Genomic DNA, 53302 nt, shown 5'->3' with positions numbered 1-53302 from the left:
CTCGACCATCGCGCTCAGAACCCGAGGTCCTCGACCGAGTCGGTGATCGGCCGGATGTCGGCGTACCCGTCACCGTTGCCCGGCATCGGGCACTGCCCCAGGCGGACGGCGATCTCGGTGGCCCGGTCGAAGCTCTCGCACTCCACCACCCAGTAGCCGGCCAACACCTCCTGCGTCTCGGCGTAGGGCCCGTCGGTGACGAACGGGACGCCGCCGCGGACGCCGGCCCTGCGGGTGTGCACGGGAGCGGCCAGGCCGCGGGTCTCGACCAGTTCCCCGGCCTCCTCCAGCTCCTTGTTCACGGTGGTCATGAACTCGTACATGGCCGCCATGTCCTCGGGCTTCCAGACGACCCCTCCCGTGTCCTTGCCGGTCATCTCGTCGTAGTCGCGCTGGGAGGCGTACGAAAGAATCATGTACTTCATCGTCTGAGTCCTTTCCGTCGTGTCCTTTCGACCGGTACGTCGGAGCCGGGGCGGCGTTCCGGACATCATCCCCCCGAGTTTTTTCCTTGTCACCGTGTAGGGCACTCTTGGAGGCGTGCCATACGCGACCGCCCCCGACGGTGTGAAGCTGCTCTACCAGGTCACCGGTGCCGGGCCGCCCCTCGTGCTGCTGCAGGGCCAGGCCAACGACCACCGCTGGTGGGGCCCCGTACGCGCCGACTTCGATGCGACCTATCGGTGCGTCACCTTCGACTACCGGGGCACGGGCGGCAGCGACAAGCCCGACGAGCCCTACAGCACCCGCGGCTTCGTCTCCGACGTGCTGGCCGTGCTCGACGAGCTGGGTCTTGCGCGGGCGCACGTCTACGGCACGTCGATGGGCGGGCGGGTGGCCCAGTGGCTGGCGGCCGACCACCCCGCCCGGGTCGGCGCGCTGGTGCTCGGCTGCACCTCGCCGGGCGGCGCCCACGGGATCGAGCGGAGCAACGACGTACGCAAGTCGCTGGCCCAGCCCGACCGGGCCGCCGCCGAGCAGGCGCTGCGTGAGCTGATGTACACCCCCGCCTGGCTGGCCACCCACCCCGGCCCCCACGTCACTCTCGGCGATCCCGCCCTGCCCGCCCACGCCCGCCGCCGCCACCTGGCCGCCAGCGCCGCCCATGACAGCTGGGACGTGCTGCCTTCCATCACCGCGCCCACGCTGGTCGTGCACGGCACCGACGACCTGCTCAACCCGGCGGCCAACGCCCCGCTGCTGGCCGGCCGCATCCCCGGGGCCGAGCTGCGGATGATCGAGGGGGCGCGGCACGCGTACTTCGAGGAGTTCCGCGAGGTCGCGAGCCCTGTGGTGCTGGACTTCCTGGCCAGGGCTACCCCGCCGCCCGCGTGAGCCGCCCGGCCAGCGTGCGCAGGCGGGCGACGAGCTCGGGCGGGTCGTGCACCTCGAACTCGCAGCCCAGCGCCAGCAGCCGGAAGGCCAGCCAGTCGAGGGTGTCGGCATGCATGTGCACCCGGCAGGCGCCCTCGCCCAGCGGGGTCACCTCGCCCAGCGCCCTGACCGGCTCCGTCACGGAGCGGCGCAGCGTGACGACGGCCTCGTACGTGGGCTCCGCCGAATACAGCCGCTCGGCCACGTAGGCCGCCGCGTCACCGCCCGGCGGCTCGCGCGGCACGATCCTGGCGCCCGTGGCCAGGAGCTCGCTGACACGGTCGAGGCGGAAGATCCGCCAGTCGTCGCGGTCGAGGTCGTGCCCGAGCAGATACCAGCGCCGCCCGGCCGCCACCAGGCGGTGCGGATCGACCAGCCGCCCGCTCACCTTCCCGTCGTTCGCCCGGTACGCGAACCGCACCCGTTCTCCTCCCTGCACCGCCATCGCCAGCGTGGCGAGCAGCCCGGGGTCGAGCCGCGGCCCGTCGAGCCCTGGCATGGGCTCGGTGGCGCCGCCCAGTGACCTGACCCGGTGGCGCAGCCGGGCGGGCAGCACCTGCTCCAGCTTGGCCAGGGCCCGTACCGAGGCCTCCTCGATGCCCCGTACCGGCTGCCTGGCCGCGGTGGACAGGCCGACCGTGATGGCCACCGCCTCCTCGTCGTCCAGCAGCAGCGGCGGCATCGCCGTCCCCGCCACCAGCCGGTAGCCCCCGGTGGAGCCCATGGTGGCCTCGACCGGATAGCCGAGGTCGCGCAGCCGTTCGACGTCGCGGCGCACGGTGCGGCGGCTGACTCCCAGGCGCTCGGCCAGCTCGCCGCCTGGCCACTCGCGCGGGGTCTGGAGCAGCGACAGCAGGGCCAGCAGGCGGGACTCGCTCATGAATCCCAGAATGCCCGACATGTAGGACAAGTCCTGACCTACTGCGCTCCTAACGTGGCCGTCATCGCCCTTCCAAAAGGAGAAATCATGACCGTCAACCCCATCCCCGAGGGATACACCACCGTCACGCCGTGGATCATCTCCCAGGACACCGCCGGGATCATCGGCTACCTGGAGGCCGCGTTCGACGCCGTCGAGCTGGGCCGCGTGACCGACGCGGAAGGACGGATCGGGCACGCGGAGGTCCGCATCGGCAACGCGATCGTGATGCTCTTCGACGCCGCGCAGGACGCGGAACCCACCCCCGCCTTCCTGCGCCTGTACGTCCCCGACGCCGACGCCACCCACCGGCAGGCCGTCGCGGCGGGCGGGACCTCGCACACCGAGGTCACCCACCTGTACTGGGGCGACCGGGTGGGACGGGTGCGCGACCCGTTCGGGAACCTGTGGTGGATCCAGTCCCGCGTGGAGGAGGTCTCGGCGGAGGAGATGACGCGGCGGCTGAGCGATCCGGTCTTCGTCCGGGCGATGGAGTACGTCCAGGGCGTCAGGGACCGCTGATGGGGTACATCCTGCCGCTGATCGCCTTGCCATGGCGTCGGGGACCGCTGATCGGCTTGCTATATTGACCGTCATGTCCAGCCCCGAGGCATCAAGACGCTAGCCACCGGTCGTCCGGTGGCCGTCACGCGCCGTCTCCGCCCCGCCGTCGCCCGGCCAGGGCGCTGACGCGCGTCTCCTGAGCCCGCTGGGATGTTTCCCGCCTGCCTCCACGCCATCCGGATCACCGTGACACGGGCCGTGTCGTGCCCGGGATCGCGCGTCGCTCCATGACGCCCGCCCCGGGCCACTCCATCGCCGCGGGGCCTTCACTTCGGCCCCGCGCGCCTTACCTGTGCCGATCCATGACGTGGTCGCGGAGTTGTCGATGCCTTTCGTTGTCTACCTGCTCGGACTGGCGGTCTTCGCCCAGGGGACGTCCGAGTTCATGCTGTCCGGGCTCCTGCCCGGCATAGCCGAGGATCTGAACGTGTCCATCCCCGCCGCGGGGCTGCTGACCTCGGCGTTCGCCGCCGGGATGGTGGTGGGGGCGCCGCTGATGGCGGTGCTGAGCCTGCGGTGGTCCAGGAGGTTCGCCCTGCCGGCGTTCCTCGTCGTCTTCCTGCTCGCCCACGTGGTGGGGGCGGTCACGACCGGCTACGGGGTGCTGCTCGTGAGCCGGGCGGTGGCGGCGCTGGCCAACGCCGGGTTCCTGGCCGTGGCCATGGCGACCGCGATCGGCCTGGCGCCGCCGGACGCCAAGGGCCGGGCCACCTCGGTGCTGCTGGGCGGGGTGACCGCCGCCTGCGTGGCCGGGGTTCCCGGCGGGGCGCTGCTCGGGGAGCTGTGGGGGTGGCGCTCGGCGTTCTGGGCGGTGGCCCTGGCGCTGGTGCCGGCCGTCGTCGCGGTGCTGAAGTCCGTACCGGCCGAGACTCCCGAGGCCGGAACCGGCGGCGCCCCTTCCGACGGAGCTGCGCCAGCCGACGGCGGGGCGGGTGGCGCGGGGCGGGGCTCCTCCGGGGGCGCCCGCGCGGAGTTCCGTGCCCTGCGCCGGCCCCGGCTGCTGGTGCTCCTGCTGCTGGGCGCCCTGGTGAACGGGGCCACCTTCTGCGCGTTCACCTACCTCGCGCCGCTGCTGACCGGGGTCACCGGGATCGGGGCGGCGTGGATGCCGGGGATGCTGGCCCTGTTCGGGCTGGGGTCGTTCGCCGGGGTGACGATCAGCGGGCGGTACGCGGACCGGCGGCCGGTGCCGCTGCTGGTCGCCGGCGGGGTGGCGCTGGCGGCAGGCTGGGCCGGCTTCGCGCTGACCGCGGGCACTCCGCTGGTCGCGGTCGCGCTGGTCTTCGTCCAGGGGCTGCTCTCGTTCGCGGTCGGCTCCACGTTGATCTCGCAGGTCCTGTACGCCGCCACCGGCGCCCCCACGCTGGCCGGCGGTTTCGCCACGGCGGCGCTCAACGTCGGCGCCACGTTCGGCCCCTGGCTGGGCGGGCTCGCCCTCGGGGCCGGGCACGGGTTCCGCGCGCCGCTGTGGGTGAGCGCCGCGCTCGTAAGCCTCTCCCTGGCCGTCGCCGGAGCGGCACGGCTGACCTCGGCGAACGCCGGAAGCCCGGCCGCCGATCAGGTGGAGAACGAGCTTCACCCTGGGGCACAGTGAGGTGATGGAAGCTGCCGCACGTCTCCGGCGGGAGGCCCGCGCCTTCGGAAGCGCCGCCCGCCAGGCCGCCGCTCGGGGCGGGACGACGCTCGTGCCGTCCTGCCCCGCCTGGTCCATGGCCGACCTCGTGCTCCACCTGGGCGGGGTGCACCGGTTCGTGATCGTCCTCATCAGAGACCGGCTGCCGGCGCCGCCCGACCTCGCCACGGTGGCCCGTACCGAGTCGCCGCCCAGCATGGACGGCTGGCCCTCGATGGACGGCACGCCCAGCGCGGGGCCGATCCCGCCCACCCTGCTCGACTGGTTCGACGAGGGGGTGGAACGGCTCGTGGAGCAGTTCGGGCGGCACGCGCCGGACGACCCCGCGTGGACCTGGTCGCGGGAGCAGACCGTCGGCTTCTGGCTGCGCATGCAGGTCATCGAGGCCGCGGTGCACCGGTGGGACGCCGAGAACGCCGTCGGCACGGCCCGCCCGATCCCGCCGGACGTCGCCGTGGACGCGATCCCGCAGACGTTCGAGGTCATGGCGCCGCAGCGGCGCGCCTGGTCGCAGGCGCCGCCGGGGAAGGGGGAAAGCTACCGGTTCGTGCGGACCGACGGGCCGGGCGAGTGGCTGGTGCGCTTCGACGGCGAGCACGTACGGCTGGCGGACAGCGGGCCGGCGAACGTCGAGCAGGCGGACGGCGGACCGGCGGACGTCGAACTGGCTGGGACGGCGTCCGACCTGATGTTGTTCCTGTGGGGCAGGCTGCCGGCCGACGGGCTCGACGTGCGGGGAGACCAGGCGGTGCTCGACCGCTACTTCGCCCTGGTTCCTCCCGTATGAGCCGCCCAGTTATCGCAGCAGCGGAAGCCGTCCCGTGAGCCGCTCGACCAGCGCCCTCGGGCCGAAGAGGCTGACCGCGTAGTAGGGCGGGTGCTCGGTGCGGGCCAGCTCGGCCAGATAGTCGTCGTACACGCTGGCCCGCTGGGCGATGGCGGCCATGTCGCAGAGCACCAGCTCGGGCTCGGCCGCCGCCTCGTTCCTGATTCTGGCCACGATCGCGGCGGGCGCGCCCAGCACTGTGCAGCCCGTCCACGGCAGCCCGCTGTGGACGGCGCCGGAGGCGTCCGCGCCGCCCGACCCGACGATCGCCGGCACGGCGGCCGCCACGGACGCGGCCAGGCAGGCGGCGGCGTTGGCCTGCAACCCCTTGGGCAGGTCACGATCGATGACGATCGCCCACTTGACCGCGAGCTCCTTGGTGGGCAGGTCGGTACGGCGCTCCAGCTCGTCGAGCACGCTCATCCGGCAATCTCCTCTCCGAAGTTCTCTCCGGAGATTCACACCCATGCCGTCGATATGACAACTCGGAACGACTGCTTCCGAAGGAAGTTCGGAAAATCGTGGCAGGATGCGTACGTGGACGAACTTGATGCGGCGATACTCGCCGAGTTGCAGCGCGACGGCCGCCAGACCAACAAGGAGCTGGCCGAGCACCTCGGCATCGCCCCCTCGACCTGCCTGGAGCGGGTGCGCTCGCTGCGCTCGGCGGGCGTCATCGAGGGCTTCCACGCCGAGGTGAACCTCGACGCCGTCGGCCGTCCCGTGCAGGCGCTGATCAACGTACGGCTGCATCCGAAGATCCGCGAGGCCGTCGAGGGCTTCCGCGACTACGTGGCCGCCCTGCCCGAGACGCTGGCCGTGTTCGTCGTGTCGGGCGGGGACGACTTCATCATCCAGGTGGGCGTGCGCGACGCCGGGCACCTGCGCGACTTCGTGCTCGACCACGTGGCCCGCCATCGCAACATCGCCGACGTGCGCACGTCGCTGGTCTACGACCACATCCGCAAGACGTCGGTCGAGGTCCTGCCCCCTGAGGCCCCGTCGCGCCCGCGTACCGGCCGCACGCATAAATAGGTGGTCGCCGTGCGAGCCCTGGCGCTACTGTTACCGCAGGTCAGCGAGCGGACAAGGGGTGGCGACGGCCGCCTCGCGGCGCATCGTCGCGCCCTGTCCGCCGGCCCGGCCTTCTCGAACCCGCGGCTCATCCGTACGGAATCGACCGACGGCGAGGCGATGGTCGCCAGGGGCACCGTCCAGACCCCCAGATGATCGCGAGCCGCGGGTTCACCGGTCGGCGAAGCGGTCGATGGCCGCGAAGATGGCGTTGCGCATCGTGTCGCTGCCGGTGTGGCCGGAGTCCTCCACCATGATCAGCTCGGCGTCCGGCCAGGCCTTCGCCAGCTCCCAGGCGGTCTGGGGCGGGCCGCCCATGTCGAGGCGGCCGTGGATCAGCACGCCGGGGATGCCCTTCAGCCGCCCGGCCTCGCGCAGCAACACGCCCTCCTCCAGCCAGGCGCCGTTGGAGAAGTAGTGGCTGCAGATCCGGGTCATCGCCATGATGGCGTCGGCGGGGCGGTCGCTGTAGGCGTTGGGCTTGCCGTTCGACTCCATCGAGATCACCGCGTCCTCCCAGGTGATCCAGTCGATGGCGGCCTTCTCGCGGACCTTGTCGTCGGGGTCGGACAGCAGCCTGGCGTACGCGGCGAGCAGGTCGCCGTCGCGGTCGGCCTCGGGCACACCGTCCCTGAACCGGTCCCACGCCTCGGGGAAGAAGCGGCCGACGCCCCGGTAGAGCCAGTCGATCTCGGAGCGGCGGGTGGTGGTGACCGCCGGGATGACGATCTCCGACACCCGTTCCGGGTAGGTCTCGGCGTAGGCCAGGATCAGCGTCGAGCCCCACGAACCGCCGAACAGCAGCCACTTGTCGATGCCGAGGTGCTCGCGCAGCAGTTCCATGTCGGCGATGAGGTGCTGGGTGGTGTTGCGGCTCAGGTCGGTGGCCGGGTCGCTGGCGTGCGGCCGGCTGCGGCCGCAGTTGCGCTGGTCGAACAGCACGATGCGGTAGCGCTCGGGGTCGAAGCTGCGGCGGACGCCGGTGCTGCATCCCGATCCGGGGCCTCCGTGGACGACGAGCGCGGGCTTGCCGTCCGGGTTGCCGCAGACCTCCCAATAGATGAGGTTGCCGTCGCCGGTGTCGAGCATGCCGTGGTCGTACGGTTCTATCGGGGGACGCAAGGGGGTTCCTCTCTAGAGATATAACAGTACTCATATATTAGCCCGGACCAGGGGCTCCGATCGCACCGGTAAAGAGGGCTAGATCCAACTATGGAGTAACCGAACCACCACCAAGGGTAATGATCGCTTCGAAAAGCCGATCAACGCCCTTCAGGGAGCATCATGTCCAGGCAGGCCATTGCCCTATTCGTCGCGACTTCCGCCGTTCTGCTGGCGCCCGCCGGGGCGGCGCACGCGGAAGAGGAAGCCGCCTTCCCGCCCGTCGAGTGCACCACCCATGACGGCAGGGTCGTGAACGTCACGCCGCCTCCGCCGTGGCTGGGCACGGTCACCGCCGACGTGGTCGGCGGGCTCATGGACTCGGTCGCGGGCCTCAGGACCATGGAGGGCGCCTACGGGACGGGCGCGGGGACGGCGAATCCGTACGCGCCGCCCGCGATCCCCGCTCCCGCCCCGACGCCACCCGTCACTCCGGCCCCGGGGACGGCCGCGCAGGACGGGGAGACGATGGAGGGCCTGATCTACAACGCGGTCGTCTGCAGCCACGGCACCAACCACACCACGACCTCGCTGCTGCCGCCCGAGGAGGACCCTGAGCGGGTCGCACGATACCTCGAAACGCTCTTCACGACCAGCAAGCAGGCCTGCGCCCCCACCGCACCGCGCCCGAAGTCGCTGCTGTCGGCCCTCGGCGTGCAGCAACTCGTGGACTCCCTGATCGCCGCCCCGGCCCCCTGCGTGCCCCTCGCCCAGCCGGGCCAGGTCCCGCAGGAGGACGTGGTGTACCAGATGGACCAGGAGGACCAGGAGGACCAGGCCCCGACCTCACTCCTGGACGCCATCGGCGTCACCGACCTGCTGAACAGCCTCAGCGGCGGCTGACCCACCCGCCGCACCCGCCCGGTCGCGGCGGTCACCGGGCGGGCGGGGTGGTCAGGTGCGGGGGCCCAGCATGACGGGGAGTTCCAACGGGCCTTCTGTGATGATCGAGGGGGTGTAGGCGATCTCGTCCTCCTTGATCGCCAGCCGCAGCTCCGGATACCGGCCGAACAGGGACGCGAGCGCGATCCGCACCTCCAGCCGGGCCAGCGGCGCGCCCAGGCAGAAATGCGGCCCCCTGCCGAAGCCGAGGTGCACGTCGGGCTCGCGGGTGGCGTCGAAGCGGGCGGCGTCCGAGCCGAACCTGGCCGGGTCCGTGCCCGCCCCGGCGAGCGTGACGATGACCGGCTCGCCCGCCGGGATCGTGGTCCCGCCCACCACCACGTCTTCGAGCGCGTACCGGAAGAAGACGTTGACCACGGAGTTGCGGCTGCGCAGCGCCTCCTCGACCACGTCCTCCCAGGCGTTCTCCGCCCGGACCCTGGCCAGTTGCTCGGGATCCGCGCCCAGGGCGATCACCGTGTTGGCGATCAGGTGCACGGTCGTCTCGTGACCGGCGATGAGGACCAGCCAGAGCAACCACACCATCTCGTCGTCGGACAGGCGCTCGCCGTCCTCCTCCTGCACCCGGATGAGGCCCGTGGTGAGGTCGTCGCCGGGTTCGACCCGCCGGCGATCGATGAACTCACGCAGGTATCCCAGCAGCCCTCCGCCGGCCGCGGCCGCCTCCTCCGGCGTGGCGTTGTGCGACAGCAGCACGTTGGTGTACGCGCGGATCAGGTGCCGTTCCTCCTCCGGCACCCCGAACAGCTCGCAGATCACCGCGATCGGCAGCGGCTCGCTGAAGACCCGGACGAGGTCGACCACACCGTCCTGATCGTTCATCCGGTCGAGCAGGTCGTCGGTGATCTGCTGGATGCGCGGCCCCATGGCCTGCACCCGGCCGGGCGTGAAGGCCCGGTTGACCAGCCCTCGGAGCCGCCGATGGTCCGCGCCGTCCTTGACCAGCAGGTGGTCACCGGAGATGACCTGGCGGATCGGCCAGTCGGGCGGGATGGTGCCGTCGTTCAGCGCGGGGAAGTTGCGCGGGTTCTTGCTGAACAGCGTGCCGTCGTTGGTGAGGACGTATTCGACCGTCTCGAACGAGCTCACGATCCACGCGCCGACCTCACCCGGGAGCTCGACGCGGACGACCGGCCCCGCCGTGTCCCGCAGACGGCTGATCGTCTCGGAGATCCGCTCACCGGGCGTCGGAATCTGCAGTGTCATGGAAGTCTCCCGCGTAGAGGTCTACTCAACTCTCCGCTTCGCCCTGGTATGGGCCAAGGTCGTTCGTTGTCACCCCATAGCCGCCAACACCTGCCGACAGCGCCACTTGCGGAGCCCTATCGTGGGCGGATGGACCGCATCGAGACGCCGCTTCTCGTCCTCATCCCCCTCCACCCCGATCACGCGGGCGAGATGGCGGGCGTGCTCTCCGACCCGGCCCTGCACGAGTTCACCGGCGGCGTCCCGCTGACCGAGCCCGAGCTGCGCACCCGCTACGAGCGGCAGACGTCGGGGCCGCCCGGCTGGCGCAACTGGGTGATCCGGCCGCGCGCGGAGGACCGGCTTGTCGGCTACGTGCAGGCCACGATCGACGGGCGCACGGCCGAGGTCGCCTGGGTGGTCGGCACGCCGTGGCAGGGCCGCGGGCTGGCCCGCGCGGCCGCCGTCGCCCTGGTCGAGCACCTCATGGAACGGGAGGTCGACACGGTCGTGGCGCACATCCACCCCGACCACGCGGCCTCGGCCTCCGTCGCCACGGCGGCCGGGCTGAGCCCGACGGAGCGGTGGGAGGACGGCGAGGTCCGCTGGGAGCGCCACCGGGCGTGAGAGCCCGCATCCCTTCAGAACCTACAGCGCCGCGCCGGCTTCCGGTCAGTGCCCGGAGCGCAGGACACGTCCTCTGCGCTCGCCGGTGAACTCGCCCGACTCGACCACCACCCGCCCTTCGAGCAGCACGTACGCGATCCCGGACGGCCGGACGGACGGGTCCGCGTACGTGCCGGCATGGCCGATCGTCTCCGGGTCGAAGACGCAGACGTCGGCCCATGAGCCGGGGCCGAGCCAGCCCCGTCCGTGCAGGGCGAACTGGTCGGCGGTCGCCGAGGTGGCCTTGCGCACCGCCTCCTCCAGCGGGAGCAGCCGCTGCTCGCGTACGTACGTGCCGAAAAAGCGCGGGAAGCAGCCCCATGTCCGGGGATGCTCAAGACCGACCGGCGTCCCGTTGTCGGAGCCGACGCCGATGAGCGGATCGCGCATGATCTCGGTCACGTCCTGCTCGGACATCAGCGAGATCACCATCGTGGCGGCCGGGTCGGCGGCGATGAGCGCGCACGCGACCTCCCACGTGTCTCCGCCGAGGTGTGAGAAGGCCGGGTCGGCGGCGAGCGCGGCCAGCGTGCGACCGGCGTGAGCCTCCTCGGCGTGCCCCGTGACCAGCACCGCGTCAGGGGCGGCGTCCTGCCACAGCCCCGCGCCGGTCCCGCCGGACTCGGCCAGGGCGCGCAGTCGCGCCCGCTCGGCGGGGGCCGCCAGCAGGTCGCGCACCTGCCCGCCGGCCAGCGCCGACGGGGGCAGCAGCGCGGCGAGCATGGTGGCCCCCGCCAGGTACGGGTACTGGTCGCCGCGCACGTCCACCCCTTCGAGGCGGGCCTGGCGCAGCTTGGCCAGCAGCATGCCCGCCTGCCCGTGGTTGGCCCGGCCCGCGACCTTGCAGTGGGACACCTGCAGCCGGACGCGGGCCCGCCGCGCGATCTCGACGGCCTCGTCCAGCGCGGCAGCCAGGCCGGCGCCCTCGTCGCGCATGTGCGTCGTGTACGGCACCCCGTACCCGTGCGCCACCTTGGCCAGCGCCACCAGTTCCGCCGTGCCGGCGTAGCTGCCCGGCGGATAGATGAGGCCGCTCGACAGCCCGCACGCCCCTGCGGTGAAGGCCGCCGCCGCCAGCTCGCACATCCGTTCCAGGTCGCCCTCGCGCAGGCGCTCGTCGAAGCCGGCCACGGCCCCGCGCAGCGTCGAGTGCCCGACGAGCGTCGCCACGTGGTTGGTCGGCCCGGCGTCCTCGACGGCGTCCAGGTACTGGGCGAACGTCCAGTCGGGCACGTCCTCGCCGGTCAGCTCCTCCAGCGCGGAGGCGTCGGGGGCGTAGGAGAAGCCGCAGTTGCCGTTGACCTCGGTGGTGACGCCCTGGAGCAGCTTGAACGGCTGCGCCCGCGCCATCAGCGGCACCAGGTCGGAGTGCGCGTGGGCGTCCACGAACCCGGGGGCCACCGCCAGCCCGGTCGCGTCGATCACCCGGCGCGCGTCCCCGAGGTCGCGGCCCACCTCCACCACCCGGTCGCCGGTGATGGCGACATCGCTCACGACGGCCGGAGAGCCGAGACCGTCGTACACCGTTCCGCCACGCAGGATGAGATCGGCCATGCCCACCACCCAACACCCACCCGAGCCGGGAATTCTTGTGGCCGGCCACCCAACAACGGGCCCGGCATTGGCGGGCCGGACGAAGACGCCCGCGGATCACAACGATCGTTCGCTTCGGCACGCTCACGGATTCACCGCGATCCCCTGCTCCGGGGCGCTTGCGGATCACGTGGCTGCTGGCTTTAATACGCGCACCCGCGCTCACCACCGGCGAGGAGCTCCTGTGCGCGTTCCCGCAGCTCTGTCCCTCCCATCCGCCCTGTTAGCGCTATCACCCCGCCCCCGCACCCCGTGAAACTTTCTTTTTTTGCCCGCCGGGAAAGCGCTTACCATCCGCGAAGGAGTCCATCATGCGCCTGCACCTGGCCGCCGCGGCGGCCGTTCTGGCCCTGGCCGCGACCGCGGTCCCCGTCCAAGCGGCACCGCCGACCAAACAGATGGAGGACCTGGACCGGGGGCTGATCAGCGTCCGCTCCGGATCCGGCAACCTCGTCTCGTGGCGGCTGCTCGGCACCGACCCCGACGGCGTCACCTTCAACCTCTACCGGGGCTCGACCAGGATCGCCTCCGGGCTGGCCACCTCGACCAACTACCTGGACGACGGCGCCGCCGCCGACTCCTCGTACACGGTCAGGGCGGTGACCGGCGGCGCCGAGCAGCCCGCCTCCCCCGCCTCGCTCCGCTTCACCGGCGGCGCCTACCTGGACGTCCCGATCCAGCCCCCGTCCGGCGGCACCACCCCGGACGGTGTCGGCTACACCTACAGCGCGAACGACGCGAGCGTGGGCGACCTGGACAGCGACGGTACGTACGAACTCGTCCTGAAATGGGACCCGTCCAACGCCAAGGACAACTCCCAGTCCGGCTACACCGGCAACGTGTTCGTGGACGCCTACCGCCTCGACGGCACCCGCCTGTGGCGCATCGACCTGGGCCGCAACATCCGGGCCGGCGCCCACTACACCCAGTTCCAGGTGTACGACTACGACGGCGACGGCCGGGCCGAGGTGGCGATGAAGACCGCCGACGGCACCAGGGACGGCCGCGGCACCGTGATCGGCAGTTCGAGCGCCGACCACCGCAACTCCAGCGGGTACGTCCTCAGCGGCCCCGAATATCTGACCATGTTCAGCGGCCAGACCGGCGCCGCGCTGTCGACGGTCGCCTACGACCCGCCGCGCGGCACCGTCTCCTCCTGGGGCGACAACTACGGCAACCGGGTGGACCGCTTCCTGGCCGGGACGGCGTACCTGGACGGCGAGCGCCCCTCGCTCATCATGGCCCGCGGCTACTACACCCGCAGCGTCATCGCCGCCTGGGACTTCCGCAACGGCTCGCTGACCAAGCGGTGGACGTTCGACAGCAACGCGTCCGGCTCCCAGTACGCCGGGCAGGGCAGCCACAGCCTGTCGGTCGGCGACATCGACCGCGACGGCCGCGACGAGATCGTCTACGGCGCGATGGCCGTGAACGACAACGGCAGCGGCATGTGGAGCACCCGCACCGGCCACGGCGACGCCCAGCACCTCGGCGACTTCGACCCCGCCAGGGCCGGGCTGGAGTACTTCAAGGTCAGCGAGTCCACCTCCCAGCCGGGCTCGCTCTACATCGACCCGGGCAACGGCTCGATCCTCTGGTCCACCGCCTCGGGCTCCGACAACGGCCGCGGCGTGGCCGGGGACATCTCCACCGTCCGGGTCGCCGGCGAGTTCTGGTCTGCCGCCGACGGCAACCTGCGCAGCGTCACAGGCAACACCGCCGGCCGCAAGCCGTCCTCGGTCAACTTCCTGGCCTGGTGGGACGGCGACCCCGTCAGGGAACTGCTGGACCAGACCAGGATCGACAAGTACGGCACCGACTCCGACACCCGCCTGCTGACCGCCTCCGGCGTGCACTCCAACAACGGCACCAAGGCGACGCCGTCGCTCTCGGCCGACCTGTTCGGCGACTGGCGCGAGGAGGTCGTCTGGCCCACCTCCGACAACCGCGCGCTGCGCGTCTACTCCACGCCCATCCCGACGGACCGGCGCATCCACACCCTCATGCACGACCCGCTCTACCGCGTCTCGGTGGCCTGGCAGAACACCGCCTACAACCAGCCGCCGCACACCGGCTTCTTCATCGGCGACCGCATGCCCACGCCGGCCAGGCCCGACATCTACGTACGCTGACCTCGGGAACGACGGAAGGCGCGGCGGCCCCTGGCCACCGCGCCTTCCACACCCCCGGCTCAGGAGGCCGCCGCGTCCTCCGCCACCGGCGCAGAAGCCGCGCCGTCCGCGGCCACCGCGCCGCCGGTCCGGCGCGACGGCCCGCGCAGGACGACCGCGGCCACCACGAAGGCCGTGAGCAGCAGCCCGGCCGAGATGCCGAACGCGAGCTGGAACCCACCCGCCAGCGCCGACGCCCGATCCTGCCCGGCGGCCAGCAGCCCCTCGGTACGCCCGGCCGCCATCGTGCTCAGCACCGCCACGCCGATCGCCATGCCCACCTGCTGGGTGGTGTTGAACAACCCCGAGGCCAGCCCGGCGTCGCTCTCCCGCGCCCCGGACATGCCCAGCGTGGCCAGCGCCGGCAGCACCAGCCCGCCGCCCCAGATCAGCAGCATCACCGGCAGCAGGTGGGTGACGTACCCGGCGTCCGTGGGGATCCGCGTCAGCAGCAGCATGGCGGCCGTGAGCATCGCCAGGCCGCCGAGCAGCACGACCTTCACCCCGAACCGGGCGCTGAGCCGGGCGGAGGCGAACAGCGAGATCGCCCCGATGCCGACCGCGGCCGGCAGCATGGCCAGCCCGCTGTCCAGGGCGCCGTAGCCGAGGACCTGCTGGATGAAGAGCACGAAGAGCACCTGGAAGGCGAACATGCCCGACAGGGACAACATCTGGGCGACGTTGGCGCCGACCACGTTGCGCGAGCGCAGGACGCGCAGCGGCATGAGCGGGGTCCTCGCGGTGGCCTGCCGCACCACGAACGCGACGATCAGGGCCAGCGACACCGCGCCCAGGCCGAGGGTGTGGGCGGCGAGCCAGCCGTACTCCTCCACCTTGACCACGGTGTAGATGCCCAGCATCAGCCCGGAGGTGATCAGCACGGCCCCTGCGACGTCGGCACCGGCCGACAGGCCGATCCCGCGGTCGGCGGGCAGTGCGCGGACGGCCAGCGCGATGGTCAGCACGCCGATCGGCACGTTGATGAAGAAGATCCACGGCCAGTCGAAAGCGTCGGTGAGCACGCCGCCCAGGACCTGGCCCAGGGAGGCGCCGGCGGCCCCGGTGGAGCTGAAGATCGCGATGGCCTTAGCCCGCTCCCGTGACTCGGTGAACAGCGTCACGAGGATACCCAGCACGACCGCCGAGGCCATCGCGCTGCCCACGCCTTGCAGGAATCTGGCCGTGATCAGCATTCCCGGGCCACCGGCCACGCCGGCCAGCAACGACGCGGCCGTGAAGATCACGTTCCCGGCCATGAACAGCTTCCGCCGGCCGATCAGGTCCCCCAACCGGCCCGACAGCAGCAGCAACCCGCCGAAAGCGATCAGATAGGCGTTGACCATCCAGCTCAGCCCTGCGGGTGTGAAGCCCAGGTCCCGCTGGATCGTGGGCAGCGCGACGGTCACGATGCTGCCGTCGAGGATGGTCATCAATCCGGTGGCGGACAGCACGCCCAGTGCGGTCCAGCGCGAGTCAGGCGAATACGGCACGGTCTCTCCCGATCAAGGTGTGGCACGCCGGCGCGGCGGCGCCGACAGGAGAGACCGTAACAGATAGTTCCGTTACAGACGATATTTTTCGGATCTATTTTTGGCCCGCCGCTGGAGCTACCGCTGCCGCTCGCGCGCCCTGCGGGCCACCTGCGGGCTCTCCACCGGCGTGGCGAGGTGGCCGCCGACCAGCCGGTTCAGCGCCCGGACCAGCACCTCGCGCTCGTCGTCCGGCAGGGACGCGAGCGCGTCGCGGTGCACGCCGTCCACGACCTCCTGACTGCGCGCGGCGACTTCCGCGCCCTTGTCGGTGACCGCGATGATCCGGGCGCGCCGATCGACGCTGGAGGGCCGGCGTACGGCGTAACCGGCCTTCTCCAGCGCGTCCACGGTCACCACCATCGTGGTCTTGTCCATGTCGCCCAGCTCGGCGAGCTGGATCTGGGTACGCTCCTCCTCCAGCGCGTGCACCAGCACGCAGTGCATGCGCGCGGTCAGGCCGATCTCGGCGAGCTCCGCGGCCATGCGCGTGCGCAGCACGTGGCTGGTGTGGTCGAGCAGGAACGACAGATCGGTCTCGGTACGGGCGGGGGCCATCGCGGTCATGCTCTTCAGCCTACCCAAGTGGTTCCGGAACGGATTATCCGCAAATCAACGTGAAGGAGACCGAGATGGACGGCCCGGTGCCGCGTCCCAGCGCGCACCCGCTCCTCGTGGACGGCCGACCGGCAGTCATCGGATCTCCCACCCCGCCCGCCGGCCTTCGAGGGAACGGTGACACCCCCGACGCATACATCGGATGTCGACTCTTGTTAAGGGCAGGTTTCGATGCTATCTCCTAAGGTCAAGGTTTCCATGTGATCGGAGGGATCCGTGGCCCACCCCCCACGACGCCGCCTCAACTCGGCCTTGCTCGCCGCACTCCTGCTCGCCACCGGACTGCCCGCCTCCGCCCAAGCGGCCAGCGAAGACCGCAAGACACCCGATGACTTGACGCTCTGGTACGACAAGCCCGCCACCGACTGGGAGACCCAGGCACTGCCCATCGGCAACGGCCCCCTAGGGGCGATGATCTTCGGCGGGGTCGCGTCCGAGCGGATCCAGTTCAACGAGAAGACGTTATGGACCGGCGGCCCCGGCTCACCCGGCTACGACTTCGGCAACTGGAAGTCGCCGCGTCCCGGCGCGATCGCCGACGTTCAGCGCCAGATCGACCGCGACGGCCGGATGAGCCCCGAGGACGTGGCGGCCAAGCTGGGCCAGCCCAAGACGGGCTTCGGGGCGTACCAGACGTTCGGCGACCTGCATCTGGATCTCGCCGACGCGCCCGCCGACCCCTCCGCCTACCGGCGCGAGCTGAGCCTGCGCGAGGCCGTGGCCCGGGTCGGCTACACCTCGGGCGGGGTCCGCTACTCGCGTGAATACTTCGCCAGCAACCCGGGCAATGTGATCGTCGGCCGGCTGTCGGCCGACCGGCGCGGCAAGGTGTCTTTCACGCTGCGGCACAGCTCGCCGCGCGACGACAAGACGGTCACCGCGGCCGGCGGGCGGCTCACCATCCGCGGGCAGCTCGGCGACAACAAGATGCGGTTCGAGGCGCAGGTGCAGGTGATCGCGCAGGGCGGCACCCGTACCGACTCGGGGGACGCGATCACCGTCACCGGCGCCGACAGCGCCGTCTTCGTGCTGTCGGCCGGCACCGACTACGTCGGCGACTACCCGGCCTATCGGGGCGCGGACCCGCACGCCAAGGTCACCGCGGCCGTGGACGCCGCCGCGTCCAGGAGCTACGACCAGCTGCGCCGGGCGCACACCGCCGACTACCGCAAGCTGTTCGACCGGGTGAAACTGGACCTTGGCGGCACGACGCCCGCCGTCCCCACCGACCGGCTGCGCAAGGACTACACCGGCGGCGCCGCCGGCGACGACCGGGCGCTGGAGGAGCTGTTCTTCGCCTACGGCCGCTACCTGCTCATCTCCTCCTCCCGCGAGAACGACCTGCTGCCGGCCAACCTCCAAGGCGTCTGGAACCACTCCACCAGTCCGCCCTGGGGAGCCGACTACCACGTCAACATCAACCTGCAGATGAACTACTGGCTCGCCGAGCAGACCAACCTGCACGAGACGACCAAGCCGTACGACCGCTACATCTCCGCCATGGTCGCCCCCGGCCACAAGACCGCGCAGGACATGTACGGCGCCCGCGGCTGGGTGGTCAACAACGAGACCAACCCGTTCGGGTTCACCGGCATGCACGACTGGGCCACCGCCTTCTGGTTCCCCGAGGCCGCCGCCTGGACCACCCAGCACCTGTACGACAGCTACCGCTTCACCGGCGACACCGGCTACCTGCGCGACACCGCGTACCCGGTGATCAAAGGCGCGGCGGAGTTCTGGCTCGACTTCCTGCACACCGATCCGCGTGACGGCAAGCTGGTCGCCTCGCCCAGCTACTCCCCCGAGCACGGCGACTTCTCCGCCGGCGCGTCGATGTCGCAGCAGATCGTCCGCGAGGTGCTGGGCAACGCCCTGGCCGCGGCCGAGAAGCTGAACGTGGACGCGAGCTTCCGCGCCGAGGTGAGCGCGGCCCTGGCCAGGCTCGACCCCGGCCTGCGCGTCGGCTCCTGGGGCCAGCTCCAGGAGTGGAAGAGCGACTGGGACGCAAGGTCCGACACCCACCGGCACGTCTCCCACCTGTACGCCCTGCACCCCGCCAACCAGATCAAAGCGGGCACGCCGGAGGCCGAGGCGGCCAAGGTCACGCTGACCGCGCGCGGCGACGGCGGCACCGGCTGGTCCAAGGCGTGGAAGATCAACTTCTGGGCGCGGCTGCTGGACGGCGACCACGCCCACAAGATGCTCGCCGAGCAGCTCAAGAGCTCCACCCTGGACAACCTCTGGGACACCCATCCGCCGTTCCAGATCGACGGCAATTTCGGGGCCACCTCGGGGATCGCCGAGATGCTCGTGCAGAGTCAGCACGACGTCGTCCATGTCCTGCCCGCCCTGCCCTCCACCTGGAAGAACGGCTCCGTGACCGGGCTTCGTGCCCGTGGGAACGTCACCGTGGACGCCACCTGGAAGGGCGGCGCGCCCGACACCGTCACCGTGCGGCCCGGCGGGAGCGGCCCGCTCAAGGTCAGGTCGCCGTTCATCGCCGGCCGCTACCGCGTGATCGACGAGCGCGGCCACGAGGTCGACGCGCGCCGCGACGGCGACACCCTCACCTGGAACGCCCGCGCCGGCCAGGCGTACACGATCCAGAACGAGGCCGCGGTCGCCATGGAGGCGCCCGCCACGGCCATCCCCGGCACGCCGTTCGAGGCGCGGGTCACGGTGACGGCCACCCGCCGGCGCGCCGTGCCGGCCGCCGACGTCGCCCTCACCACGCCCGCGGGCTGGACCGTCGAGCCGGCCACCCGCCACCTGCCCGCCACGTCCCCCGGCCGCACGCGCACCGCCGTCTTCACCGTCACCCCCGGTCCTGCGGACGGCTCCCGCAGCGCCGTGCTCAGCGCCTCGGTCACCGGATCGTGGCGGGCCTCGGCGACCGCCGCACTCGGCCTCGACCCCTGCGCGCCGCCAGAACCCGGCTCCCTCCTGGTCGCCTGGGACCCGAAGGAGGGCGGCACCGTCGCCGACACCTCCGGCCACGGCCGCGACGCCACCGTCACCGGCACCCCCGCCTACGACACCACCGCGCCCACCGGCAGCGGCCTGATCCTCGACGGCGACACGTACCTGACGACCGGCGCGACCACTCTCGGCCTGGTCCGGGAGGCCACGTTCGCGGCCCAGGTCAAGATCGGCGGCTCCGCCTATCGCCGCCTGTTCGACTCCCAGGTGTCCGGTGACCCCGGGACCGACGGCGTGCTCATCGACATCACTCCCGGCAACACGCTGCGCTTCATCGGCGCCGGCGCCAACACCGGCCTGAACGCCACCGTGCCCACCGGCCGCTGGATCGACGTGGTGGTCACGCTCGACCGTACCGGGACGATCACCGCGTACGTGGACGGCGAACCCAAGGCCACCGCCCAGACCAGCACCGACGGCATCACCGGCTGCACCGCCCGCCCCCTGCGCTTCGCCGCCGACCAGAACGGCGGCCAGCGCCTGACCGGCGCCGTGGACCGCGCCGCCATCCTCGCCAAGGCGCTGTCCGCGGACGAGGCGAAGACCTGGCAGAGCCTGGCCTTCGAGTAGCCCGCACCGGGATGGGCGCCTGCCCCCGCAGGGGTCCATCCCGTTATGATCGCCGGGTGAAACCGGGAAGCCGCCGCACGGCCGCGGGCGGTACAGCGGCCACCCCCATCCTCGACTGGCGGCATCCCCGCGTGCTGGAGCTGCTGGACGAAGCCCGGGACCTCGACGGGCGGGCGTTCCTGATCGCGGCCCACCGGCTCGTCGCCGCCCGCGTCCGCCCGGTCTACGCGATGAACGAGCGGCGTCGCATCTCCACCACCCTGCGGCTGGGCCAGGGGTCCTGCAGCCAGAGACTGGCCCTGCTGGAGGGCCTGGCCCGTGGCCACGGGATCCCCACGCGGGTCAGAGGGCTGCTGCTCGACGGCCGTTTCTGGCATTCCCGCTTCCCCCGGCTGCGCGCGCTGATCCCCCGGCAGGTGATCCTCGCCTGGCCGGAGTTCCTCCTCGACGACCGGTGGGTGCCCGTCTCCGAGCTGTACGGCGACCTTTCCGTCCTGCGGGCAGGGGGCCGGTTCACGAACACGGCCGGGGAGACGCTGTTCGACGCGGTCGCGCGCACCGCCGTGGACTGGGACGGCGCGACCTGCTCCGCCTGCGACCTCTCCGGTCACGTCCGCGCCGACCTGGGCCTTTACGACTCCCGCGACAAGCTGTTCGACGAGCACGGCCAGACCCTGTGCGCGTCCGTACGCGTTCCCGCCGATCTGATCATGAGCCGCCGGGCCGCCTGACCTCCGCCCCTTCGGGCCGCGCTATCGCCGCGCTAACAGCCCGCCAGCGCCCGTTCCGACAATCGCGGAAACGTGCAGGGATCACAAGGAGGCAGAACGTGAGAACGCTCATCGACCGGGCATTGGCGCTGGTACTTCCCGAGGTGAAGGCGGCGGCCGTGTGCGGGTACCAGTACCAGTGCCGCGCGGCAGGCTGGAGCAGGCGGCTGTGCTGCTCGTCCTCGGCCGACAACTGCTCACCCTGGCAGGTGCTCTCGCGCGCCTGCCCGTAGGAAGGCCCGCCCTGCCCGTGGGGAGGCCCGTCGGCGCGTAGGAAGGCCCGTCAGCCGGCCGCCGCGCCCCTCGGCGGGCCGGTCATCGACACGACGACCGACCAGCCGATCGCGTACGCGACGGCGAAGGCTCCGAGGAGCAGCGTCGTGCCGGCGGTCCCGACGGTCGCGGCCATGGGGGCGACCGCGAGCGTCGACACGCCCTGAAGCCCGGCCGACAGGCTGAAGACGAGCACCATGACGCGCCCGCGCAGGTGATCGGGCGTCGTCAGTTGCAGGCCGTTGAGTGCGAGGATCGCGCACGCGCCCACCCCGACGTGGCCCAGCACGGCCGCGGCCATCCCCTGGCCGAGGCCGGTGCTGTGGGCGAGGAGCAGATAGCCGAGGCCGAAGACGGCCAGGGCCGCCCCGGCCACGTACAGCCGCCTGCGGTGCGAGTGGCCCGCGAGCAGCCGGCCCGCGAAGGGGCCGAGCACCGCGCCGAGCCCCTGGGCGAGGTACAGGGCGCCGGTTCCGGCGTCGCCGGCGTGGAAGCGGTCGAGGGCGAAGAGGGGCAGGAGCCCGACCATCCCGTAGCTGAGCCGCAGCCCGGCGGTCAGCCAGAGCAGGGCCGACGCCACCGGAGTGGTACGCAGGAACCGCCAGAGCTCGGCGGCGTCGGCCCGTACCCGCGGCCGGCCCGTCGCCACGGCGCTGGAGAGCGGCCGCTCGATCCGGGCCACGAGCAGCGCGGAGACGACGAACGAGGCGGCGTCGACGAGCAGGGTGGCCGAGGTCCCCCAGGCCGCGGTGACCACGCCCCCGAGCCCGGCTCCCACCAGCAGGCCGGCCGAGTACAGGCTGCCGATCAGCGTCTGGGCGAGGGGCAGGTCCCGGCCGGCGACCAGGTTCGGCAGCGCGGCCTCGGGGATGGGGCCGGACACCGCGGCGAGCACGGACAGCATGGCCAGGCACCCCAGGGCCACCGCCACAGAACCGGCGTGGAAGGCGACCAGCAGGCCGACGACCGGGACCACCGCGCCCAGGTCGCACGCGACACGCAGACGACGCCGTTCGAAGCGGTCGGTCATCGGGCCGATCAGCGGAAACAGCAGCACCCCTGGCAGGGAGTTGATCGCGAACAGCAGCGCCGTCCACCCCGCCGAGCCGGTGTGATGGTAGACGAAGCCGCTCAGGGCGACGAAGGCGAACCAGTCGCCGGTCAGGCTGAACGCGCAGGCGCAGAAGAGCCGCAGGAAATCGGCGTTGTGGCGCAGGGACACGGAGGATGGGCGGCAGGAAGGCAGCACTCGATGACTCCAGCAGTGGTGTCGGAACCCGGGTGGCGACCGGGGAGAAGTGGCGTGCCCCGCGGGTTCGCGGAGCTGCTGCTGGGTCAGTCACAGAGGTGCTGCATGACAGCAGGGTAGATCATCGGCACCGGGACGGTCCCCGCCGATCGCCGTCAGATGCGCGTCGTGGTCACCGACGCCGGCCACGAACTGGTGCCGGAGATCGAGCGGGCCTGGGCGGAGCCGGCCGAGGAATGACCCCGGCCGCCGCCGTTCTCCACGAACGGTAATAATCTGCCTACCCGCGCTCGCCGGAGTGATCGAGAGGCCACTCTGGAACTATGGCGAAGGCGGCGGAAAGGCGGGAGCGGGCACCCGGTTCGCTGGTGTGGCGGGTCGTGCGGGTCGCCGCGATCGTGGTGCTGGTGGTCTCGCTGCTCACCTGGTTCCTCGTCGATCCGCTCCGGCTGCCGGGCGACGTGCTGGAAGGGCTGAACCAGCGGGCCAGCGTGATCGGCATGTTCACGGGCGCGGTGGGGCTGGTCGTCTCGATGCTGGGGCTGCGCGTGCAACTACGCGGCCGGCCGGCCGCCGGCGACATCGCATCCGCCGGCGACATCGCATCCGCCGGCGACGTCGCATCCACCGGCGCGGAGACACCGGAGCCCGGCACGATGACGCCTGGCCCGCGCCGCCGTACGATCCTGCTGGTCGCGACCGTGCCGGCGGCCGTGGTGGCCCTGATCGTCCTGACTACCCTGGCCGTCGTACGAAACGCGCCGGTCCGCTACGAGGCCGAGGACGGCGCCCACTTCAACGCCATGCCCCTGTTCAACATCGAGGGCGCCTCGGGCAACGCCTCGATGGGCCACCTGAACTATCCGGACAGCTGGGTCGACATCAAGGTGCAGGTCCCCAAAGCCGGCACGTACACGGTGGACGTGCGTTATCGCGCCGGCGACGGCGACGCGCGCCAGTACCTGACGGTGAACGGCGCGGCCAAGCGCATCGTGCACTATCGGGACCGCACCTGGGACACCTGGGGGAACGCGACGGCCAAGGTGCAGCTCGACCAGGGCTGGAACACACTGCGCTTCCAGCACGACGAGGGCCCGTACGCCGCCGAGTTGGACTACGTCGAGATCGCCTGACGCCTATCCCCCGCTGACGCGCTCGACGGCGCCCGCCACCAGATCGACACGATGCGCGTCGGGAAAGCGGAGGTCCGCCCAGAAGTCACCGGAGCCGTCCAGACCCAGCCGCGCGGTCATCCAGACGGTCATCGCCATGCCGTGCGTCGCCACCACGAGCGGGCGCCCGCCGGCGAGGGCGAGCTGCTCGGTGATGCCGGCGTCAAAGCGCTCGGCGACCTCGGCGCGCGGCTCCCAGCCCGGGTGGTCCGCGCCGTCCACGTACGCGCGCCGCAGCTCGCGATAGTCGCCCTCCCACGGCTCCACGCGGGTGACCTCGTCGAACCGCCGATCACGGGTGACCGCGCCGTCGCCGCCCAGGGTCTGCCAGGCCTTCACCTCGCCGCTGGAGACGAGCCGGGCGTCTGCGGGCAGCCGCGCGATCAGCCGGCGGGCCGCCTGCCACCCCTCGGCGCTGAGCGTCCATTCGTGCGGCGGCACGGCCGGACCGTAGGCGGGCATGGCATGGCGGACCAGGAGCAGCATCTGCCGGACTCTATCGAGCCGGGCCCGGCTGGGCGGAAGCGTGAAGGGCCGCCGCCAGCCACGTCGCGAGCGAGGCGAACTCATCGCCCGTGTGGGGCGGGGTGTCGTTGATCACGGCCACCAGGGACACGTACCGGCCATGGGTGGAGTCGTACCGGGGCGACTCCTCGGGCCGCTCCCGTTCGAACCGCTCGGCCATGAGGAACCCGGCGGCCATGCGTTCGCGCGACTCGGGCGTGGACCGCGTGCCGACGGCCTCGGCGGCCGCGGTCGCCATGCGGACGACCAGGTCCCGCGCCCGTGGCGACTCCGGCGGCAGCCCGGAACGGACCTCCGCCATGATCTCCTCCATGATCGCCGTCCCCGTCTCGTAGATGAAGTCCTGTACAGGGGTGGCGGCCAGGTCCCGTCCCGGGGAGGTGGAGTAGGTGTCCTGGAGGTAGGAGCGGACCTTGTTCCTGAACTCCGCGCCCTGGACCAGGTCGGCCAGCTCGATCCAGGCTTCGAGCTGGGTGAGCGTCGGGTCCTCCGGCAGGCACGGCCGCATCGTCCGCAGCCGGTCCACGAAGCCGGCGGGCACGTCGAGTCCCTCGCCGACGTCGTTCCAGAAGTCGTCGATCAGCCGCTCGCGCTCCTCGTCGGGCATCGAGACGAGCTTGCGCATCAGGGCCGCCTGATCGGCGGTGCCGCCCTGCTTGACCAGGGTCCGCAGCACGGCCCGCCGGGCCCGCAGGCCGCGTTCCTGGCGTTCGACGATCTCCAGGTGCGCTGTGAGGAGATCGTGCAGCGACGTCTCACCGTCGAGCAGCCGGCGGATGCCGTCCAGGCCGGCGTCCAGCTCCCTGAGGGTGCGGATGAGCTCCAGCCGCGCGATGGCGCGGACGTCGTACAGGCGGTGGCCGGCGTCGGTGACGCGGGTGGGCGCGACGATGTCGAGGTCGGAGTAGTACCGGATGGCGCTGACGTTCAGCCCGGTGCGGCGCGCCACATCCCCGATCGAGTACAGCTCGTTGTCGTCCATACCGTCACTATCGGATCTCAAGCCGCTTGAGGTTCAAGCCCTGTCAAACTGACACGGAGGGGCCTTTGTAAAGTCGGATCATGGACGATCTCCATCTGGACCGCGCACGCGCCACCTCCTTCGGCTCGGTGGCCGAGCAGTACGACCGGCACCGCCCGGAACCCCCGGACGATCCGAACGCATACTGGCGTCGGGCCGCGACGCGTTCACCCCGATCGAGGAGAAGGTCTACCGCCAGGAACGTGTCCTGACCGCCGACCAGTGGACCGGGCTCGTCGCGACGTCGAGCGACCACCTCCGGCTCGGACCCGACCGGCTCGCGGGGCTGCTCGGGGTGGTGCGCGAGACGATCGAGTCGCTGGGCGGTCACGTGCGCATGCGACACGAGACCACGGCCCTGACCTGCCGGCGCCGGCAAGGCTGAGGGCTTCACCAGCTACGAGCCGCTTGCTTTGGGCTTCTTACTTACGAGCTTCGCGGCTTACTTCCGGGCTTCGCGGCGCCGGACGATCGCGTCGCTGAGCTGCCGCGCCGCCTCCATCTCGGGCGCCACCCAGCGCAGCCCGGTGTCGCCCACCTCCATCGGCTCGGCGATGGCCTGCGGCAACGGCTCCTCATCCACCCCGGCCCGCCACTCGGCCGGGTCCGGCCGCTCCGGCAGCCGCCGGAACCGGTCCTTCTTCGCCTCATCCCTCATACCACATGGACGGACCGCACCATCCCGAAGTTCCGCACCGCACGGTGAGACTCCGCACATGCCCGGTCAGTCGCGCGGCGTACGGAATTCCTCGATCAGCACGGGATACTGCTCCCCACCGTGCCCGGAGGCCATCGAGCGGCCGGCCATCGCCTTGAACAACTTCGGCAGCTCGGCGTTGACCCCCACCGCCTCGCTCTCCTCGATCAGGTGGTCCATCGCTCGTACGTCGGTCTCAAGCGCCGACACCTCGGCCGGGAAGGAGCCCTTGTCGACCTGCTCGGCGTACCCGGGCAGCCATTCGGCCACGACGACGGCGAGCTGCCGCGCGAACGGCGCGAACGTCACGGCGTCGACCCCGGCCGTCCCGAGCAGGGCCGTGCCCTGGAGCCAGCCGTTCAGCACGCTCCACATCATGGCGAGGCCGGCCACGTCGTACAGGGATGCCAGCCCATGGTCCGCGCCCAGGTAGGTGACGGTGCCGAGCGCGTCCAGCGTCGGTTTGTGCGCCTCGAAGTCCGATTGCGGCCCGCTGTGCAGGATCACCGCCTCGGCGGTCCCGATCGCCGGCGGGACGGCCATGACAGCGCCGTCCAGGTAACGGGCGCCGCGCCGCTCGGCCCATCGGGCGGCGTCCCTGGCCTGCGCCGAGTCGCCCGAGGTCAGGTTGATCAACGTCCTGCCGTCCAGCTCGATGTCAGTCGCGCCGAACAGTTCGTACACGGCCTGGTAGTCGGTGACGCAGATGATCGTCAGGGGGCTCGCCCTGAGCGCCTCGCCCACCGTCGCCGCCGGTCGCGCGCCCTCGGCCAGCAACGGGCCGGCCTTGGCCGGCGTACGGTTCCACACGGTCGTGGGATGCCCGGCCCGCAGGAACGCGCTCGCGAGCGCGCGGCCCATCAGTCCGAGTCCGATGACTGTCACGGGTGTATCGGTTCTGCTGTTCATGGCAGCATCGTCAACGTTGATACCGGTGTGAAGGTCAAGCGAGGGTTCGATGCTGATCGGGGAGCTGAGCCGCCGGACGGGCGTGAACGCCCATCAGTTGCGCTATTACGAGGCCCAGGGCCTGCTGGACGCGGAGCGGGGTGCGAACGGTTATCGCGAGTACGACGAGGGCGCGGTGTTGCGGGTGAAGCAGATCCGGCACCTGCTCGGGGCCGGTCTGTCCTCCGAGGACATCGCGTACCTGCTGCCCTGCGCGACCGGAGAGGCCCCGGACCTGCTCGGATGCCCCGAGCTGCTGACCGCGATGCGCTCACGGCTGCGGCGGCTGGACGAGCAGATGAGCCGGCTCGCCCAATCCCGGGACGCCCTCGCCCACTACATCGAGACGGCCGACCGCACGGCCGCCGGCAGCCGTCCTTGCCCCGGCGACACCGGCCAGGAGCGCGTACCCGCCTGAGGCCCCCGAGGCGGCGTCACGTCGCTTGTTCCCCGGAAACGACCTCAGCCTGCTCGGCGGGCGGTTGACGGCGCGGGACAGCCAGATCGTGGGCGGAGCGCGCCAGCCAGACCAGGAGCAGCACACTCGAGACCACACCGACAGCGTCGGCGACGCCTGTCTCCTGCGAGAACGGCATCGCGGCCACCGTCAGCGGGATCGGCGCCACCACGGAAGCGAGACCGTACCCGAAGGTCGCCCTCCCCCAGCGGTCGTCGCCCCATTGGTCCCGCAGGACCAGCGCCGTCCAGGCCAGGCCGGCCAAGGCACAGACCGACTCCGCCGCGCCCAGGCCGGACCAGCCGACGAGGTCGAACACGCCGATGACGGCGAAACCGCCATACCCCAGCACCCCCGCGCCCCGCGTGAACTGCTGCTCGCCGCCCAGCACCGGCATGAACCGCAGCACCACCACCCACATCGCCACGGAGTAGACCACCGTCACGACTTCCCAGGCGAACGACCCGGCGAGGTGAAGCAGCGATGTCGTAACCACCGCGACGTAGAGCGCCACCCGCAGCCGCATCACGTCCCGGTCCTGCTGCGGCGGCGACCCCGCCAACGGCCCGCGTACGACCTGCCAGATCGCCCACGCCCAGGACAGCCCGGCCAGAACCAGGACGAGCACGCTCAGCGGGGACACCACCGCGCCTTCGGCCACGGGCGTGTACAACGTCAGCCACCACAACGGGCCGAGTTGTCCAGAGACAAGGGCGACGACGACGGTGACCGTCAGCGCGGCGCCGTACAGGCCGACGAGAATCAGGGCAGGCAGGGCCGAACGATGGCGACGTAACACGAGGCGCTTCCTGGGGGGTTCGGAGGGCAAGAAAAGCGAACGCCCCACCCTAGTCGATCATCAAAAAATGGCGCCACACCCACGAGCCCGTCCCGCCGGGCGGCCTATGCCATCAAGGCGTCATCGCGAGCACGCCGGTGCCCCGCACCCTCATGTCGCGAGTCAGAGTGAATGGACTGACACCACAAGCTGCGGCGATTTCCGGGGCCAGGTCAAAAGCCGCCACCGTCCACTCGTCGAGTTGTTCGGCGCTCGCCGTCCGCAGGTCTCCGTCGACCGGCAACCCCAATTCGAGAAGGCGTTTCTGTTCATAACGCAGCGGGTGGCCATGAGCGAGTGATTCGTCATCCGGCTCGCCGGTCGCCGCGTACCGGCGAACAACGCGCCCATGTTCGGCCACCAGCCAGGCCGAGCCGTCTCCTTGCGCACCGAAGTAGTAGGCCTGCGCCCCTCCATAACGGGCGCTGAGCGTCCGGCACGATCTGAGCACCTCCTCGCGACGTTCACCGCGAGGATCACACCAGGCGCCGATCACCAGGATCCAGCCGTCCACCTCAGGAGTGACGAAAACCCGCGACAGACGGTCGGGATGGCCCGGTCCGGCATGGCCATCGGCGTCGATCACCTCCTGGGCCTCAGCGAAGGTGAGCGGCCTCGACGACGACAAGCCAAGAATCTCCATGACGCCGGCCTGGTCACCGGTCGGAACCGCGATCCAGTGATTCCAGCAGGTCCAGATCGGCTCAGCCCGATCTCGCACTTCCATCTCGCTCACTGTGCCACATGGCTTGATCCTCTGATCCGAAAGCAAGCGCCTCGTGGACGGCCATGGCCGATCGCCCCTCGGATGACCACCTGGCAGCCGATCCGCGCCCAGGCGGCGCGGTCGGTAGGTTGAGGTCGTGGATCTTCCTGCCCATTGGCTGCCCCGGCCGTCCTGCAGCCTGGACGACGAGACCCTGGCCGACTTCGCCTCCTTACTCGCTGATGCGGTCGCCCAAGGACCCGACCAGCCGATTCCCTATACCTTGGCCGTGCCGAAGTGGCAGTTTCTTTGTTACGTGGCCGAGCAGGCCGAATACGTGCTGCACGGGTCGAACGATCCCTCGATCGAGCGTTTCGAGCCCCGCCGGTCCTACGACAGCGACGCCTTCGGTGATCGCACCGCCGTCTATGCCGCCTCGGACGGCATCTGGCCGATGTTCTACGCGATTCTCAACCGCGATCACCCGCTGTCGATGGTCAATTCTTGCAGCGACATCGTCGGCGAGACCTATTACTACTTCTCCATCAGCCGGCCCGTGCTCGACCTCCACCCATGGCAGGAAGGAACGATTTACCTCCTGTCCGCCGACGGGTTCGAGCATCAGCCGCCGATCCGAGGGGCTCGCCAGCGCCAGGTGGCCAAACTGGCGCCGGCCGAACCGGTGGCGAAGATCCGGGTGACCCCCGAGGAATTCCCGTTCCTCAAGGACGTGCGTGGACATGACGACGCGGTGGTGCAGGCCCGATCCGCGGCCGACCCCGACGGCTTCCCCTGGATCGATGAGTGATCGCCTCAGTCGGCGACGAAGCGGGCCTGGTCGCCCTGCTCGCGCTGGCGGCGCAGCTCGTACGTGCCCGGGGCGATGCCGGTTCTTCTGCAACTCCTGGATGGCCGGCCACCAGCGGTTCACCGTTCCCGTCCCGAGGATCACCGAGGCCCGATGGGCCGATCCGGCCGTGAGCCGCGCCTGGCGGCGCTCGGTGGACGACGCGCTCATCGACGACGACAACCCGCTGCCACCCGCCGACCAGTGGGACGACGAGGACTGGGACAACGAGGACGAGGACGACTAGGAGCCGAGGGCTGACAGGAGACGGTCGAGGTCGCGGTTGCCGCGGCAGCGCACGACCTTGTCCGGGTACGGCGTGAGCCGGTCGCGGGTCGTGGCGCCGGAGTTGCCGCGACCGGCGTCGAGCTGCTCGTCGGTCGCGATCGGCCCGCCGGGATAGCGCATGACGTCCCGCAGGAACCGGGCCAGCAGCCACAGGCCCTTGTGCGGGTTGGTGCCGTGCGCGGAACGTACGGCGTGGCGGCGTACGATGCGCCAGACGGCGATCGGCGGCGGAGCGTCCAGCCACACGATGACATCGGCCGCTTCCAGGAGGGGATCGGTCCAGCCGCAGAGCGCGCTCGCCGTGACCCAGGCCGGCCCGGCCGCGATCTCGGCAGCGGCGGCCCGCCAGGCGGCGGCGACGTCGGGGTCACCGTCGAGGAAGGGCAGCGGCAGGGAGTCGAGGTCGATGTGCTCGACCCCCAGCCGGGCACCGACCCGCTCGGCGAGCGTCGTCTTGCCGGCACCGGCCATGCCCATGATGTGCACCCGCTTGGGCGTGCTGCCGACCTCCACCCCGGCCACCTCCCGGCGATCATCGTGCCAGAGCCGGATCGCACCGCTCCACCGGTTAAACGTCGACGGCGTCCGCTCAGCGGGATGTGCCGAGCACCCACAGCGATACCGCCATGAGCAGAGCGGTCAGGCCGCCGCAGATCATGACGGTGGAGACCGAGAAGGCGTCGACGACGCGTCCGCCGAGGAAAGCGCCGAGCGCGAAGGTCGCCTGGAAGGAGGAGGTGAAGACGACGGTGGCGGCTTCGGGCGCGTGAGGGGCGGCGGTGATGAACGATGCCTGCGAGCACACGGGCACACCCCCGTAGGCCAGACCCCAGACCACGAGCAGCACCACGGCTCCGACGACTGTGCCGCCGGCCGAGGGCAGCAGCAGCGTGGTGGCCGCGACCAGGCAGCCGCAGGTCGCGAAGGCGGCTCGTAGGCGGGTGGCGGTGGCCTTGCCGGCCAGGAAGTTGCCGGCGACCCCGGCGATCCCGTACGCCAGCAGAACGGCGCCGACGGCCGCTGGCCGCAGACCGGTGACGTCCTGGAGGAAGGGCGTGACGTAGGTGTAGGTGCCGAAGTGGGCCAGCACGACGAGGAAGGTGGCCGGCAGGGCGATGGCGGCGCCTCGCGTACGCAGCAGGCCGAGCAGCACGCGAGGGCTGGTGACCTGGTGGGCGGGCAGCGGCGGCAGCAGCACGAGCAGGGCGGCCAGGACGAGCAGGGCCAGCACGGCCAGCACCAGGAAGGCGGTTCGCCAGCCGGCGAGTTCGCCGATGAAGGTGCCGGTCGGCACGCCGAGCACGGAGCCCAGCGGCACGGCGGAGAAGATCACAGCGGTGGCGGTGCCGACGGCGTGCGGCGGCACCAGACGGCCGGCCAGCCCGGCCCCGATCGACCAGAAGCCGCCGATGGTCAGGCCGACGAGCACCCTGGAGATCAGCATGACCCCATAAGAGGTCGCCACCGCGGCCAGCACATCGGCCACGGCGAGCACCGCCATGAGGACGCACAGCATCACGCGGCGGTCCAGGCGCGCGGTGGTCAGAGTGACGGTGGGCGCGGCGACCGCGGCGACGATGCCGGGCAGGGTCATGGTCAGCCCCGTGGTGCCGTCGGAGATGCCGAAGTCGGCGCCGATGGCGGGCAGCAGGCCGATGGGCAGGATCTCGCTGGTGACGATGGCGAAAATGCCCAGCATGAGCGAGGCGACCGCGAGCCGGCCGACGAGGGGCGGGCGGGGGCGGGCGAGCGTGGTGGTGGACATGATTCCCGTTCGGGCAGGTGCGCGTGACGTACGGGCACCCAGCCAAGCAGGGATGAAGTAGCAGACACTGGCACGTTTCAGACGCAACCATCACGTGGACAGGCCGTGAAGATCGTTTCCCGCAGGCCGGGTGTCCTTCACTCCGCCGGAAGGGCCCGTCGCACCGGCTCGTCCGGCAGCGCAGTACGGTCGGTGGTGCCGAGGTCCTGGACGTCCGGCCCGGTCGAGCCCCCGTACGTGGCGATCTTGTATTCGACCGCCGTGAGGGAAAGCGTCAGCTCACGGATCCGGCGCCGGATGGTGTCGCGATGTTCGACCAGCACGTCGAGCCGCTCCGGCACCGTGTGCCCGCCGGCGTCGACGAGCGAGATGTAGTGCTGCAGATCGCGCATCGGCATGCCTGACAGCCGCATCCGGGTGAGGAACACCAGGCGCCGAACCGTCTCGGCGTCGTACACGCGATGACCCTGACCGTCGCGGGCCACCTCGACCAGCCCGGCCCGCTCGTAGTAGCGCAGCGTGTGGGCCGAGATGCCGAGGAGGGCGGCGACGTCGGCGATCGTCATCGTCTCGGGCAGATCGGCCAGGTCGGCGAGGCGGTGGATCGCCTCCGCCGACAGCGGACCGTCGTCCCCGAGCGCGTCGAGCGCCCTGGTCATCAGCTCGTCGGTGGCCATGACCCCGAGCCTAGACGGGCCGTACCGATGCGGAGACCCCCTCGAAGTCGGCACCGCGGGCAGTCTCGGCCCACCGCTCGACCTCGTCCAGGCCGCGCCGGTAGGCACGCGAGATGCGCTCGACCGCCTCGCGCCCGAGCGGCAGCCGCAGCGGCACCTCGTCGCCGTGTGCGAGCGAGACGATGATCTCGGCTGCCCGCGCCGGGTCGCCTTCCTGGCGGCCGTCGGTCCCGGCCATGTCCGCACGGACGCCGGCAAGCAGGTCGCGGTAGGTCGCGGACGGCTCGACGAACTCGAGCACGTCGCCCCCGTTGAAGCCCGTCCTGAACCGGCTGGGCTCGACGAGCAGCACCCGGATCCCGAACGGCGCGACCTCCCCGGCCAGGGCCTCGGACCAGCCTTCGAGGGCGAACTTCGACGCGGAGTACGCCGACACGCCGGGGAACGACGTCCGCCCGCCCTGACTGCTCATCTGCACGATCGTCCCGATGCCCCGCGCACGCATCGCGGGCAGCGCCGCCCTGACGAGCGCGGCGGGGCCGAACAGGTGCAGCTCCATCAGGTCGCGCAACTGCGCGTCGCCGACCTCCTCGACCGCTCCGACCACGGCCCGGCCCGCGTTGTTGACCAGCACGTCGAGCTGACCGAAGCGGTCGAGGGTGTCACGTACGAGATCCGGGGCCGCGGCGACGTCCCTGGCATCGAACGTCGCGATCAGGCAGTCGTCCGGGTAGGCCGCCTCCAGATCGGCGACGCTCTCGGGCCGGCGTACCGCAGCCACCACGCGGTCGCCCGCCGCGAGCGCCGCCTGCGCCAGCGCGCGTCCGAACCCGCGGGACGCGCCGGTGATGATCCAGGTCTGTGTCGTCATGGCGGGGACGCTATGCGTTCGAGCGCGCTCGAACGCAAGCTCACGACATCACCCTGGCCTTCCCGCTCACCCGCCCCGCGGCTGCTGAACTAGCTGCCGGGCGGCGGTGTGGCGTCGCCGATCTCACCCGCCGACGGGTCCGCCACGACCTCGCACGGCGCGACCGGCCCGGTCGTCAGCCGTCCGCTGAACGCCCAGGCCACCCCGGGACGCTCCACCGTGGGCGTGACCGGATTCTCCATGATCTCGATCATCGCGATCTGCCCCGGCCGGATGTGGCGCGGATTCTACGACCCGCAGCGCGGCACGATCACCTGGAGCGGCGTGGACCTCCGCGAGCTGAACCTCGCGGCGCTGCGCGCCCGGATCGGGGTGGCGGGTGGCCCTGGCCCGCTGCCTGATGCGTACCGACGCCGAGTTGATCGTGCTCGACGAGCCGACCTCGGGGCTGGACGCCGAGGGTGAGCACCGCGTGCACACCACCCTGCGCCGGCACGCGGAGGGCCGTACCCGGCTGCTGATCTCCCACCGGAAGTCCGCGCCGCGCGGCGCGGAACTGATCGTCACGCTGGTCGGCGGCCGGATCGCCGAGCAGGGCAGTCACGACGAGCTGATGGACGCGGGCGGAGAGTACGCCCGGTTGTTCCACCTCCAGGCCGGCGGATACCAGGATGAGAGGGTGCGATGATCGGGTGGATCAGGGTGACCGTGCGGGGCGACAGCCTGTCGCCCACCCTGCGGGACGACCAGCGCCTGTTGGCGCGGCGGCTGCGCCGTGGCTCTTGGCGTGGCTCTCGGCGTGGCTCTCGGCGTGGCGACGTGATCGTTTTCTGGGTGGCGGACGAGCAGGTGCCGCACCGGATCAAGCGGGTCGTCGCGATCGCCGACGACCCGCTGCCGGATCTGGCTCGTCCCGGCCCTGCCGGACGTGTCACATGTGCCGGCCGGGCAAGTCGCGGTGGCCGAGGACAACATGTCCCGCTCACAGGACTCGCGCCAGTTGGGTCTGATCGCCTGCCGCGACATCCTCGGGCACCGTCCCGGCGCGTCGCCTCGGTCGATCGGCCTTCAAGAACGGCCCTGGGGTCGGCCGCTGAACGGATCAGCGCGGGCCCATCTCCCCGTAACCGCAGTTGCGGCTGACGACGTTGAAGTATTCCGGCCCTGGATAAGGTACGCCGTTGAACACGGAGGGGACCCGTTCCTTCCCCGGCCCTCCCCAGCCGGTCCGCCCGTCGCCGTTCTTGTCGTACCAGGTCTCGAAGTGAAGATGAGCGGTGTATTTTTCGCCGTTTTTCTTCTTCCCCGTGTTCCCCACGAATCCCAGAACACTGCCCTGTGTGACCCGAGCGCCGACCTGGACGCTGCGAGAATCCAGGTGGAGGTAGACGGTGTACCAGCCACCACCGTGATTTATCTTGATGACGTTGCCGGCGTATTCGTACTTCCGCGACATGATTACCGTCCCGGCGGCAGGTGCCAGGAGTTTCGACCCCTTCGTCAGTCTCTGCGGTTCCCGCACCATGTCCAGCGCCGGGGCATGGCCCCAAGTGTTCAAGCGCCACTTCTGCTCACACGGGAACGGGAGCTGCATGTCTGGACGCGGCCCCCTCGAATACGAGACGTCGGCGTTGGCGGGCTGAGCTGCCCCGGCCAGGCCGACGCTGGTGAGCGCGGCCAGCACGAATACAGCCAGCGGTTTGCGGATTTCCCCCGTCATTTGCATCACCCTCCTGCGTTTGATCGCGCGTTGTGGAGATCAGCCTCCTCAACAGCCGTCATAAAGCAGCCATAAGGGCGTCATACGGGGGCGGCATCAGGCCCGAGACCCATCCATTCCTGACCCGCGCCGCAGTGCTTCACCTCATCTGGTAGCGGCTCACGCCACTTGGATCAGGCCCGGCGTACGAGGCCGTCCTTGCCGATCCACAGCCGCCAATCGATTTCCCAGTCGGCGTGTTCATCCCGCGCAGAAAGGCGTTCGCCGATGCAAACAAGGCGAACACCTGCCTCCCCCAGTTGGTGGTCCCAGAGGCCGGTCGCCACCACTTTGCCGTCACCGAAGCCGACGACACCCTTCATCGGCTCGAAGCGCTCCCAGCCAGAGATCGTCCGACACAGCGCCGATAGCGAGGCCGGCAGGCGTTTGAAGGCCGCCGTGGAGAGGTTGGAAGCGAGCCGCGTTCCGTTCGTCCATGATCGCGGTTTGGCTTGACAGTTGATCTCTTATGCACAAGATTGTTGCGTCCCTCCGACCTATTTCCAGGGAATCGTGATGAAGCGGACCGTCGTGGGGGCAATCCTGATCGCGGGTCTGGCACAGCTCGTCGCCACCCCTGCGCAGGCAGCCCCCGAGGCCAACCCGGTAACGGCGCTCCGAGCGGCGTTGATCCGCGGCAAGGGCGTGAACGTCGTGTCCAAGACAAAGGTGGATCACGGTCGCGGCGTGTACTACACCTTGAATCTGGATGGCATGGTGGGGTTCGGGCCGCAAGGCGAGATCGCCTCCGATACGTCCCAGCACCTGCAGTACAGCAAGACCGCTCAGGCCGGACTGAAGAAACTCGGCATGGCGGAGGACGCCGCCATGGAAGAGACGCCCCTGAGAGTGATCTCGTCAGGCTACGACGACTACGTCTCAAGCCCCCGCTTCGCCGACGTACTGCCGAAGGGCACGAACTGGATTCGCTACTCCCCCACCGATCTGCCTGCCAGCAATCCGTTGCTGGAGGTCCTGGAGCCCACCACGCTCGAGGCGCTGCTCGCGCACCGCACGTCCTGGCGGGGCGGGGTGGTGAAGGGCACGATCAAGGCCGACAAACTGGTCAAGGTATCCGGTCCCTTCGCCTCGCGCTTTCGCGGCTATTCCTGGAGCAAGCCCGTCAGCACCATCTCCTACACCCTTCGTCTGAGCACGGCTGGACTGGTGGAACGCGTTACGGCCAAGGGCATCCTGCACCACTGGAAGGGATCCGTGCTCCGCGTCGAGGCGGACACCCGCTACTCCGCCTGGGGGCGGCAGGTCACCGTCGCACTGCCCCTGAAGAGCGAGGTACTCGACCAGAAGCAACTCGAAGGCAAGGTCCCCTACCAGGTGCCTGGCGCCTGGAACTAGCCGCTCGGCGATCGCGTCGGTGCTCGCCACCAGTGTGGGCGTCCGCATCATCGACCACAGGAGCGAGGCCGTCCATGACGCATGCGACAACGCTGGACTACCTCTGGTGGGAGGAGTTCCGAAGCAGCCTCGGCGTCTCAGGGTTCTCTTTCACCCTTGTCGCCGGCCTGCAGCCCGCGTAGGTGTTGGAACGCCTCTCGACCAAACCGGACAAAGCCTTGCAGCCCGAGGGCCCGTTGGCTGAACCGGTGGCCATGATCTCCCAGCCTCTTGTGCGGGTTTCGCCGCGATTCCATGCACGGGGGTTACGGCACCGCGGTCCTGCCATGATCTCGGTGGCACCTCTCCGATGGGATCCGCCATGCCTCCTCGCTCACTCGTCCTGGCGGCCGCCTCGCTCTGCGCGGGCGGCCTCGCAGTTCTGGCGTTCTTCCACGACTCCGACCTGGTGCTCTTGAGGGAACATCTGAACCATCCGTTCGCGTTCGGTGCGCTGGCCTGCCTCCTGATGGCATGCGCCGCCCTCGGGCTGCGGTGGAGATGGCTACGCGTCCTGATCGCCGTCCTCGCCGGGCTGGGCGCGAGTGGCGCGCTGTTCGTGGCGTTGGTCGCCCTTTCGTTCACCGCTATCGAGGAGACCGATTTCGTCGACGGGCCCGCGCCGTACAGGATCCGGCTCCAGGAGTCGCCGGCGGGTTTCGGGCCGGACACGGTGATGCGGCTCAGCCTCCGCAGAGACGACGGGTTGCTCAGCAGGGAGTGGGAACTCGGTTGCTTCAACGACGACGACACCGACGACGGCTTCGACTCGGTCAAGTGGACGGGGCCGAGTTCCGTTGAGATCCGGGTGACCGACGGACGAACGTTCCCCATTGCCTTGGACCCCGTCTCGGGCCGACCCCGGACCACCGTCGCGCTCAACTGTTGACGGCGGCCCTCAAGCGGCGCCGCTGGGAATGGGAAGCAGGCCGGTCGACCCTGGGAAGGACGCAATCACGTCAGCCGCTCGTGAACGGGTGTCCGTCATGATGGAGTCCACTAGAGACCGCAGGACGACTCCACCAGCGCCCTGACACCACCCTCGCCTTCCGGGACACCTGCTCCGTGGCTCTCAATCCGGGACGAACCTGATTCGGAAACCCCGATCAGCCCAGCCCCGGAACCTGGCTACCCCATTTCTCACAGGTGCAGGTGACCCCGGGCATTGCGCAGAGCTGCGGCCCACCACGTCAGCTGGTCAAGCAGCGCCGCGGCCGCGGTGTTGACCGTATCGGGGTCTTTGGGGTTTCCGTCCGTGTCGAACTGACCGTGCACCCGGTGAAAGCTGACGGTGTTCCTGATGGTCACTGCCTGGAGTTCGGCGAAGACAGGCCGGAGCTGCTCAACCGCGCGTAGACCACCGGAAATACCGCCATAGGCGACGAATCCAACCGGTTTCGCGTGCCACTCTGGACAGACAGAGTCAATCGCCAGTTTAAGCGGACCTGGATAGCCGTGGTTGTACTCCGGGGTGACGATGACAAAAGCATCTGCGATACGGATCCGGGCGGCAAATGAGCGAACCAGTGGCGAGTCGTACACCCCGTCGGGTACGGGTCGGCTCTGTTGGGCGTACGGCAAGGGTGTCGTGGCCAGGTCGATGACGTCCACCTGCAGGCGATGACGGCGCTCCGCTTGCGCGACGAACCACCTGGCCACGACGGGCCCGAACCGGCCCTCTCGGACACTGCCGATGATCACCGCAAGTCTGAGACGTTCTGGATTCATGAGGGATTGTGCCTTCGCGCGGGTGCTGGTGAATGTCCGAATCAACGTCGGGCGGTCGGCTTGGCGCCGACTCGTTCCCGCCTGAGCATGACCGCGACCGCGACGGCCAGGCCTGCCATGGTCGCAGCGCTGACTACGGCGCTCAGCTGAAATCCTGTGGTGAACGCTTCACGGGCTGCGCTGAGCAGCATGGCCCTGGGCAGGTCGGGAAGAACGTGACTCGCCGTCACAGCGCCACCCAGGCTCTCCCTCGCGGCGGACACGGCTTCTGCGGGGAGGCCCGCCACGACAGCGCGGCTCATTTCGCTTCGGTACGCCGCGGCGATGGCGCTGCCAAGGACCGCGATGCCGAGTGCACCGCCGAGTTGAGGCGCGGTCGAGGAGATCGCCGAGGCGGCGCCGGCCTGTTCGGGGGGTGCGGTACCGACGACCAGATCGGTGGCCAGCGCCATCATCGGACCGAGCCCAGCGGACACGATGATGGCTCCGGTGACCAGGAGAGCCAGGGCACTTGTCCCGGCGGTCATGCCCGCCTGAGCGACCACGACGAAGCCGGCGGCAGCCAGGGCCAGTCCGGCCGCGATGACCGTTCCCGCGGCTATCCAGCGCACGATTCTGGAGGCCAGCATCGATCCGACGATTACCCCGACAGCCGAAGGCGCCGTCCACAGACCGGCCTCCAGCGGCGAGAGCCCGCGTACCAACTGCAGATATTGTGCGAAGGCGTAGTTGAAACCCCACAAGACGAAGATGCCGAGCGCCAGCGTGGCCACGGCGATGCTGAACGCCCGGTTCGCGAACAACCGCAGGTCGATCAACGGGTGGCGCAACGCGCGCTGCCTGCGCAGGAAGACGACGGCGAACAGCAGTCCGACTGTGACGAAGAGCACGGGCACCCAGCCGGGGCCGTCGGCGGCGATCTGCTTGAGACCGTAAACCGCCGGCAACACCGCGGCCAGTGACAGTGCGGCGCTGATCAGGTCCAACTGCCCTGCCCCCGCGTCGCGTCGCTCGGGCAGCAGGATCGGCCCCAGCGCCAGGAGCAGCGCCATCACCGGCACGCCGAGCAGGAACACCGACCCCCACCAGAAGCGCTCCAGCAACCACCCGCCCACGAGAGGGCCGATCGCGGTGCCTCCGGACACGCTGGCGATGACGATCCCGACGGCGACGGTGCGTTGCCGCGGATCCCGGAACATGGCGACGGTCAGGGAGAGCACGGACGGCATCAACGTGGCGCCAGAGATTCCGAGCAGCGCGCGGACCGCGATGAGCGCGCCCGCGCTGGGAGCGTAGGCCGCGAGCACAGATGCGACGCCGTACGCGGCCGCGCCGATCAGCAGAAGGCGTCGGCGGCCGATCCGATCGCCCAGCGTACCCATGGTGATCAGCGATCCGGCGAGCAGAAAGGCATAAACATCCACGATCCACAGCAGCTCAGCGCTGTCGGCTGCCAGCGCTCTGCCGATGGCCGGCAGCGCCAGGTGAGTCACGGTCAGCTCGAGGGAGGCCAGGAGAGCGGGAATGGACAGAACGGCAAGCCCGATCCATTCCCGTCGCCCAGCACGGCCAGTGGTGGGCGGGGCGGTGTCCGCAGGGGATCTTGTCACTCGTCAAGCATGAAACCTCGACTATAGCCGAGGTCAAGCTCTAGCCTGAGAGGCGTGACGAAACCCCCTTTTGACGCCAAGGAGCTCACCGTCGGGCAACTCGCCGCCCGTTCCGGCGTGGCGGTGACCGCCTTGCACTTCTACGAAGAGAAGGGCCTGATCCGCAGCCGCAGAACCGCGGGAAACCAACGACGCTACTCTCGCGACACCCTGCGCAGGGTGGCCTTCATCCGGGTGGCGCAGCGAGTCGGCATTCCGCTGCGCATGGTGGGCGAGGCGCTGGCAGGTCTTCCGGAGGAGCGCACACCGACCAGGGAAGACTGGACCCGCCTATCCGCCTCATGGCGCGCCGAACTCGACACCCGCATCGAGCAGCTCACCCGCCTGCGCGACAAGCTGTCCGACTGCGTCGGCTGCGGATGCCTTTCCATCGATCGATGCGTACTGCGCAACCCCGACGATCGTCTCGGAGACGAGGGCACCGGCCCGCGTCGCCTCTTGAGCCGTCGACTGGCAGATGAAAGCCGCTTCCCGTCCCTCTGACCGTGCAGTCGTCAAACCTTCTGCCGCCGGCGAATACGGCGGATGCGCTTCCGACCAGTTCCAGAATCATGGATGCCCCGCTTCACCCGACGCTCGATACGCCCCAGCAAGATCTCGCCAAGAGGCGCATCGCGGACCTTCTTCCAGCGTTTCGGCCGCCTCGCGTACAGACGCTCTTCGGCAGCTTCGCCCGACTGCTCGTCGGCGGCGCCTCGGGCAGCTTCGAGGACCTGATGATCACGATGGCGATTGGCCCGATGGGGCGTCCGCTTGTTGCGCCGGATGCTCTTGCGCGAGCTCTTGTCATTCTCGCCGTAGTCGTTGCGACGATCTTTGGTGTAGCTCAGCCGCTTCTTCTCTTGCGGAGACTTCCTGCGCTTCACCCGAGGCGCGCTCCGGCCCATGACTCCTCATTCCGCAAATCCCTCTGAGCAGCAGCAAGTCGCGCCCTGCCTCCGCCGACTCGTCGGCCGCCTCCAGTGCGGTCAGCTTCTCACGCGCGATGGACAGCCGCTCCAGGTGACGTCGCTTCCCGCGTACGCAGCTCCGGCGCTGACCCGCTCTCAGCGGGTCGCGTCCGGCATGCGGACCGTCACGTAGGGATGCGGCTGCTCCAGCCACTCGCCGGTCAGCCGCGCCCCGGTGCTGCGGTCGATGACTGCCAGGCAGGCGGCCCTCCAGTCGTAGTCGGCGCGGTCATCGAGGTCGTCCTCGTCCTCTTCCTCGTCGGGGTCTTCGGGCGCGGGCGCGGCGAAGAAGTCCTCCATGACCTGCAGCTCGGGCCATCGTGCCAGGCCGGCATGGTGTTCCTGCCTCCCGGGAAAGCGCGCGTTGATCGCCAGGACGTGCTCGCCTCGGGCCGCGAAGCCCAGCAGATTGTTGGCGTTGACGTTCCACCAGGCGCTGTGGACGCGTGCTCCCTCACTGAGCCGCCGGAGCACGGCGGGGTTTGCCCCGAGGTAGTCCCACTCGAAGAGAACGGTGGTCGAGCTGCACTGGTCGACAAGGATGGGGTAGGCGTCGCGTTCGGGTGGCCCGATGGCGTCGAGCGACGCCGGCTCGTGCACCTGGTAGGGCGTGTTCCCGGCGAGCCGGGCGGCAACCTGGTCCAGGGTGAACGCTCGACCGCCGTCGGGGACCATTACCGTCCAGCACATGCCTACGCTGAGCCACTGCGTGCTGCTTATCAGTCGCCGGTAATGCTCGCGCAGGTCGTCGGTCGGCGGCTGTCCGGTGTTCAAGCAGGGGCCCCTTCGCTCGGCGGGAACGGATCTTCGAGATCATCCCAGAGGGGCGGCGCGGGATGTGGTGCGGGCGCTGGGCCTGCAGGATGTCCGCGGCCAGGTGGAGGGGATGCGTGCCCGGCTCAAGCTCAAGGCCGGCGAGGCTTGGCAAGATCACAACATGGCGTCCTGCACGAACATAGGCACTCCGCTGGACGCCTCGAACGTGCGACGGGCGTTTCGCAGGATCACCAAACGAGCGGGACTCGGAACCGCCTGGAGTCCCCGCGAACTGCGTCACTCGTTCGTCTTCATCATGAGTGACCAGGGCGTTCCCATCGAGACCATCGCCGATCTCGTCGGGCACGCGGGCACGCGGGCACCAGCGTCACAGAGGCGGTCTACCGGCACCAGCTACGGCCGATGATCACCAAAGGTGCCCAGACGATGAACACCATCTTCGGCGACAGCCGACACGGGTAGAGAGTCCAAGTGAGATGGCTCCCCGACTGGCTCCCATCGACTTCCAGACATGAGAAAAGGGCCTCTGGATTACTCCAAAGACCCTTCTCACCTGCATCTTCCTGGTGGAGATGAGGGGATTCGAACCCCTGACCCCTTCGATGCGAACGAAGTGCGCTACCGGACTGCGCTACATCCCCAAGGACTCGACCAGATTAGCAAACTTCAGAGGGTCCTCGCGCCACCGTTTCAGTCCCCCACCGCCCGCCGCGGCGGTTCGGCGTACTGATCGAACAGGACGTCCCCGTTCAGCGTCGTGAGATCGATCACCTCGGCCTCCGCCTCGGCGGCGACCCGCTGCTGCTCGCGCTGCCGTCGCAGGCGCTCAGCGCGCGCCTGGCGGGCGCGTTCGCGGCGTTCCCTGTCGACCTGTACGGCGATGCGGAGAAACGCCATGTACGTCAGCATGACGACGATGGAGGGCGCGACGCCCCACCACGGCATCATCTCGACCGAAGCCGTCACCACGGAGGCCAGCACGAGCAGGGCGGTGAAGAAGAGCAGGCGGCGCCGGCGGGCGACGATGATGGCGCGGCGCCGGAAGCGGAACTGGCGGACGTCGACCTTCTCGATCTCGGCGGGCGTCGGCCCGTCGTAGTCCTCGGAATCGGGGGCGAGATTGTCGAGATCGGGCAGTTGGTGCTCGCCGGTGTAATACTCTTCGAGCTCGGCCAGTTCGGCGAGGTTCGTCTTGTCCCGACGCAGCCACATGGGAATCAGGACACAGAGCCACATAACGACGATGGCCATGTAGAGGAGGACAGGACTCACGGCCACCTCCGGGCAGCACAAAGACGCGGATGTGCTCGTCGCGCCTTGAATGTGCTCACGTCACGCACCGTAAGACCGCGTGTCACTAATTGACGAGCATTCGGTGCGGTGTGTCGCGAGATCGTCAAACCTCTTCGACGGAGGACCCCCCGTGAGCCGCTGACTCACGCGCGCGACGCCACTGCACGAGCAGCCCGCCAGGTACGTCCTCGACGGTCAACGCGTAACAGATGTGATCGCGCCAGGCTCCGTCGATGTGGAGTTGGCGACGCCGAATGCCTTCTTCCCTGAAACCGAGCTTCTCAACCACTCTACGGCTGGCTTGATTCTCGGGACGGATGTTCGCTTCCAGCCGATGCAATCCGGTGGTGAAGAAGCAATGGTCAACGGCCATCGCGAGCGCGGTCGGGGTGACCCCGTTGCCCGCCACGGCGCCGTCGATCCAGTAACCGACCTGGGCAGAACGGGCAGACCCCCACACGATGGCGCCCACGGTCAGCTGGCCGGCGAAGCGGCCGTTGTAGGTCATCACCCATGGCAGCGCCAGCCCTTGCCTAGCCTCGCGGCGCAGGGTGCCGACCATGGAGATGTACGGGCCGAGCCCGGTCCGGAACAGGGGGGTCTCGGGGTTGCTCGGTTCCCAGGGCCGCAGCCAGTCGGCGTTGCGCAGCCTGGTCTCACGCCACACACGCACGTCGCCCAGCCGCAGCGGCCGCAGGCCCACGGGGCCTTCGTTCAGGGTCGCCGGCCAGCCACGAAGTCGATCCACACCCCTCATCATCCCCCGATCGGGCACGATGGCGCCACGGATCAGCGAGCGGAGCTGCGATTCACCCTCAGGACGCCGATCGCCGGCGCGATCACCGGCCCGGCTCAGCGCGGGTGGTCGCCGCCCCGGATCTGATCGACCGCGTGCCGCAGGATGGGCGCGAGTACGGCGACGCCATCCCGTACCCCACCGGACGATCCGGGCAAATTCACGATCAAGGTGTCACCCGCCTGCCCGGCCAGCCCTCGCGACAATACGGACGTAGGCACCTTGTCGCGATTTGCCAGCCGAATTGCCTCCGCGATGCCAGGAATTTCCCGAGAAATCACCCTGGCGGTCATCTCCGGCGTCAGATCCAGCGGCGTCAGCCCGGTGCCCCCGGTGGTGACGATGACCTCGTACCCACCCGCCACCCCCTCCCTGAGCGCCCGCTCGACCGCCTCACCGTCGGGCACCACCACGGGCCCCTCGACCTCGCAGCCGGCCTCCTGCCGCAGCAGCTCGGCCAGCAACGGCCCGGATTTATCCGCATAAATCCCGGCGGAGGCCCGGTTCGACACCGTGATCACCAGCGCGCGCATCAGCCCTGCTCCCGCGTCCACCGGCCGGTCTTGCCGCCCAGCTTCTCCTCCACCCGCACATCGGTGATCACCGCGCCCGGATCGACCGCCTTGACCATGTCGATCAGCGCCAGCGCCGCCACCGAGACGGCCGTCAGCGCCTCCATCTCCACCCCGGTACGGTCGGCCGTCTTCACCCGGCACGTGATCGCCACGCCCCAGTCTTCGACGTCGAGCGTGACCTTCACCCCGTGCAGGGCGATCGGATGACAGAGCGGGATCAGATCAGGCGTACGTTTCGCCCCCATGATCCCCGCGATCCTGGCCACCCCCAGCGCGTCGCCCTTGGGCACCTCGCCCGAACGCAGCAGCGCGACCGTCTCGGCCGACAGCAGCACCCGGCCGGTGGCCGTGGCGGTGCGGGCCGAGACGTCCTTGGCCGACACGTCCACCATGCGCGCGGCACCGGTCTCGTCGATATGGGTCAGCTCACCCACAGCCACCCTCCACTCGGCTCACAGCCGGACCACCTCCACGGCGGACCCGCTCTCCACCTCGGTCACATCCTCAGGCACCACGATCAGCGCGTTGGCCAGGGCCAGGGCGGCGAGCTGATGGGAGCCCTGCCCGTGCACCGGCGTCACCGTGCCGTCCGAGGCCAGCACGCCTCGCAGGTAGGAGCGCCGGCCGGACGGCGACCGCAGCGGCCCGGTGACCGTCGCGGTGACCGTCTCCGGCAGGCCGCCGGGCAGCCCGCGCATCCGGTCAAGCGCGGGACGTACGAACAGCATGAACGACACGAACGAGGACACCGGATTGCCGGGCAGCGCGAAGATCGGCACTTCGTCCTCCCCCAGCACGCCGAAGCCCTGTGGCATCCCCGGCTGCATCGCGACCTTCTCGAACCGGACCGTGCCCAGCGGCGACAGGGCCTCCTTGACCGGCTCGTAGGCCCCCATCGACACCCCGCCGGTGGTGACGATCGCATCGGCTCGCACGAGATGCGTGTCGAGCCGGTCGAGCAGCACCGCGGGATCGTCGCCGACGGATCCGGCGCGGAAGCCGTCGGCCCCCGCCTCGCGCACCGCCGCCGCCAAGGTGTAGCTGTTGGACTCCCAGATCTGGCCGGGCGCGAGCGTGCCGCCCGGCTCGACCAGCTCGGCGCCGGTGGAGACGACCACGACGCGCGGACGCGGGCGCGCGAGCACGCGCCGCCGCCCCACGCCGGCGATGATCCCCAGCTGCGCGGGCCCGATCAGGGTGCCCGCCTTGAGCACGATCTCTCCAGCCTGTACGTCCTCCCCGGCCCGCCGGACCGCGTTGCCCACCTCGGCGCGGCGGTCGATGCGTACGGAGACCGTGCCCCCGTCCGTCCACTCGACCGGCACCACGGTGTCGGCCCCGGCCGGCATGGGCGCGCCGGTCATGATGCGCACGGTGTGGCCGGGCCCGACGGCGCGCAGCTCGACCGAGCCGGCCGCCACGTCGTCGATCACCGGCAGCGTAACGGGGACCTCCGACAGATCCTCGGCCCTGACCGCGTACCCGTCCATGGCCGAGTTGTCGAACGGCGGCAGCGGCACCGGCGAGGTGACGTCCTCGGCCAGCGTCGTGCCGAGAGCCTGCTCCAGCTCCAGCTCCAGCGGGGCCAGCGGACGTACAGTGGCCATGATCTCGGCCAGATGCGCGTCAACTGATTTCATCGAGGAACTCCCGCAACCACGGCACGAAATCCGGCGCCAGATCGTCCCGGTCCGCCGCGAACTTCACCACAGTGCGCAGATAGTCGAGCTTGTCGCCCGTGTCGTAGCGTCGCCCCCTGAACAGCACGCCGTGCACGGGCCCGCCCTCGTCGCGGCCGCGCGAGGCGAGCGTGCGCAGCGCGTCGGTGAGCTGGATCTCCCCGCCCCGCCCCGGCGGCGTCTGCTCCAGCACCTCGAACACCGCGGGATCGATCACATAACGCCCGATGATGGCCCAGTTGGACGGCGCCTCGTCGGCCGGCGGCTTCTCGACCAGGTCGGTCACGCGTACGACGTCTTCTTCCGCGGTGGCCTCGATGGTGGCCACACCGTAGAGCGAGACCTGCTCCTTGGGCACCTCCATCAGCGCGATCACGCTGCCGCCGAACGTGTCACGCACCTCGATCATGCGCCGCAGCAGGTGGTCGCGGTGGTCGATCAGGTCGTCGCCGAGCAGGCAGGCGAAGGGGTGATCGCCGACGTGGTGCTTGGCGCAGAGCACCGCGTGCCCGAGCCCCTTGGGCTCGCCCTGGCGTACGTAGTGCAGAGTCGCCAGCGAGGCCGGCTCGCGGACCTGCGACAATCGCTGCTCGTCGCCCTTGGCCTCAAGGGCCTCCTCCAGCTCGAACGCCCGGTCGAAGTGGTCTTCGATCGAGCGCTTGTTCTTGCCGGTGACCATGAGGACGTCGAGGAGACCGGCGGAGGCCGCCTCTTCGACGACATACTGGATCGCGGGCTTGTCGACGATGGGCAACATCTCCTTGGGTGTCGCCTTCGTCGCCGGAAGGAACCGGGTGCCCAGACCCGCGGCGGGCACGACGGCTTTCGTCACAGGGTCGAAGTCAGCCATGAGTAGACCCTAGTGGAGGGACCTGTGGACAAGATGAACCTGCGCCGCGAGCTGAACGCGGCGCGCGGCTCCCTCACCCCCGAACAGCTACGGGCAAACGCCATCAAGGTCCGCGAAACGCTGCTCGAACAGCCGTGGGTGCAGATGGCCGGTCTGGTGGCCTGCTACTGGTCAGCGGGGTCGGAGCCGGAGACGCACGGGCTCGTGTTCGCTCTCTGGAAACATGGAGCCACCGTCATCCTGCCCGTGCTCCAGAAGGACAATGACCTGAATTGGGCGGTCTACGACGGGCCCGACACGCTCGCCCCCGGCCGCCACGGAATCATGGAGCCGGTCGACACCCGCAGAGGCGTCGACGCCGTACGTACCGCCGCCCTCGTGATCGTGCCCGCGCTGGCCGTCGACAGGCGCACGGGCGTGCGCCTCGGACGCGGCGGCGGCTCCTACGATCGGGCGCTGGCCAGGGTCGGCCCCAACGTCCCCACGGTGGCCCTGCTGCACGACGGCGAGCTGATCGACGACGTCCCGTCCGAGCCCCATGACCGGCGGGTTCGCTACGCGATGACGCCTTCTGGACTCACTAGTCTTATGTGACCGCCGGTACGAGAGGAGCCAGATGATGCTCGACGTCTGGCTCCTTCTTGGCGCCGTGATCGTCATCGCCGCGATCGCCTCCGTCCGCATCGCCCATCGCACCGGCCTGCCCAGCCTGCTGGTGTTCCTCGGCTTCGGGCTGGTCCTGGGGCCTTCCGGGCTCGGCATCCCCTTCGAGAGCCCCCAGCTGGCCCAGCAGATCGGGATGACGGCGCTGGCGGTGATCCTGGCCGAGGGCGGCCTGACGACGAACTGGTCCCACGTACGGCGTTCCGTCCCCCTTGCCATGATCCTGGCGACCGTGGGCGTGGCCGTCAGCGTCGTCGTGGTGGCGCTGGTCGTTCAGGGCATTCTCGGCATCGACGGCAAGACGGCGCTGATCCTCGGCGCCGTCCTGGCCTCCACCGACGCCGCCGCCGTCTTCTCCGTGCTCCGGAGGCTGCCGCTGCCACCGCGCCTCGCGGGGGTGCTGGAGGCGGAGTCCGGGCTCAACGACGCGCCCACGGTCATCGCCGTGGTGCTGCTCAGCGGGGCCTCACACTCCTCGGCCACCCTGGGAACGTTCCTGCTGGAGACCGGGATCGAGCTGCTCATCGGCGCCGCGGTGGGCCTCGCCGTCGGCCCCGCCGGCGCCTACGCCCTGCGCCGCGTCGCCCTGCCCGCCTCCGGCCTCTCTCCCATCGCCGTGCTGGCGCTCACGTTCGTCTCGTACGGCGGCGCGGTGCTGCTGCACGGCTCCGGCTTCCTGGCCGTCTACCTGACGGCGCTCATCCTGGGCAACTCGCGCCTGCCGCACCGGGCGGCCACCAGGGGTTTCGCGGAGGGCGCGGCCTGGCTGGCGCAGATCGGCATGTTCGTCCTGCTCGGCATGCTGGCCGACGTCAACGAGATGGCGCCGGCGATCGTCCCCGGCCTGATCACCGGCACCATCCTCGCGCTCCTGGCCCGCCCGCTGTCGGTGCTGGTCAGCTCCGCCCTGTCATGGGCGCTGCGGCTGGGCTGGGTGAGCTGGCGCGACCAGGCGTTCCTGTCGTGGGCGGGGCTGCGCGGCGCGGTTCCGATCGTCCTGGCGACCATCCCGTGGGCGGCCGGCGTCGTCGGCTCCAAAGGCCTCTTCAACGAGGTCTTCGTGATCGTCATCGTGTTCACCCTGCTCCAGGGGCCGACGCTGCCGTACGCCGCGCGGCTGCTCGGGGTGGCCGCTCCCGGCGAGGCCCATGATCTCGCGGTCGAGTCCGCTCCGCTGGAGGAGCTCAACGCCGACCTGCTGCAGGTCAGGGTGCCTCCGGGCTCGCGCCTGCACGGGGTGGAGGTCTACGAGCTCCGCCTGCCCTCTGGAGCTGCGGTGACGCTCATCGTACGCGACGGCAAATCCTTCGTCCCCAGCACCACGACCAGGCTGCGCGTGGACGACCAGCTCCTGGTCGTCACCACCGCCGCCTGCCGCGACGAGGCGGAGCGCCGGCTCCGGGCCGTGAGCCGAGGTGGAAAGCTGGCAGGCTGGTACGGCGAGCGGGGGTTGGAATAGCTGTTTGACCCCATCGGTTACCATTAGCAGTCGCATCGCTCGAGTGCCAAAGCTTGTAAGGAGGAGCGCGTGCCGACCTATCAGTACGCCTGCAACGACTGCGGTGAGCAGCTCGAGGTCGTTCAGAAGTTCACCGACGATGCGTTGACGGTGTGCCCGAGCTGCCAGGGCAACCTGCGCAAGGTGTTCTCGGCCGTCGGCATCGTGTTCAAGGGTTCCGGCTTCTACCGGACCGACAACCGCTCGTCGTCGGGCTCATCGTCCGCGGCCGCGTCCTCTTCTGGTTCTTCCGGCTCTTCCGGCGCGAAGTCCGGCGAGAGCAAGTCGTCGTCGGAGTCGAGTTCCTCGACGCCGTCGACCGCCCCCGCGCCGGCCGCCGCCTCCACGACGACCTCCAGCTGACCTTCTCAGGGCCCGGGGCCTGCCCCGGGCGCTCGTACGGCCTGCTTACCCGAGAGCGGGGCGGAGACCGGCCGCAGTGGGCGGACAAATGCCGACATGACGGTTGATGTCATCTAACGCCGGTCAATGTCGGCTGATGTCGGCGCGCCGCAACACCCGAACCCCGTTATCCACAGAACGGCGTTCGGGCCGTTCTAGCCGCACCCCGCTCCCGCTACTCTCTGCGCCATGGTCACTCGCGCAGACATCGGCGTCATCGGCGGTTCGGGCTTCTACTCCCTGCTGGACGACGCCGAGGAGCTCCAGCTCTCCACTCCCTACGGCCCCCCGAGCGATGTCGTCACAATCGGGCGCATCGGCTCGCGTACGGTGGCGTTCATCCCCAGACACGGGCGAGATCACCGTTTCCCGCCCCACCGCATCCCCTATCGCGCCAACCTCTGGGCGCTGCGCTCACTCGGCGTCCGCCAGGTGCTCGCGCCCAGCGCCGTGGGTTCGCTGAAGGCCGAATACGGCCCCGGTGCCCTGGTGGTGCCCGATCAGCTCGTCGACCGCACCTCTGGGCGCGTACAGACCTATTACGACACCGACGGCGCGGTCCACGTCTCCTTCGCCGACCCCTACTGCCCGTCCGGCCGCGCCGTCGCGGTCAAGCGCGCCCAGGAGGGCGGCTGGCAGACGGTCGACGGCGGCACGCTGGTCGTCATCGAGGGCCCGCGCTTCTCCACGCGCGCCGAGTCGCAGTGGTACGCGGCCAACGGCTGGTCGATCGTGGGCATGACCGGCTTCCCCGAGGCGATCCTGGCCCGCGAGCTGGCCCTCTGCTACACCTCGATCTCCCTCGTGACCGACCACGACGCCGGGGTCGAGGCCGGGCAGGGCGTCACCCATGACGAGGTGCTGGAGTTCTTCGCCGGAAACGTCACCCGCATGCGCACCCTGGTGTCCGAGACCGTCCAGGCCCTCCCCGAAGAGCGCGCCTGCTCCTGCGGCTCGGCACTCGACGGCCTCAAGCTGCCCTTCGAGCTGCCGTGATCCGATCCTGGCTGACACGCTACGGCCGTCGCCGCCGCCTCGTCGCGGCGGCGTTCGCCGCCCTGTCCGTGCTGGCCGCCTTCCTGGCCACCCGCCCCGCCACCTCCGCCCCCACGGTCCTGGTGGCCTCGCACGACCTGGCCGCCGGCCCACTCGATCCGGCCGACTTCCACCCGGCGGCACTCGTCCCGCCGCCCGCCGGGGCGGTGCGCGCCATCTCCCCATCGTCGGCCCAGACCCTGGCCACTCCCATGCGCAGAGGCGAGCCCCTCACCGACGCCCGCCTCCTGTCCTCCTACCGCCTCCCACCGGGCCTGGTGGCCACCCCGGTGCGCATCTCCGACCCCGCCGCGGCCGCCCTGCTCTCCCCCGGCTCCACGATCACCCTCCTGGCCTCCTACGCGGAGGGCGTACCCGCACGCCAGATCGCCCCTGACAGCCAGGTCCTCACCATCCCCAAAGCGGCGTCGTCCTCCTCCTCGTCCGACGGCAGCCTGATCGTCCTGGCCACCACCATCACCCAGGCGGCCGAACTGGCCACCGCCCAGGCCCACGCCCGCCTGTCGATCACCATCAAACCTAACCCTGAGTAATGACTCGACTACGATCACTTCCCATGAACGGATTCAGAAGGTTCCTCACCCAGGGCAATGTCATCGACTTGGCCGTCGCGGTGGTCGTCGGTGCCGCCTTCAACGCGATCGTGCAGTCGTTCGTGGCCGACCTGCTCACGCCGCTGATCTCGGCGTTCGGCGGCCTGCCCGACTTCTCCTCGCTCAAGGTCACCATCGGCCAGTCCAACTTCATGTACGGCAACTTCATCAACGCGGTCGTCTCGTTCCTGATCGTCGCCGTGGTGCTCTATTTCCTCGTCGTCAAGCCGTACACCCACTTCAAGGATCGCGCCGCGGCCAGGATCGAGGCGATGACCCGCGACTGCCCCGAGTGCCTCTCGGAGATCCCCAAGGCGGCCGGCCGCTGCGCTTTCTGCAGCGAGGAAGTCACTCCAGTAAGCCTGTAGAAAGATCAGACCAGCGAATCGATCTTGGGGTCGTACTCCCAATGCCACGGCTCGAACGGGCTGCTGTAGGCCCACGACGGATGGAACCACCCATACCGCTTCGAGTTCTTCTCCATCCACACGAACTCCGCGGACCCCGACCGCTCCACGCCGCCGCACAGGTCCACCGCCAGCCCGAGCCCGTGGTTGCTCCGCCCCGGCACCGCCGCGAACCCGGGCCGCCGGTAGTAGACCGACTGCTGCTCGGCCAGGCTCCGATAGGCGTCCGTCACACACATGGCCTTCCCGAACCGGCGCCGGTAGGCCTCGTTCAGACTGACGAACGCGATGGTGGCGTCGGCCCTGAGGCTCTGCCCCTTCTGCTGCAGGGGGCAGAGCATCGACGGGGGGATCAGCCCGTTGGGATAGTGATCGGCCGTGGCCGCCCGCAGCGGATTGCACCCCAGCGCCGCCCGCCCCACCTTGTCGATCTTGATACCGAGCTTCACCAGCGCCGAGGTCAGCGACTTCACGATCTTGTCCGACCGCTGCCGCAACGTGTCCACTTCGGCCGCCAGCTGCGCCTCGGCCAGCAGATTGCCGGCCCGCAGTTCCTGCGCCTCACCGGCCAGCCGCTCGGCCTCCTTGTACAACGTGCTGGTCTGCTCAACCGCCTGCTGCCGCACGGCCACCATCTGGTTCGCGTCCGACAGCGCCCGCAAGGTCTTCTCATCCGCGCCACCCGTCAGGAACGGCAGAATGCCCCCCATGAGCGGCTGCTGATAGAGCAACTCGGCCATCTGCGACACCGGCTGCCGCATCGCCGCCACCCGCTGCTCCAACTGCTGCAGGGAGGCGAGCTTGGTCTTGAGCGTCCGCTCGGATGCCGCGATCTCAGCCCGCCGCTTCTCCAGCGCCTTGGTGGCCTCTTCCAGCTCCTTGGCCGACTTCTCGGCCTCTCTCCGCAACTCAGTCAGATTGGACGGATCCCGCCGATCCAGCTGAACCCGCGCCTTCACGTACGCCTTCGAGTGCACCTGAGCCTGAGCCGACCCCTGCCCACCGGGCACGAGAAGAGAAGCCACCGCCATGACAACCGCGATCAGACCTGCTGATCGAGGGGCTGGCACGTTCGACTCCTCCGTTTGCACTCTCGTTACCCAAGTCAGGCACGCACGTTACTACAGCCCCCGGAGTGTCCGGACCGAACTCGGAAGAGCTGTTATGAGACAAATAGCCCACTTTGCTCAGCTCGCCCTGTCCCGCCCACACACCGCCACCCCAAACCCGCACGCACCTCCAAAGATCAGCACTACTTATCGATCAGTACGCCCAGCCAACCCCCTGCGGTTCACCTCCCCTCCACCCAACTCCCCCGCACGCCCCACAACCCGCGCCCACAACATCGGCACGAGCGCGGGAGCACCCTCGATAAGGAGGTGCACCCAACCCTCCCTCGCAACCCCCAACATCACCACGACCGCGGAAGCCCACTCGGTGACGGCGTGCACCAACCCCTCCCGCACACCCTCACAACCCCACACCCAACCCTCCCGCGTAACCCACGTCCCCAGCACCCAGCCCTCCCCCGCCACTCATATCCCCGGCACCCAACTCTCCCCCGACCCTGCCCCTGCCCCTACTCCCGCCCTCTCCTGCTCCCGATCCCGGCACAACTCCCACAACCAGGTGTCCACCCACTCCCCCGGACACCCGTCCCGAGTCCGCACAGGAGCCGGCGTCACAGGCTCCTCAGGCAGAGCCTCCTCCTGCGGCTCGGAAGCCACCACAACCTCCTCCTCCGGCGCCTCCTCCTCCGCAGGAGGCGAGACCTCTTCCTCCCGCACAGGAGCAGGCACAACCCCCTCATACCACCGATCAGGCCGAGGCGGAGCAGGCACCAACACCGGCTCCAACGCCATCCCCCGCCCCCAACTCGGCACAACCATCGGCGGCCCCGCCAACCCAAGCCCCCGCACCTCCCCCGCCAGCAACCCACCCGCCAAAATCGCCGGCGCCAGCAACGCCCCGAACAGAACAACGGGCCGCCGACGGGCCTGCGTACATCGCCTCCTGGTCACGAGCAGACGGTATCCACGCCCCCCGAACCCGCCACCGACCGCTTGCCATGGCTTTACCGCAGCTCAGAGCACCCATAACCAACCCCACAAAACTGATCGGGGCCGCACGTCGCGTGCAGTGCCAGACTTTCGCTAGGCTTACGAGAGTCCGCCTCCGTAGCTCAGGGGATAGAGCACCGCTCTCCTAAAGCGGGTGCCGCAGGTTCGAATCCTGCCGGGGGCACTCTTGTGATGTCTCAGGACATCGGAAACCCTCGAACCTACGGGTTCGGGGGTTTCGTCTTGCTGGGGTTTGCCTGAGGTTGGTAATCGCGGCTGGGG

Annotated in this window: 61 protein-coding genes, 2 tRNA genes and 2 pseudogenes (1 of these 65 cut by a window edge); 30 read left to right on the top strand and 35 right to left on the bottom strand. The window is 70.0% G+C overall.

What is annotated here, in order from left to right; all coding sequences use genetic code 11:
- Both AB0C28_RS47595 and AB0C28_RS47590 read right to left on the bottom strand, forming a co-directional pair.
- On the bottom strand, positions 1–9 hold the start of the coding sequence (locus AB0C28_RS47595; RefSeq protein WP_358082821.1) for a DUF6596 domain-containing protein. Its footprint begins 1221 nt before the window's first position; only the first 9 of its 1230 coding nucleotides appear in the window; its start codon is at positions 7–9; its stop codon lies beyond the left edge, outside the window.
- Positions 10–14: 5 nt separating this feature from the next.
- Entirely contained in the window at positions 15–425 is a 411-nt protein-coding gene (locus tag AB0C28_RS47590) for a YciI family protein (protein ID WP_357855296.1), read from the bottom strand.
- A 115-nt stretch (positions 426–540) separates the two neighbouring features.
- On the opposite strand from AB0C28_RS47590, the gene AB0C28_RS47585 reads away from it, so the two are divergent.
- Complete coding sequence (locus AB0C28_RS47585) at positions 541–1335, top strand: alpha/beta fold hydrolase (protein ID WP_357855299.1); 795 nt, start codon at positions 541–543, stop codon at positions 1333–1335.
- Here AB0C28_RS47585 and AB0C28_RS47580 read toward each other — a convergent pair.
- Positions 1316–2254 carry a YafY family protein gene (locus AB0C28_RS47580; RefSeq protein WP_357855302.1) on the bottom strand — a complete coding sequence of 313 codons (939 nt, stop codon included), beginning with the start codon at positions 2252–2254 and terminating at the stop codon, positions 1316–1318. The two genes, AB0C28_RS47585 and AB0C28_RS47580, sit on opposite strands and share 20 nt — an antisense overlap.
- A gap of 87 nt (positions 2255–2341) precedes the next feature.
- On the opposite strand from AB0C28_RS47580, the gene AB0C28_RS47575 reads away from it, so the two are divergent.
- The 3 genes from AB0C28_RS47575 (at position 2342) to AB0C28_RS47565 (ending at position 5277) form a co-directional block, all read left to right on the top strand.
- A complete protein-coding gene (locus AB0C28_RS47575; RefSeq protein WP_358082818.1) occupies positions 2342–2815 on the top strand; it encodes a VOC family protein in 474 nt (157 codons plus the stop codon).
- Positions 2816–3182: 367 nt separating this feature from the next.
- Positions 3183–4451 (top strand): Cmx/CmrA family chloramphenicol efflux MFS transporter, encoded by a 1269-nt coding sequence (locus AB0C28_RS47570; protein ID WP_358082815.1) that lies wholly within the window; start codon positions 3183–3185, stop codon positions 4449–4451.
- Between the two features lie 4 nt (positions 4452–4455).
- On the top strand, positions 4456–5277 hold the full coding sequence (locus AB0C28_RS47565; protein WP_357855311.1) for a maleylpyruvate isomerase family mycothiol-dependent enzyme: 822 nt from the start codon (positions 4456–4458) through the stop codon (positions 5275–5277).
- A 9-nt stretch (positions 5278–5286) separates the two neighbouring features.
- Here AB0C28_RS47565 and AB0C28_RS47560 read toward each other — a convergent pair whose 3' ends face one another.
- The gene (locus tag AB0C28_RS47560; RefSeq protein WP_358082812.1) at positions 5287–5739 is read right to left on the bottom strand and encodes a DUF2000 domain-containing protein; all 453 of its coding nucleotides are present in this window, start codon (positions 5737–5739) and stop codon (positions 5287–5289) included.
- Positions 5740–5853: 114 nt separating this feature from the next.
- On the opposite strand from AB0C28_RS47560, the gene AB0C28_RS47555 reads away from it, so the two are divergent.
- Positions 5854–6351 (top strand): Lrp/AsnC family transcriptional regulator, encoded by a 498-nt coding sequence (locus AB0C28_RS47555; RefSeq protein ID WP_357855316.1) that lies wholly within the window; start codon positions 5854–5856, stop codon positions 6349–6351.
- Between the two features lie 9 nt (positions 6352–6360).
- Positions 6361–6546: a hypothetical protein gene (locus AB0C28_RS47550; protein ID WP_357855319.1), complete on the top strand. Its 186-nt coding sequence runs from the start codon at positions 6361–6363 to the stop codon at positions 6544–6546.
- A gap of 15 nt (positions 6547–6561) precedes the next feature.
- On the opposite strand, the gene pip is transcribed toward AB0C28_RS47550, so the two are convergent.
- Positions 6562–7512, bottom strand: coding sequence for a prolyl aminopeptidase (pip, locus tag AB0C28_RS47545; RefSeq protein WP_357855322.1), 951 nt, complete (start codon positions 7510–7512; stop codon positions 6562–6564).
- A gap of 162 nt (positions 7513–7674) precedes the next feature.
- Here pip and AB0C28_RS47540 point away from each other — a divergent pair, with 162 nt between their 5' ends.
- Positions 7675–8394: a hypothetical protein gene (locus AB0C28_RS47540; RefSeq protein WP_358082809.1), complete on the top strand. Its 720-nt coding sequence runs from the start codon at positions 7675–7677 to the stop codon at positions 8392–8394.
- A 51-nt stretch (positions 8395–8445) separates the two neighbouring features.
- On the opposite strand, the gene AB0C28_RS47535 is transcribed toward AB0C28_RS47540, so the two are convergent.
- Positions 8446–9660, bottom strand: a complete 1215-nt coding sequence (locus AB0C28_RS47535) for a cytochrome P450 (protein ID WP_358082806.1) — start codon at positions 9658–9660, stop codon at positions 8446–8448.
- 129 nt (positions 9661–9789) lie between these two features.
- Between AB0C28_RS47535 and AB0C28_RS47530 the strand changes: the two genes are divergently transcribed.
- Positions 9790–10266, top strand: a complete 477-nt coding sequence (locus AB0C28_RS47530) for a GNAT family N-acetyltransferase (protein WP_358082803.1) — start codon at positions 9790–9792, stop codon at positions 10264–10266.
- Between the two features lie 45 nt (positions 10267–10311).
- Here AB0C28_RS47530 and AB0C28_RS47525 read toward each other — a convergent pair whose 3' ends face one another.
- Entirely contained in the window at positions 10312–11859 is a 1548-nt protein-coding gene (locus AB0C28_RS47525) for a D-aminoacylase (protein ID WP_358082800.1), read from the bottom strand.
- A gap of 350 nt (positions 11860–12209) precedes the next feature.
- On the opposite strand from AB0C28_RS47525, the gene AB0C28_RS47520 reads away from it, so the two are divergent.
- Entirely contained in the window at positions 12210–14030 is a 1821-nt protein-coding gene (locus tag AB0C28_RS47520; RefSeq protein WP_358082797.1) for a rhamnogalacturonan lyase, read from the top strand.
- 59 nt (positions 14031–14089) lie between these two features.
- On the opposite strand, the gene AB0C28_RS47515 is transcribed toward AB0C28_RS47520, so the two are convergent.
- Together AB0C28_RS47515 and AB0C28_RS47510 are read right to left on the bottom strand one after the other, a co-directional pair.
- Complete coding sequence (locus AB0C28_RS47515) at positions 14090–15559, bottom strand: MFS transporter (protein WP_358082794.1); 1470 nt, start codon at positions 15557–15559, stop codon at positions 14090–14092.
- 117 nt (positions 15560–15676) lie between these two features.
- On the bottom strand, positions 15677–16165 hold the full coding sequence (locus tag AB0C28_RS47510) for a MarR family winged helix-turn-helix transcriptional regulator (protein WP_358082791.1): 489 nt from the start codon (positions 16163–16165) through the stop codon (positions 15677–15679).
- A gap of 267 nt (positions 16166–16432) precedes the next feature.
- On the opposite strand from AB0C28_RS47510, the gene AB0C28_RS47505 reads away from it, so the two are divergent.
- The 3 genes from AB0C28_RS47505 to AB0C28_RS47495 all read left to right on the top strand — a co-directional run bounded on the left by AB0C28_RS47505 (position 16433) and on the right by AB0C28_RS47495 (position 20768).
- A complete protein-coding gene (locus tag AB0C28_RS47505) occupies positions 16433–19765 on the top strand; it encodes a glycoside hydrolase N-terminal domain-containing protein (RefSeq protein WP_358082788.1) in 3333 nt (1110 codons plus the stop codon).
- Between the two features lie 56 nt (positions 19766–19821).
- The gene (locus tag AB0C28_RS47500; RefSeq protein WP_358082785.1) at positions 19822–20496 is read left to right on the top strand and encodes a transglutaminase domain-containing protein; all 675 of its coding nucleotides are present in this window, start codon (positions 19822–19824) and stop codon (positions 20494–20496) included.
- A gap of 98 nt (positions 20497–20594) precedes the next feature.
- On the top strand, positions 20595–20768 hold the full coding sequence (locus AB0C28_RS47495; protein ID WP_357855350.1) for a hypothetical protein: 174 nt from the start codon (positions 20595–20597) through the stop codon (positions 20766–20768).
- Positions 20769–20818: 50 nt separating this feature from the next.
- Here AB0C28_RS47495 and AB0C28_RS47490 read toward each other — a convergent pair whose 3' ends face one another.
- Entirely contained in the window at positions 20819–22030 is a 1212-nt protein-coding gene (locus tag AB0C28_RS47490; RefSeq protein ID WP_358082782.1) for an MFS transporter, read from the bottom strand.
- Between the two features lie 350 nt (positions 22031–22380).
- Here AB0C28_RS47490 and AB0C28_RS47485 point away from each other — a divergent pair, with 350 nt between their 5' ends.
- Entirely contained in the window at positions 22381–23190 is an 810-nt protein-coding gene (locus AB0C28_RS47485; RefSeq protein WP_358082779.1) for a CBM35 domain-containing protein, read from the top strand.
- Between the two features lie 3 nt (positions 23191–23193).
- On the opposite strand, the gene AB0C28_RS47480 is transcribed toward AB0C28_RS47485, so the two are convergent.
- The 4 genes from AB0C28_RS47480 to AB0C28_RS47465 form a co-directional block, all read right to left on the bottom strand.
- Entirely contained in the window at positions 23194–23715 is a 522-nt protein-coding gene (locus AB0C28_RS47480; protein ID WP_358082777.1) for a histidine phosphatase family protein, read from the bottom strand.
- Positions 23716–23725: 10 nt separating this feature from the next.
- A complete protein-coding gene (locus tag AB0C28_RS47475; protein ID WP_357855362.1) occupies positions 23726–24736 on the bottom strand; it encodes a MerR family transcriptional regulator in 1011 nt (336 codons plus the stop codon).
- A gap of 481 nt (positions 24737–25217) precedes the next feature.
- Positions 25218–25433: a hypothetical protein gene (locus AB0C28_RS47470; protein ID WP_357855365.1), complete on the bottom strand. Its 216-nt coding sequence runs from the start codon at positions 25431–25433 to the stop codon at positions 25218–25220.
- 66 nt (positions 25434–25499) lie between these two features.
- Positions 25500–26357 carry an NAD(P)-binding domain-containing protein gene (locus AB0C28_RS47465; protein WP_358082774.1) on the bottom strand — a complete coding sequence of 286 codons (858 nt, stop codon included), beginning with the start codon at positions 26355–26357 and terminating at the stop codon, positions 25500–25502.
- 73 nt (positions 26358–26430) lie between these two features.
- Between AB0C28_RS47465 and AB0C28_RS47460 the strand changes: the two genes are divergently transcribed.
- Complete coding sequence (locus tag AB0C28_RS47460; protein ID WP_358082771.1) at positions 26431–26838, top strand: MerR family transcriptional regulator; 408 nt, start codon at positions 26431–26433, stop codon at positions 26836–26838.
- 16 nt (positions 26839–26854) lie between these two features.
- Here the strand turns inward: AB0C28_RS47460 and AB0C28_RS47455 are convergent, their stop codons facing one another.
- Positions 26855–27676 carry a hypothetical protein gene (locus AB0C28_RS47455; RefSeq protein WP_357855374.1) on the bottom strand — a complete coding sequence of 274 codons (822 nt, stop codon included), beginning with the start codon at positions 27674–27676 and terminating at the stop codon, positions 26855–26857.
- A gap of 112 nt (positions 27677–27788) precedes the next feature.
- Entirely contained in the window at positions 27789–28442 is a 654-nt protein-coding gene (locus AB0C28_RS47450; RefSeq protein WP_358082768.1) for a hypothetical protein, read from the bottom strand.
- Between the two features lie 136 nt (positions 28443–28578).
- On the opposite strand from AB0C28_RS47450, the gene AB0C28_RS47445 reads away from it, so the two are divergent.
- Both AB0C28_RS47445 and AB0C28_RS47440 read left to right on the top strand, forming a co-directional pair.
- Complete coding sequence (locus tag AB0C28_RS47445; protein WP_358082765.1) at positions 28579–29229, top strand: hypothetical protein; 651 nt, start codon at positions 28579–28581, stop codon at positions 29227–29229.
- Between the two features lie 100 nt (positions 29230–29329).
- Positions 29330–29515: a hypothetical protein gene (locus AB0C28_RS47440; RefSeq protein ID WP_358082762.1), complete on the top strand. Its 186-nt coding sequence runs from the start codon at positions 29330–29332 to the stop codon at positions 29513–29515.
- Here AB0C28_RS47440 and AB0C28_RS47435 read toward each other — a convergent pair.
- The 5 genes from AB0C28_RS47435 to AB0C28_RS47415 form a co-directional block, all read right to left on the bottom strand.
- Positions 29512–30069 (bottom strand): hypothetical protein, encoded by a 558-nt coding sequence (locus AB0C28_RS47435; protein WP_357855386.1) that lies wholly within the window; start codon positions 30067–30069, stop codon positions 29512–29514. The two genes, AB0C28_RS47440 and AB0C28_RS47435, sit on opposite strands and share 4 nt — an antisense overlap.
- Positions 30070–30145: 76 nt before the next feature.
- Positions 30146–31321 carry an MFS transporter gene (locus tag AB0C28_RS47430; RefSeq protein WP_358082759.1) on the bottom strand — a complete coding sequence of 392 codons (1176 nt, stop codon included), beginning with the start codon at positions 31319–31321 and terminating at the stop codon, positions 30146–30148.
- 137 nt (positions 31322–31458) lie between these two features.
- The gene (locus tag AB0C28_RS47425; RefSeq protein WP_358082755.1) at positions 31459–31998 is read right to left on the bottom strand and encodes a MerR family transcriptional regulator; all 540 of its coding nucleotides are present in this window, start codon (positions 31996–31998) and stop codon (positions 31459–31461) included.
- Between the two features lie 10 nt (positions 31999–32008).
- A complete protein-coding gene (locus AB0C28_RS47420) occupies positions 32009–32869 on the bottom strand; it encodes an SDR family NAD(P)-dependent oxidoreductase (protein WP_358082752.1) in 861 nt (286 codons plus the stop codon).
- A gap of 89 nt (positions 32870–32958) precedes the next feature.
- On the bottom strand, positions 32959–33111 hold the full coding sequence (locus AB0C28_RS47415) for a hypothetical protein (protein ID WP_358082749.1): 153 nt from the start codon (positions 33109–33111) through the stop codon (positions 32959–32961).
- Positions 33112–33248: 137 nt separating this feature from the next.
- Between AB0C28_RS47415 and AB0C28_RS47410 the strand changes: the two genes are divergently transcribed.
- The 3 genes and pseudogenes from AB0C28_RS47410 to AB0C28_RS47400 form a co-directional block, all read left to right on the top strand.
- Positions 33249–33557, top strand: a complete 309-nt coding sequence (locus AB0C28_RS47410) for a hypothetical protein (RefSeq protein ID WP_358082746.1) — start codon at positions 33249–33251, stop codon at positions 33555–33557.
- Positions 33554–33745, top strand: a pseudogene (locus AB0C28_RS47405) (S26 family signal peptidase); the annotation flags it as partial. The gene AB0C28_RS47410 and the pseudogene AB0C28_RS47405, both read left to right, overlap by 4 nt.
- Positions 33746–33797: 52 nt before the next feature.
- Positions 33798–33893: pseudogene (locus AB0C28_RS47400) on the top strand (S26 family signal peptidase); the annotation flags it as partial.
- Positions 33894–33971: 78 nt separating this feature from the next.
- On the opposite strand, the gene AB0C28_RS47395 reads toward AB0C28_RS47400, so the two are convergent.
- Both AB0C28_RS47395 and AB0C28_RS47390 read right to left on the bottom strand, forming a co-directional pair.
- Positions 33972–34589, bottom strand: a complete 618-nt coding sequence (locus tag AB0C28_RS47395) for a M23 family metallopeptidase (RefSeq protein WP_358082743.1) — start codon at positions 34587–34589, stop codon at positions 33972–33974.
- Between the two features lie 173 nt (positions 34590–34762).
- Entirely contained in the window at positions 34763–34951 is a 189-nt protein-coding gene (locus tag AB0C28_RS47390; protein WP_358082740.1) for a hypothetical protein, read from the bottom strand.
- Positions 34952–35144: 193 nt separating this feature from the next.
- Here AB0C28_RS47390 and AB0C28_RS47385 point away from each other — a divergent pair, with 193 nt between their 5' ends.
- A complete protein-coding gene (locus AB0C28_RS47385; protein WP_358082737.1) occupies positions 35145–35984 on the top strand; it encodes a hypothetical protein in 840 nt (279 codons plus the stop codon).
- Between the two features lie 349 nt (positions 35985–36333).
- Positions 36334–36912, top strand: a complete 579-nt coding sequence (locus AB0C28_RS47380) for a hypothetical protein (RefSeq protein ID WP_358082735.1) — start codon at positions 36334–36336, stop codon at positions 36910–36912.
- Between the two features lie 251 nt (positions 36913–37163).
- Here the strand turns inward: AB0C28_RS47380 and AB0C28_RS47375 are convergent, their stop codons facing one another.
- Entirely contained in the window at positions 37164–37751 is a 588-nt protein-coding gene (locus tag AB0C28_RS47375) for an NAD(P)H-dependent oxidoreductase (RefSeq protein ID WP_358082732.1), read from the bottom strand.
- Between the two features lie 41 nt (positions 37752–37792).
- On the bottom strand, positions 37793–39361 hold the full coding sequence (locus AB0C28_RS47370; protein WP_358082729.1) for an MFS transporter: 1569 nt from the start codon (positions 39359–39361) through the stop codon (positions 37793–37795).
- A gap of 54 nt (positions 39362–39415) precedes the next feature.
- Here AB0C28_RS47370 and soxR point away from each other — a divergent pair, with 54 nt between their 5' ends.
- The gene (gene soxR, locus AB0C28_RS47365) at positions 39416–39904 is read left to right on the top strand and encodes a redox-sensitive transcriptional activator SoxR (RefSeq protein ID WP_357855425.1); all 489 of its coding nucleotides are present in this window, start codon (positions 39416–39418) and stop codon (positions 39902–39904) included.
- A gap of 11 nt (positions 39905–39915) precedes the next feature.
- Here soxR and AB0C28_RS47360 read toward each other — a convergent pair whose 3' ends face one another.
- Together AB0C28_RS47360 and AB0C28_RS47355 are read right to left on the bottom strand one after the other, a co-directional pair.
- Positions 39916–40287, bottom strand: a complete 372-nt coding sequence (locus tag AB0C28_RS47360; protein WP_358082727.1) for a hypothetical protein — start codon at positions 40285–40287, stop codon at positions 39916–39918.
- A gap of 180 nt (positions 40288–40467) precedes the next feature.
- Positions 40468–41145, bottom strand: a complete 678-nt coding sequence (locus AB0C28_RS47355; protein ID WP_358082724.1) for a DUF6461 domain-containing protein — start codon at positions 41143–41145, stop codon at positions 40468–40470.
- 112 nt (positions 41146–41257) lie between these two features.
- Here AB0C28_RS47355 and AB0C28_RS47350 point away from each other — a divergent pair, with 112 nt between their 5' ends.
- Positions 41258–41554 (top strand): tyrosine-type recombinase/integrase, encoded by a 297-nt coding sequence (locus AB0C28_RS47350; RefSeq protein WP_358082897.1) that lies wholly within the window; start codon positions 41258–41260, stop codon positions 41552–41554.
- A gap of 158 nt (positions 41555–41712) precedes the next feature.
- Here AB0C28_RS47350 and AB0C28_RS47345 read toward each other — a convergent pair.
- From AB0C28_RS47345 to galU, 7 genes are all read right to left on the bottom strand, one after another.
- Positions 41713–41789, bottom strand: a tRNA-Ala gene (locus AB0C28_RS47345).
- 49 nt (positions 41790–41838) lie between these two features.
- Entirely contained in the window at positions 41839–42360 is a 522-nt protein-coding gene (locus AB0C28_RS47340; RefSeq protein ID WP_357855452.1) for a hypothetical protein, read from the bottom strand.
- A 184-nt stretch (positions 42361–42544) separates the two neighbouring features.
- Entirely contained in the window at positions 42545–43198 is a 654-nt protein-coding gene (locus AB0C28_RS47335) for a GNAT family protein (protein WP_181307538.1), read from the bottom strand.
- A 95-nt stretch (positions 43199–43293) separates the two neighbouring features.
- Positions 43294–43770, bottom strand: a complete 477-nt coding sequence (locus tag AB0C28_RS47330) for a MogA/MoaB family molybdenum cofactor biosynthesis protein (protein ID WP_357855455.1) — start codon at positions 43768–43770, stop codon at positions 43294–43296.
- Positions 43770–44246, bottom strand: a complete 477-nt coding sequence (gene moaC / locus AB0C28_RS47325) for a cyclic pyranopterin monophosphate synthase MoaC (protein ID WP_346111086.1) — start codon at positions 44244–44246, stop codon at positions 43770–43772. The genes AB0C28_RS47330 and moaC overlap by 1 nt, the downstream gene beginning before the upstream one ends.
- Before the next feature lie 18 nt (positions 44247–44264).
- Complete coding sequence (gene glp / locus AB0C28_RS47320) at positions 44265–45452, bottom strand: gephyrin-like molybdotransferase Glp (RefSeq protein ID WP_357855458.1); 1188 nt, start codon at positions 45450–45452, stop codon at positions 44265–44267.
- Positions 45439–46341, bottom strand: a complete 903-nt coding sequence (galU, locus tag AB0C28_RS47315; protein ID WP_357855461.1) for a UTP--glucose-1-phosphate uridylyltransferase GalU — start codon at positions 46339–46341, stop codon at positions 45439–45441. The genes glp and galU overlap by 14 nt, the downstream gene beginning before the upstream one ends.
- Positions 46342–46374: 33 nt before the next feature.
- On the opposite strand from galU, the gene AB0C28_RS47310 reads away from it, so the two are divergent.
- From AB0C28_RS47310 to mscL, 6 genes are all read left to right on the top strand, one after another.
- On the top strand, positions 46375–46935 hold the full coding sequence (locus AB0C28_RS47310) for a 5-formyltetrahydrofolate cyclo-ligase (protein ID WP_358082894.1): 561 nt from the start codon (positions 46375–46377) through the stop codon (positions 46933–46935).
- A 22-nt stretch (positions 46936–46957) separates the two neighbouring features.
- The gene (locus AB0C28_RS47305; protein ID WP_358082721.1) at positions 46958–48463 is read left to right on the top strand and encodes a potassium/proton antiporter; all 1506 of its coding nucleotides are present in this window, start codon (positions 46958–46960) and stop codon (positions 48461–48463) included.
- Between the two features lie 69 nt (positions 48464–48532).
- Complete coding sequence (locus AB0C28_RS47300; protein WP_358082718.1) at positions 48533–48865, top strand: FmdB family zinc ribbon protein; 333 nt, start codon at positions 48533–48535, stop codon at positions 48863–48865.
- 228 nt (positions 48866–49093) lie between these two features.
- Positions 49094–49900, top strand: a complete 807-nt coding sequence (locus AB0C28_RS47295; protein ID WP_358082715.1) for an S-methyl-5'-thioadenosine phosphorylase — start codon at positions 49094–49096, stop codon at positions 49898–49900.
- The gene (locus AB0C28_RS47290) at positions 49897–50493 is read left to right on the top strand and encodes a flagellar biosynthesis protein FlgA (protein ID WP_358082712.1); all 597 of its coding nucleotides are present in this window, start codon (positions 49897–49899) and stop codon (positions 50491–50493) included. The genes AB0C28_RS47295 and AB0C28_RS47290 overlap by 4 nt, the downstream gene beginning before the upstream one ends.
- A 23-nt stretch (positions 50494–50516) precedes the next feature.
- On the top strand, positions 50517–50921 hold the full coding sequence (gene mscL, locus AB0C28_RS47285; RefSeq protein ID WP_357855476.1) for a large conductance mechanosensitive channel protein MscL: 405 nt from the start codon (positions 50517–50519) through the stop codon (positions 50919–50921).
- Between the two features lie 5 nt (positions 50922–50926).
- Here the strand turns inward: mscL and AB0C28_RS47280 are convergent, their stop codons facing one another.
- Complete coding sequence (locus AB0C28_RS47280; RefSeq protein WP_357855479.1) at positions 50927–51868, bottom strand: D-alanyl-D-alanine carboxypeptidase family protein; 942 nt, start codon at positions 51866–51868, stop codon at positions 50927–50929.
- Positions 51869–53131: 1263 nt separating this feature from the next.
- Between AB0C28_RS47280 and AB0C28_RS47275 the strand changes: the two genes are divergently transcribed.
- Positions 53132–53204: transfer RNA gene (locus AB0C28_RS47275), tRNA-Arg, on the top strand.
- Positions 53205–53302: the final 98 nt, after the last annotated feature.

It is taken from the genome of Nonomuraea sp. NPDC048892 (assembly GCF_040649735.1).
GTDB lineage: Bacteria > Actinomycetota > Actinomycetes > Streptosporangiales > Streptosporangiaceae > Nonomuraea > Nonomuraea maheshkhaliensis.
This window is presented reverse-complemented; position numbering and strand designations above follow the sequence as displayed.

What these genes read in the sequence shown, in the direction of transcription:
- AB0C28_RS47440 (WP_358082762.1), top strand. Translation starts at nt 29,330, where the DNA reads ATGGCCGGCCACCAGCGGTTCACCGTTCCCGTCCCGAGGATCACCGAG.
- AB0C28_RS47415 (WP_358082749.1), bottom strand. Translation starts at nt 33,111, where the DNA reads ATGGAGAATCCGGTCACGCCCACGGTGGAGCGTCCCGGGGTGGCCTGG.
- AB0C28_RS47390 (WP_358082740.1), bottom strand. Translation starts at nt 34,951, where the DNA reads ATGAAGGGTGTCGTCGGCTTCGGTGACGGCAAAGTGGTGGCGACCGGC.
- AB0C28_RS47580 (WP_357855302.1), bottom strand. Translation starts at nt 2,254, where the DNA reads ATGAGCGAGTCCCGCCTGCTGGCCCTGCTGTCGCTGCTCCAGACCCCG.
- AB0C28_RS47530 (WP_358082803.1), top strand. Translation starts at nt 9,790, where the DNA reads ATGGACCGCATCGAGACGCCGCTTCTCGTCCTCATCCCCCTCCACCCC.
- AB0C28_RS47425 (WP_358082755.1), bottom strand. Translation starts at nt 31,998, where the DNA reads ATGGCCACCGACGAGCTGATGACCAGGGCGCTCGACGCGCTCGGGGAC.
- AB0C28_RS47535 (WP_358082806.1), bottom strand. Translation starts at nt 9,660, where the DNA reads ATGACACTGCAGATTCCGACGCCCGGTGAGCGGATCTCCGAGACGATC.
- AB0C28_RS47460 (WP_358082771.1), top strand. Translation starts at nt 26,431, where the DNA reads ATGCTGATCGGGGAGCTGAGCCGCCGGACGGGCGTGAACGCCCATCAG.
- AB0C28_RS47590 (WP_357855296.1), bottom strand. Translation starts at nt 425, where the DNA reads ATGAAGTACATGATTCTTTCGTACGCCTCCCAGCGCGACTACGACGAG.
- AB0C28_RS47310 (WP_358082894.1), top strand. Translation starts at nt 46,375, where the DNA reads ATGAACCTGCGCCGCGAGCTGAACGCGGCGCGCGGCTCCCTCACCCCC.
- AB0C28_RS47330 (WP_357855455.1), bottom strand. Translation starts at nt 43,770, where the DNA reads ATGCGCGCGCTGGTGATCACGGTGTCGAACCGGGCCTCCGCCGGGATT.
- AB0C28_RS47335 (WP_181307538.1), bottom strand. Translation starts at nt 43,198, where the DNA reads ATGAGGGGTGTGGATCGACTTCGTGGCTGGCCGGCGACCCTGAACGAA.
- AB0C28_RS47380 (WP_358082735.1), top strand. Translation starts at nt 36,334, where the DNA reads ATGGGATCCGCCATGCCTCCTCGCTCACTCGTCCTGGCGGCCGCCTCG.
- AB0C28_RS47475 (WP_357855362.1), bottom strand. Translation starts at nt 24,736, where the DNA reads ATGGACGACAACGAGCTGTACTCGATCGGGGATGTGGCGCGCCGCACC.
- AB0C28_RS47540 (WP_358082809.1), top strand. Translation starts at nt 7,675, where the DNA reads ATGTCCAGGCAGGCCATTGCCCTATTCGTCGCGACTTCCGCCGTTCTG.
- AB0C28_RS47340 (WP_357855452.1), bottom strand. Translation starts at nt 42,360, where the DNA reads ATGTGGCTGCGTCGGGACAAGACGAACCTCGCCGAACTGGCCGAGCTC.
- AB0C28_RS47385 (WP_358082737.1), top strand. Translation starts at nt 35,145, where the DNA reads ATGAAGCGGACCGTCGTGGGGGCAATCCTGATCGCGGGTCTGGCACAG.
- AB0C28_RS47420 (WP_358082752.1), bottom strand. Translation starts at nt 32,869, where the DNA reads ATGACGACACAGACCTGGATCATCACCGGCGCGTCCCGCGGGTTCGGA.
- AB0C28_RS47375 (WP_358082732.1), bottom strand. Translation starts at nt 37,751, where the DNA reads ATGAATCCAGAACGTCTCAGACTTGCGGTGATCATCGGCAGTGTCCGA.
- AB0C28_RS47480 (WP_358082777.1), bottom strand. Translation starts at nt 23,715, where the DNA reads ATGCTGCTCCTGGTCCGCCATGCCATGCCCGCCTACGGTCCGGCCGTG.
- AB0C28_RS47450 (WP_358082768.1), bottom strand. Translation starts at nt 28,442, where the DNA reads ATGGAAGTGCGAGATCGGGCTGAGCCGATCTGGACCTGCTGGAATCAC.
- AB0C28_RS47575 (WP_358082818.1), top strand. Translation starts at nt 2,342, where the DNA reads ATGACCGTCAACCCCATCCCCGAGGGATACACCACCGTCACGCCGTGG.
- AB0C28_RS47295 (WP_358082715.1), top strand. Translation starts at nt 49,094, where the DNA reads ATGGTCACTCGCGCAGACATCGGCGTCATCGGCGGTTCGGGCTTCTAC.
- glp (WP_357855458.1), bottom strand. Translation starts at nt 45,452, where the DNA reads ATGAAATCAGTTGACGCGCATCTGGCCGAGATCATGGCCACTGTACGT.
- AB0C28_RS47560 (WP_358082812.1), bottom strand. Translation starts at nt 5,739, where the DNA reads ATGAGCGTGCTCGACGAGCTGGAGCGCCGTACCGACCTGCCCACCAAG.
- AB0C28_RS47525 (WP_358082800.1), bottom strand. Translation starts at nt 11,859, where the DNA reads ATGGCCGATCTCATCCTGCGTGGCGGAACGGTGTACGACGGTCTCGGC.
- AB0C28_RS47430 (WP_358082759.1), bottom strand. Translation starts at nt 31,321, where the DNA reads ATGTCCACCACCACGCTCGCCCGCCCCCGCCCGCCCCTCGTCGGCCGG.
- AB0C28_RS47485 (WP_358082779.1), top strand. Translation starts at nt 22,381, where the DNA reads ATGGCGAAGGCGGCGGAAAGGCGGGAGCGGGCACCCGGTTCGCTGGTG.
- AB0C28_RS47570 (WP_358082815.1), top strand. Translation starts at nt 3,183, where the DNA reads ATGCCTTTCGTTGTCTACCTGCTCGGACTGGCGGTCTTCGCCCAGGGG.
- AB0C28_RS47395 (WP_358082743.1), bottom strand. Translation starts at nt 34,589, where the DNA reads ATGACGGGGGAAATCCGCAAACCGCTGGCTGTATTCGTGCTGGCCGCG.
- AB0C28_RS47520 (WP_358082797.1), top strand. Translation starts at nt 12,210, where the DNA reads ATGCGCCTGCACCTGGCCGCCGCGGCGGCCGTTCTGGCCCTGGCCGCG.
- AB0C28_RS47470 (WP_357855365.1), bottom strand. Translation starts at nt 25,433, where the DNA reads ATGAGGGATGAGGCGAAGAAGGACCGGTTCCGGCGGCTGCCGGAGCGG.
- AB0C28_RS47305 (WP_358082721.1), top strand. Translation starts at nt 46,958, where the DNA reads ATGATGCTCGACGTCTGGCTCCTTCTTGGCGCCGTGATCGTCATCGCC.
- AB0C28_RS47510 (WP_358082791.1), bottom strand. Translation starts at nt 16,165, where the DNA reads ATGACCGCGATGGCCCCCGCCCGTACCGAGACCGATCTGTCGTTCCTG.
- galU (WP_357855461.1), bottom strand. Translation starts at nt 46,341, where the DNA reads ATGGCTGACTTCGACCCTGTGACGAAAGCCGTCGTGCCCGCCGCGGGT.
- AB0C28_RS47565 (WP_357855311.1), top strand. Translation starts at nt 4,456, where the DNA reads ATGGAAGCTGCCGCACGTCTCCGGCGGGAGGCCCGCGCCTTCGGAAGC.
- mscL (WP_357855476.1), top strand. Translation starts at nt 50,517, where the DNA reads ATGAACGGATTCAGAAGGTTCCTCACCCAGGGCAATGTCATCGACTTG.
- AB0C28_RS47350 (WP_358082897.1), top strand. Translation starts at nt 41,258, where the DNA reads ATGCGTGCCCGGCTCAAGCTCAAGGCCGGCGAGGCTTGGCAAGATCAC.